Raw genomic sequence first — 57,671 nt, 5'->3', positions numbered from 1 at the left:
GAGGAAATGATCGCGGTATTGGACTACCTGCCGGTGCGGATGCCGGAAGATCATCCCCGCTACCTGATGGGCGTCGGTCGTCCGGAGGACATTGTCGAAGCGGTGCGTCGTGGTGTGGACATGTTTGACTGTGTCATGCCCACACGGAATGCCCGTAACGGGTATTTGTTCACTTCCACCGGTATCGTCAAGATACGTAACGCCACCCATCGCCACGACACCTCACCGCTCGATGCCGAGTGTGATTGCTATACCTGTTCACATTTCTCGAGAAGTTATCTGCATCATCTTGATAAGTGTGGTGAAATGCTGGGCTCGCAATTAAATACCATCCACAACCTTCACTACTACCAGAAGGTGATGGCCGGATTGCGTGGGGCTATTGAAGCAGGTACATTGTCCGACTTTGTGGAATCCTTCTACGCCAAGCGTGGCCTGCCTGTGCCGCCCCTGGCCGGTGGCTGAACCTCCACGCACCCGTATTCATTGCAGAACGACTAACGGAGACATCCTATGAAAGCAGTAAAAGCCATGTTGGCCACCCTCCTGGCCTCAGCCGTGCCGGGTGTTGCCCTGGCCCAGGACGCCGCCCAGGGTATGGGAGTTATGGGGCAGGTCATTTTCTTCGGTGGTTTCATCCTGATTTTTTACCTGCTGATCTGGCGCCCGCAGTCCAAGCGTGCCAAGGAGCACAAGGCCCTGATGTCGGGCCTGAACAAGGGTGACGAAGTGGTGACCTCTGGCGGCATCGTTGGCCGGATCACCCGTGTGACTGATGACTTCGTGGTGCTGGAAGTGGCCGATAACGTGGAACTGAAAGTTCAGAAGGTTGCGGTTGGTGCGGCCCTGCCCAAGGGCACTCTGAAAGACATCTGAACACAATGACCAGGGAGGCCACCGCCATGCCGGTGGCCTGGTAGCGGTCAACAAAGGGCTCCTATGCTGAACAAGTATCCGCTTTGGAAAAACATACTGATCCTGGTCGTTCTGGCGATCGGGTTCGTCTATGCCTTGCCGAACGTATTCCCTGACGACTATGCCATCCAGATTACCGGTGCCCGCAGTGGTACCGAGATCAGCCAGCAGACCGTCGACCGTGCGTCCGAGGCACTGGAGGAAGCCGGCATCACCATCAAGGGCATTGACCGGGAGGAGCGCAGTGCGCTGATTCGCGTGAACAGCTCTGATGACCAGTTACAGGCGCGGCCGGTTGTTCAGCAGGCCCTGGGTGACGAATTCCTGGTTGCCCTGAATATGGCAGAGTCCACCCCCGACTGGCTCAAGGCAGTGGGTGCCGGCCCGATGAAGCTGGGCCTTGACCTTCGCGGGGGCGTTCACTTCCTGCTTGAAGTGGATATGGAAACCGCCGTTGAGCAGCGCCTCGATGCTACCGCCAGTCAGATCAAGCGGGAGCTGAGGGAGGAGCGCATCCGTTATCGTGGTGGCGATGTTTCTGACGGCAACCGTATCGAGCTGTCTTTCCGCAGTGAGCAGGACCGCTCACAGGCGTTCGACATTATCCGCGATCGTTACAATGAGTTCCTGCTCGACGAGAGTACAGAGGAAGACAACTATCTGTTGAACCTGAGCCTGTCCGAGCAGGAGATCCAGCAGATCCAGGACTATGCCATCGAGCAGAACCTGACCACTATCCGTAATCGTGTCAATGAACTGGGTGTCGCTGAGCCGCTGGTGCAGCGCCAGGGGGCCGACCGGATTATCGTGGAACTGCCTGGGGTACAGGATACCGCCCAGGCCAAGCGGGTACTTGGTGCAACCGCCAACCTGGAGTTCCGCCTGGCGGCGCGCCAGGATGCTCCCGCAGCCTCTACCGAGACCTATCCTTTCCGGGATGAACCTGGTCGTACCGCACGGCTGGAGCGGGAGGTGATTGTTACCGGTGAGAACGTCGCCAACGCCAGTCAGAGCTTTGACGAAAACGGTATGCCACAGGTCAACATTACCCTTGACGGGGTGGGTGGTGACCTGATGACCCGCGCCACCCGCAACTCGGTCGGTCGCGGTATGGCGGTCCTGTTCATTGAATTCCGTACCGAGATGGAACAGGAAGTTGTCGACGGCGAGGTGGTGACCCGTGAAGAGCGGGTACAGGAGACCAGCATCATCTCCCTGGCCACGATACAGTCCACCCTGGGCTCCAGCTTCCGTATTACCGGGCTGGACTCCATCCATGAAGCGTCAGAACTGGCCCTGCTGTTGCGTGCCGGTGCCCTGGCAGCGCCCATGTACTTCGTCCAGGAGCGGACCATCGGACCGAGCCTTGGACAGCAGAACATTGATGCCGGCTTTATGTCGGTTGTCGTCGGCTTCTGCCTGGTGCTGGTGTTCATGGCGGTTTTCTACCGGGCTTTCGGCCTGGTCGCCAATGTTGCGCTGACGCTCAACCTGATGCTTTTGCTGGCCTGCATGTCGATCATTTCCGCCACGCTGACCTTGCCGGGGATTGCCGGTATCGTGCTGACGGTGGGGATGGCGGTGGACGCCAACGTACTGATCTTCGAGCGTATCCGTGAAGAGCTGCGGGAAGGGGTTTCACCCCAGCTGGCGATCAATTCCGGCTATTCGCGGGCCTTCGTTTCCATTGTGGACGCCAATATCACCACCTTCCTGGTGGCGATTATTCTCTTCGCCATGGGTTCGGGGCCGGTAAAGGGGTTCGCGGTAACCCTCAGTATTGGTATCGTCACCTCCCTGTTTACCGCCCTGGTGGTGAGTCGTGGAATGGTGAACGCCATATACGGAGGCCGGAAGGTCGAATCTCTCTCGATCGGAGGCAAGCTGGCCAATGTCTGATACCCGTACCGAAAAATTTGATTTCATGAGTTTGCGCAAGCCCTTCGCCATCATCTCGTTGTTGCTGGTGGTGGCATCCATTGTGGTGCTGGGAATGCGCGGACTTAACTTCGGCCTGGACTTCACCGGCGGCACGTCGGTGGAGCTGGAGTACGCCGAGGCTCTCGAGCTTGATGACGTCCGCGAGGCGTTGACCGATGCCGGCTACGAGGACTTTGTGGTGCAGAACTTCGGGTCTGACACGCTGGTGCTCATCCGTATGCAGGAAGCCGGTGATGACGAACTCGGCCGCAGCATACTTGCGGATATGCAGAATCGTTCCGACATCGACGTGGAGCTGGTGAGCTCGGAGTTCGTAGGCTCCCAGGTCGGTGATGAGCTCAAGGAGAGCAGCGGCCTGGGCATGTTGCTGGCGCTCGCGGTGGTGCTGATCTACGTGGGTATGCGTTTCCAGTTCAAGTTCGGTATCGCATCGGTGATACCCCTGGCCCATGATGTCATCATCGTACTGGGGCTCTTCGCGCTATTTCAGTGGACCTTTGACCTTACCGTGCTGGCGGCCCTGCTGGCGGTTATCGGTTACTCCCTGAACGATACCATCGTCATCATGGACCGTATCCGGGAGAATTTCCGGAAGCTGCGGATTGATGATCCGGAGGAAACCGTCAACCTCTCTATCCATGAGACGATCAACCGAACCATCAATACGTCTTTGACGACCTTACTGGTGCTGATGGCGCTGTATTTCCTGGGCGGTGAAGCCATCAATAACTTCGCCATCACCCTTGCTATTGGCGTGATCGTGGGCACCTACTCATCCATCTATGTCTCTGCGAACCTGCTTGTTGCGTTGGGTGTGACCCGCACAGATATGGTAGTGCCCCCGAAAGAGGGCATTGCCGGAGAGGGCGAGGAAGAGGAAGCCCCTCCGGAGTGGCTGAATCGGATGTAACTGGTGGAAGGGTCTTCGGCGACACGGTTGTCCGCCGGGGATCTTCCAGGCATAAAAAAACCGGGCTGGATGATTTCAGCCCGGTTTTTTTGTGTTCAGCCGACAGCGGTTACCGGATCAGCGTGGCAGCCTGGCCTGGAACGGGCGCAGGGTGCGCAGCACTTCCCGGATCAGCTTCGGGTTGGCAATGGCCAGCTGGCGGGTGTCACCTGAAGACGGGTTACCGGAAAAATCGCTGCTGAGAACACCGGCTTCGTTGGCCAGAGCCAGTCCTATATCCAGGTCCTCCTGCGACGGGCGAAACAGTATCGCGACATCCAGGTGGCCGGCAGCCACCCGGGCAATGTCCAGCACACTGCAACCGGTGCTGCGGACCTGTCGGGCCTGGGAGGCCAGTCCCGCTGACAGTTCACCCCAGACCAGCGGCTCTTCAGCGCCACGGGCCTGGTCCAGCAGGTTGGAAACCACAACCGCCTCGCTCAGGTGTCGGGTCTCGCTGACCCGCATACGGCGACTGTTGAGGGCGGCGCCCCGGCCACGGCTTGCGGAATACTCCTCACCGGTTACCGGGTTCATCACAAGCAGGTTGTCGGTGCGACCGTCTTTTTTCTGCACCAGGGCTACCACGAAATCCGGGATGCCGCGCAGAAGGTTTTCGCCACCAATAACCGGGAAGATATGCCAGCTAAGGGCGTGTCCATCGGCATTGCCGTCGCCGGCGGGGGCAATGTAATGATCCTTGTAGGCCTTCTGTAACTGCTCGGAAAAGTTCTCGAACATGTTACCAGTGACCCGGTCGAGCTGACGCTGACGATCTTCGGCGGTGTTGCCGGCAATGTCCTGGCGTTCGAAGTGGGCTTTCAGGTAATCGGCACCCTGGCGCGCGACACGCAGGGCCATTTTAATGGCTGGTTGCATCGGATTCTTCAGTTTCTGGAGTGATCAAAGGCGCGATCATAGCAAATCGCCGTCGGCCCTTGAAACTTTTTCCGGTCCGTAAAGACCCCCATGGCGGCCAGGGCAGCAGTTACCGGAGGCCAATACCATCAAAAAATCGCTGCCTTCTGGTAACATGTTGGCTTGTTTGCTGATCTCTTTTTACCGCTTCGGAACCGGACCACTCATGCACAAGCCCGCATTGCCAAGTACCTTCGACCTGCCTGCCCGTGACTATGTCCGCGTGGTAATGGTGGAAACGTCCCATTCCGGCAACATTGGCGCCGTTGCCCGGGCTATGAAAAACATGGGGCTGGGCAATCTCTGGCTGGTGAACCCGGCCTCGTTTCCTGACGAAACTTCCTACGCCCGATCTTCCGGTGCATCCGATGTGCTTGACCATGCGCGGGTTGTGTCCAGCCTGGATGAGGCTATCGAAGACTGTGTCCTGGTAATGGGCACCAGTGCCCGCGGGCGCAAGGTGCCCTGGCCAGTAATGTCGCCAACCGATGCCGCCCGCCAGGTGGGCGAGTATCAGGGGAGGGGGCAGGTGGCCCTGGTGTTTGGCCGAGAGAGCAATGGCCTCAGTAATGAAGAGTTGCAGCGGTGCCATGTTCACATACATATTCCGACCAATCCGGACTACAGCTCCCTGAACGTGGCAATGGCGGTCCAGGTCATGTGCTATGAAATTCGCATGGAATACCTGCGGGGGCTTGAAAACAGTGAGAATAACCCGCAACTCAAGCCTATTACGGCGCCCGGGGACACGGGCTGGGATGTGCCCGCCGCTACTGTGTCGGAGCTGGAAGGCTTTTTTGCCCATCTGGAGACGACACTGGCGGAGATTGATTTTCACCGCAGGGACAACCCCCGCCAGCTCATGACCCGGCTCCGCCGGCTTTATCAGCGGGCCCGGCCGGACCAGATGGAAGTCAACATCCTCCGGGGCATACTGACAGCGGTACAGAAATCCACCTCGGCATCGGGCAGGGGTGACGGTGGACGCAAACAGGACCAGACAAATGTTTGAGCGACTCAAAGAAGACATTGCCAGCGTATTTCACCGGGACCCCGCTGCCCGTAACACGTTTGAGGTTCTGACCAACTATCCGGGGTTGCACGCCCTGTTATTACACCGCCTGGCACACCGGATCTGGCAGGCCGATTTCAAATGGCTGGCCCGGAGCGTTTCCACCTTTTCCCGCTGGCTGACCGGTATCGAGATTCATCCCGGCGCGACCATTGGCCGGCGATTCTTCATCGACCATGGCATGGGTGTTGTAATCGGTGAAACCACGGTGATCGGGGATGACGTTACCCTTTATCAGGGCGTTACCCTTGGTGGCACCAGCTGGAACAAGGGCAAGCGGCACCCGACCATTGGCAATGGCGTGGTGGTAGGGGCCGGCGCAAAGATTCTTGGTCCGTTCGAGGTGGGTGAGGGGGCCAAGGTGGGCTCTAACTCGGTGGTGACGAAGGCGGTTCCCGCCGGCGCAACCGTTGTCGGCATACCTGGAAGGATGGTGGTGAAGACCCGCGAAAAAGATGACCGTCGCAAGGAAATGGAAGAACGCATGGGCTTCGATGCCTACGGTGTGACCGAGGAAATGCCGGATCCCGTGGCCCGGGCGATGCGTAGTTTGCTGGATCATATGCACGCCGTGGACGAGCGTATCGAAAAGATGTGCGCCGCCATCCACAAGGTCAACCAGGACTATGTGGACAATGGCAAGTTGCCGCCGCTGGATGCGGGGGAGTTTGATTGCGTGCGGGATGATTCTGCTGAGTCAGTGGATCACGCCGGGGAGGACCGGCGGGCAGCGAGCGGCGCCGAGGACCGCTGAATACTTGACCAAAAAGGTTGGTCAATTCATACTCAGCGGCTGGAATTCCATGAACTTCTGAGCCGGGGCTGCCGTTATGCGACTGACTACCAAGGGCCGCTACGCCGTAACTGCCATGCTGGACCTTGCCCTCCACGGAGACGAGGGGCCTGTCAGCCTGGCCGACATATCCCGGCGCCAGGGAATTTCCCTGTCTTACCTGGAACAGTTGTTCTCCCGTCTGCGCCGTGAAAAGTTAGTGAGCAGTGTGCGTGGCCCGGGTGGCGGCTACCGTCTGGGTCGGTCCAGTGACCAGGTGTTTATTGCGGATGTGGTAGATGCCGTCAATGAGTCCCTGGATACGACTCGCTGCAGCCACAAGGGGGATTGCCAGAACGGCGAAATGTGCCTGACCCACCACTTGTGGTCCGACCTGAGTGACCAGATCCACCAGTTCCTGAGTCGCATTAGCCTTGCCGACCTGATGAACAAGCGCGAAATCCAGGCGGTGGCCAGTCGACAGGATGGCCAGGCCCGGGAAGATGCGCTGGCCGATACCATCAACACCGAGCGTCTGGAAGACCAGGCGCCCGCCTGACCTGAAACAGAGCATGAAAACACCGGTTTATCTTGATTACGCAGCCACTACGCCTGTGGACCCTGCCGTTGCCGAGCTTATGGCAGGCTACCTGACCCTGGACGGGGTTTTTGGTAACCCGGCCAGTCGTTCCCATGGTTATGGCTGGCAGGCAGAAGCCGCTGTAGAAAATGCCCGGCGACAGGTGGCGCAGCTAATCGGTGCCGACCCAAGGGAGATTGTCTGGACCTCCGGAGCCACCGAGTCGGACAACCTGGCGATAAAGGGCGCCGTTGGCGCTAACTGCAACCCGGATGTGCGCCCACACATCATCACTTCCGCCATTGAGCACAAGGCGGTCCTGGATACCTGCAGCTGGCTGGAGGGTCAGGGCTGCGACGTTACCCGGCTGACACCGGATGCCACCGGTCAGATTGCCCTGTCACAGGTGGAACAGGCTTTAAGGCCGGAGACACTGCTGGTCAGCCTGATGCTGGTCAACAACGAGCTGGGCACCATAAACGATATTGGCAAGATCGGAGACATGTTGCGTGAGCGTGGCGTGCTGTTCCATGTGGATGCGGCGCAGGCCGCTGGCAAGGTGCCGGTGAACGTGTCTGACCTTAACGCAGACCTGGTCGCCCTTTCAGCTCACAAGGTGTACGGGCCCAAGGGCGTGGGGGCGCTTTACGTGCGACGCTCACCGGATGTTCGCATCGAGGCCCAGATCCATGGCGGCGGCCATGAGCGGGGCATGAGGTCCGGTACACTGCCTACCCACCAGATTGTCGGGATGGGCAAGGCCTTCGATATGGCCGGGGAGCTGCTCGAAAATGAAATGGCCCGGCTGGAAGCGTTACGGAGCCGGTTCCTGGAAGCTGTTGGCGAACTCGAGGGTGTGACCCTAAACGGCCATGAAACTCAACGGGTCCCCGGGATCATCAACCTTTCCTTTGACGGCATCGAAGCGGAGTCGCTGATGCTGGGTCTGAGGGAGTTGGCGGTCTCATCGGGTTCGGCCTGTGCCTCGGCGACCATGGAGCCCTCCTATGTACTTACGGCCATTGGCCTGAGCGAGGCCCAGGCCCATGCAGGTCTGCGATTCTCCCTGGGGCGGTTTTCCACGGATGAGGAAGTGGATTTCGCCGCCGGCCAGGTGGTCTCGGTGGTCGAACGGTTGCGTGAACGTCGGCGCACCTCCGCCTGAGGCCGCTGGTCTGTCATGGTAAGGGGCCGCTGTCGGTAGGCAGCCGGCCCCTTACTGCGTATAATCTCAGGCCGGAATTTCCACCTGAAACCCAACTGGAGCAAAGATTATGTCCAACGAGCGCACGCTCTCTATCATCAAGCCGGATGCTGTTGCCAAGAACGTCATTGGCGAGATCTACTCCCGCTTCGAAAAAGCCGGCCTGAAGATCGTTGCCGCGAAGATGATGCACCTTTCCCAGGAGCAGGCTGAAGGCTTCTACGCCGAGCACAAGGAGCGCCCGTTCTTTGGTGACCTGGTGGCGTTCATGACCTCTGGCCCGGTTGTGGTTCAGGTTCTGGAAGGCGAAGGCGCCATTGCCAAAAACCGTGACCTGATGGGCGCAACCAACCCGAAGGAAGCGGAAGCAGGCACCATCCGCGCGGATTTCGCTGACACCATTGACGCCAACGCCGTCCACGGTTCCGACTCTGCGGCTTCCGCTGAGCGGGAAATTGCCTATTTCTTCAACGACAGCGAAATCTGCCCGCGGGGCTGATGCTGTCCGGGGCGGCTGCGGCCGCCCCGTCTGTTACCTGATCGAGACTGACCATGACTGCTGCTGTCGAAAAAACCAATCTGCTGGGAATGCCCAAGGCCAAGCTTGAGGCATTCTTCGAAACATTGGGGGAGAAGCGTTTCCGCGCAACCCAGGTGCTACAGTGGATCCATCAGCGGGGTGTGGACGACTTCGATGAGATGACCAACATGAGCAAGGCCCTGCGGGAGAAGCTCAAGGAGGTTGCCGAAGTTCGTGGGCCGGAAGTGGTCTACGATGAGTCTTCCAAAGACGGTACCCGCAAATGGGTCATGCGCATGGACTCCGGCAACAGTGTCGAAACCGTGCTGATACCGGATGGCGAACGGGGCACCCTGTGTGTGTCTTCACAGATCGGCTGCAGCCTTGACTGTACCTTCTGTTCAACCGGCAAGCGGGGGTTTAACCGTAACCTGACCGCCGCCGAGATCATCGGCCAGGTATGGGTGGCACGTAAGGCCTTCATGCCCTTTGAGCCCAATGCGGACCGTCCCATAACCAACGTGGTCATGATGGGGATGGGTGAACCGTTGCTGAATTTCGACAACGTTGTCGACGCCATGAACCTGATGATGGAAGACCTGGCCTATGGCATTTCCAAGCGCCGGGTAACGGTGAGTACATCAGGGGTCGTGCCTGCGCTGGATCGCCTGGGGGAAGTGACCGATGTTTCCCTGGCCATTTCACTCCATGCGCCGAATGATGAATTGCGAAATCAGCTGGTCCCTCTCAACAAGAAATATCCGATTGCCGAGCTGCTGGCAGCCACTCGCCGCTACTTGTCCCGACTGCCGGACAAGCGCAAGGCCACCATCGAATACACGGTCATTGAAAATACCAATGACCAGCCGGAGCATGCACGGCAACTGGCAGAGGTCTTGCGGGGACTCCCGTGCAAGATCAACCTGATTCCCTTTAACCCGTTTCCGGAAAGCGATTTCCGTCGTCCGAGTATGAATGCGACGCGTCGATTCCAGAAAATTCTCAATGAAGCGGGGTACATCACAACCATTCGTACCACAAGGGGCGATGATATTGACGCCGCTTGCGGTCAGCTCGTGGGTCGTGTGGAAGACCGGACCAGGCGCAGCCAGCGCTATATCCCGGTGCACCAGATGACACCCTAACCCCGATACAGGCTTCAGGAAGAGACCATGCGTTCAGTGTTGTCACCAGGTTCCGGCATTAGTAACCGTTTTATCCTGTCCCTGTGCATGCTGCTACTTGCGAGCCTGTTTGCCGGCTGTGTTACGACCACGGACAGCCGGTTTGCGCGGGAAGAAGACGAGGACAAGGCGGTCGCCAACTACGTTCAGCTGGCCACAGCCTACCTTTCCCAGGGGAACACTGACCGTGCCCGAAAACACCTGGAGCGGGCCCTGGACCTGCAGGCAGATGACCCTGCGGCACTGGCTACCCAGGGGCTTCTGATGCAGCGTGAGGGCGAGCCCGAGCTGGCCGAGGAATCCTATCGTAAGGCCCTTCGCAGTGACCCGGGGTATACTCGAGGCCGTGTGTTCTACGGTGCCTTTCTGTACCGTGAGGAGCGCTATGAAGAGTCCCGGGAACAGTTCGTCACGGCCTCCCGTGATACCGGTTACGAGGATCGTGCTTCCGTTTTCTATAACCTGGGGCGGGCCAGCGAACGTACCGGAGACATGGATGCCGCGGTCGGAGCCTACCGCCGCGCACTGGAACTTGATCGTGGCAATCCACGGTGGTTGCTTGCCCTGTCACGGGCGCTTGTGGAGACGGGAGACTACGCTGCGGCCTCAGGGTATTACAGTCGCCTGACCACCATGATGCAGCGTAACCCACAGCTGAGCCATACCCCTGAAAGCTTGCTGGTGGGTATCCGGATTGCCAGGCACTTCCGTAATTACGACCAGGAATCCAGTCTCGCACTGCTGCTTCGCAACCAGTATCCGGACTCCGAAGAATATCGACAATACAAGGTGTTAACGGCCGATGACAACGGATAACGCCAAGCAGGAAAGCCATCAGCCAGGTGTCGGTGAGCGCCTGAGGAAGGCCCGTGAAGCTGCCAGACTGACCGTTACCGAAGTGGCTGATCGCCAGCACCTTCGCCCGGCTGTGATCTCGGCGATCGAGAACGGCGATTACAAACAGATTGACAGCGAGCTGTTTCTAAAGGGGTATGTGCGGACCTACGCATCACAGGTAGGCCTTGACCCGGAAAGCGTGATTCGGCAACTGGACAGTGAGCTGGAACCGCTGCGGGAAGAACAGAAGGCTCGGGTGGAGGCCAATCCCCTGATCAACATTGAGCGACGCAAGCGCCGCAAGCGTCAGATCGCCCGTATCGTGGTGATTCTGGTAATCCTGGCGGTGCTTTTCTATGGCGGATCACTGTACCTGGCTCGCGAGCAGGCGGAGGTCACAGGGCAAACTGCAGGCGAGGGCAGCGCCCCGCAGCCAGGCCAGGTGGAAGAGGGCACGGGGGACGCTCTCCCGACAGGCACCCAGATTACATCGGAACGAATTCAGGGTGGCTCGGATGGCACACTGGAATCCACGGGTTCTCCCAATGACACCAGCGGCTCTGGTGTCGATTCCGGCATCAGCGATGCGGCCGGTGCAGACGATGGGTCATCCGTTGATGCGACCGTCCAGACTCAGGTTGAATCGGGTCAGGACGTTGATGACAGCGCGGCTGAACTCGTGGATAACAGCGCCGGTGCCCCGTCGGAAGCTGCTGACCAGGACACCGCCGTCCGCTCTGAACCCCTGGACGAAGTTGACCCTGCTGTTAGTGTTGCCGATGAGGGCCGCCTGACGATCGAATTTTCTGGTGACTGCTGGGTCGAGGTACAGGACAGTTCAGGTCGCACCCTTGAGGCATCTCTGCGTTCAGCCGGCGATACCCTGGAGCTGACCGCAGAGCCACCGCTGCGGGTCGTACTTGGAGCCGTTAGCGGCGTGGATTCGGTGCGATTCGGTGGAGAGGCAGTAAACCTGTCTGAGCGCCAGGTACGGAATAACCGGCTGGTCCTGAACCTGCCGTAACAGGGTGGCCGGAGCGGTCTGTCGCATCGGCCCTCCCACAGCAACGATCTAAATTTCACATCGGTTTGGCCGTTTATGAAACTCGAATCCCCCATTAAAAGACGCAAGTCCCGCCAGATTCATGTCGGCAACGTACCGGTCGGTGGTGATGCACCCATTGCGGTTCAAAGCATGACCAACACGGAAACCTGTGATGTGGATGCTACCGTTGCCCAGATTGAGGCACTCCAGCAGGCTGGCGCCGATATTGTCCGGGTTTCGGTCCCTTCCATGGACGCTGCGGAAGCGTTTGGCAAGATCCGCGCCCGGGTTTCGTTGCCGCTGGTGGCGGATATTCACTTTGACCACAAGATAGCCCTGCGGGTTGCCGAACTGGGGGTTGACTGCCTGCGGATCAACCCCGGCAACATCGGCCGGGAGGACAGAGTGAGCGCGGTTATCCAGGCTGCGCGGGATCGCGGTATCCCCATGAGAATTGGGGTAAATGCGGGCTCCCTGGAAAAAAGCCTTCAGCGCAAGTACGGCGAACCCACGGCAGACGCCCTTGTGGAGTCTGCCATGCGGCACATCGATATTCTGGACAGGTACGATTTCCAGGATTTCAAGGTCAGCCTGAAGGCCTCCGAGGTTTTCATGACAGTGGACGCCTATCGCAAGATTGCCAGTCAGATCGAGCAGCCCCTGCACCTGGGCATCACCGAGGCCGGTGGCTTCCGTTCCGGCACGGTCAAGTCGTCTATTGGTCTGGGCATGCTGCTTATGGACGGCATCGGGGATACGATCCGGGTGTCACTGGCGGCGGACCCGGTACAGGAAATCAAGGTGGGCTTCGATATTCTCAAGAGCCTGCGCCTTCGGAGCCACGGCATCAACTTTGTCGCGTGCCCGAGCTGTTCCCGCCAGAACTTTGATGTCATCCAGACCATGAATGACCTGGAAGCCCGCCTGGAGGACGTTAACGTGCCCCTGGACGTGGCCATTATCGGCTGCATCGTTAACGGCCCGGGCGAAGCCAAGGTGGCGGATCTGGGACTGACCGGTGGTTCGCCGAAAAACCTGTTCTACGCCGCTGGCAAACCCAACCAGAAACTGGACAATGCCAACCTCACTGATGACCTGGAGCGGCTGATCCGGGAAGAGGTTGCCCGACGCCAGGAACAGGAAGAGTCAATTATTGCGAAGTCCGCTGAGTAATCATTCCGGGCTTCTATCCAACAGAAAAGGTTCTACTTTGGCTAAGATTCAGGCAATCCGCGGGATGAACGATATCCTGCCCGAGCAGACCCCCGTCTGGCAGTATCTTGAGGCCAGGGTGCGCGGGGTGTTGCAGTCTTACGGTTACCAGGAAATCCGTATGCCCGTGGTGGAGCATACCGAACTGTTTCGTCGCTCCATCGGCGAGGTTACTGATATCGTCGAGAAGGAGATGTACACCTTCGACGACCGCAATGGCGACAGTCTTACCTTGCGGCCTGAGGGCACGGCGGGTTGCGTACGCGCCGCCGAAGAACATGGCCTGTTGTTCAACCAGACCCGGCGTTTGTGGTACACGGGTCCCATGTTTCGTCACGAGCGGCCCCAGAAGGGGCGTTACCGTCAGTTCCACCAGTTTGGCGTGGAATGTTTCGGCATGGATGGCCCGGATATTGACGCTGAACTGCTGATCCTTACCTCAAGGCTGTGGCAGGCCCTTGGCCTGGAAGCCCATGCCCGGCTCGAAATCAACAGCATCGGTACCGCAGAGGCCCGCGCCGAGTACCGCCAGGCGCTGGTGGATTATCTGGGGGATTACCGTTCCGACCTGGACCCGGACAGCCAGCGTCGCCTGCTGACCAACCCGTTGAGAATCCTCGATTCAAAGAATACCGAGACCCAGCGGATCCTCGAGAAGGCTCCGTCACTTGACGAGTACCTTGATGATGAGTCCCGTGAACACTTCGAGCAGCTGACCGCCATGCTGGATGCGGCCGGGGTGCCCTACACGGTGAACAACCGCCTGGTCCGCGGGCTGGACTACTACGGCAAGACTGTCTTCGAGTGGGTCACAGACAGTTTGGGCGCCCAGGGTACTATCTGTGCCGGCGGTCGCTATGATGGCCTGGTGGAACAACTGGGTGGCCGTCCCACCACAGCTGTCGGCTTTGCCATGGGCGTGGAGCGGCTCATCCTGCTGCTTGAGACCCTTGAGCTGGTGCCGCCGGACGTCAACAACGAAGCGGATGTATACGTTACTGCCATGGGAGAGGCTGCGGTTAGCGCGGCGTTCCGGGCCAGCGAAGCAATACGCTCAGCCATGCCGGGGCGTACAGTCGTGACCCATTGTGGCGGCGGCAGCTTCAAGAGCCAGATGAAAAAGGCCGACCGCAGCGGCGCCCGGGTAGCGATCATCATCGGTGAGAACGAAGTCCGGGACGGAGCCGTTGGCGTCAAGTACCTGCGCGAGGAGCGAGACCAGGAGCAGGTTTCGCTGGACAAGGTTGGCAGCCACCTGGCCAGTCAGTTCGCTAACACCTGACCTCTGCCACGACAGACAATCGCATCAAACACAATCAGAACCGGACAGGACACTCAGGAGTCACCATGGCCGAAATGCGGACCGAAGAAGAACAGATAGAAGCCATCAAACAGTGGTGGAAGAAAAACGGCAGTTCACTGCTGATCGGTATTGCCCTTGCCCTTGCCATTGTCTTTGGCTGGCAGGCCTGGCAGAACCACCAGGCCACCCAGCAGGCGAAGGCTGCCGCGGACTTCGGGCAGCTGATACAGCAGGCCACCGAGGCTTCCTCTGACGAGGACCGTGAATCTGTTGCCTACCTGGCCAACAAGGTCCGGGACGATCATGCTGGTACCGCCTATGCGGTTTACGCCATGCTCATTCTCGCGAACCAGCAGATGATGGCGGATAACGATCCGGCAGCTGCGGCCGAATCCCTTCAGTGGGCCCTGGACCAGTCTGGCTCCAGCGAGGCCCTGTCTCTGGTGGTGCGTACCCGGCTTGCCCGTGCCCAGTATGGCGCCGGTGACTATGACGCAGCCCTGGCTACGGTGCGTGGCGCAGACAACGCAGGTGAGTTTGAAGGCCTGTTGGCCGAACTGGAGGGGGACATCCTGCTGGCAACCGGCGACCAGTCCGGTGCCGAGGAAGCCTATTTGAGGGCTCGTGAGTCTGGTGGTGACGGTGGTATCGGATTACTGCGCCAGAAGCTCGCCAGCCTGGGTGTCGGAGGTGATGCGTGATGGGTTTCAGCCGCCGTCTGAAATCACTTGGCATGCCCCTGGCACTTGCTGGCGTGGCAGCAGTGATGGTGGGTTGTAGCTCGTCGGAAAACCTCGAGAAGCCGGATCCGGTGCCTGAGGTTGTTTCCTCGGTCACATTGAAAGAACAGTGGTCCCTGAATGTGGGGGATGGCCACGACGGTCAGTATCTTCACCTCGAACCGGTGATCGTGGGCGGAAGCCTGTACGCGGTCTCGGCAGACGGTGAAGTGGTCGCAGTGGGTCCCGCTACCGGGGATATACGCTGGCGCGTTGACCTGGACGACCGCATTATGGCCGGTGTTGGCGGCGACAGCCGTCAGCTCTACGTGGTGAACGATAACGCAGAGCTGATTGCCATTGACCGGCAGGAAGGCGAAGAGAACTGGCGTCTGAACCTGCCCAACGAGGTCCTGGCTCCGCCCCAGTCCAATGGCAACCTGGTCTTGACCCAGACCATCGACGGCAAGGTGGTTGCGGCCAACGCCCAGAGCGGTGAACGTCTCTGGCAGTACGATGCGCCTGCACCGTCCCTGTCGATACGCGCAACTGCATCACCGGTGGTCGGTGGCGAACTGGCACTGGTCTCCTTGGCGAACGGACGTGTCGTAGCCCTGGCGCTGGCCAGCGGGCAGCCGGTCTGGCAGTACGTAGTTGGCGAGCCCTCCGGCCGTACCGAGCTGGAGCGCCTGGTGGACGTGACCGCCGAGCCGGTGATCGTAGAAGGCGCGGCGCTGCTTGCCGGGTATCAGGGCAAGCTGGCACTGGTGGACCTGCGAAATGGTGAAGAGATCTGGAGCCGGTCAACATCAACCTTCCATAGCCCGGCGCTGGGTCCCGAGCGGGTCTTTGTGGTCAGCGACAATGGTGATGTGACCGGACTGGATGCTCGCAGCCTGGATGAGGTATGGACCCAGGATGCGCTCTCCTGGCGCCGGTTGTCCGCACCTGCCGTCATTGGTGATCAGTTGGTGGTGGGCGACTATGAGGGCTATCTTCATATCCTGTCCCAGGAAAACGGTCAGTTCCAGGGCCAGGTATCCTTTGACGATGAGGGGATCCGTGCGCCGATGCTGCGCTGGGAGGACCGCCTGGTCGTCTATGGCAACGGTGGTCGCCTCGCTGTGTTTACCCTTGAGAACCGCGATTGACATGCTTTCTGCGGCCTGGTGTTACCAGGCCGCGGTTATAGGGCGATACGTAACGGATCTGCTCCAAATATTCAGGTTATTAACCTTGGCTTCTAACCCCAGGCATACCCAATGACACCGGTAATCGCTCTGGTGGGCCGCCCCAACGTGGGCAAGTCCACCCTGTTCAACCAGATGACCCGTTCCCGCGATGCGCTGGTGGCGGACTTCCCGGGCCTGACCCGCGATCGCAAATATGGCGACGGTAACTATGAGGGCCGTCGCTTCATCGTTATTGATACCGGCGGGCTGACAGGTGATGAGGCAGGGCTGGATGCCGAGATGGCCCGCCAGTCCATGCAGGCGGTGGAAGAAGCCGATATCGTTCTGTTCCTGGTCGACGGGCGCTCTGGCCTGACCGCCGGCGACGAGATGATTGCGGACCACCTTCGCCGCTCTGGAAAACCGGCCCACCTGGTGGTCAACAAGACCGATGGCCAGGATCCGGACGTGGCTGCGGCTGACTTCTACTCCCTGGGCTTCGAGTCAGTCTACCAGATTGCCGCGGCCCATAACCGGGGGATCCGCTCCATGCTGGAGCACCTGCTCGGCGAACTTCCCGAGGAGGAAGAGGACCGTGCCGACAAATACCCCGGCATCCGTATTGGCGTCGTCGGTCGCCCCAATGTGGGCAAGTCAACCCTGGTGAATCGCCTGCTGGGAGAAGAGCGGGTGGTGGTTTATGACATGCCGGGCACCACCCGCGACAGCGTGTACATCCCCTATGAGCGCCAGGGCCAGGAATACACCCTGATCGACACCGCCGGGGTAAGGCGACGCAAGAATGTTCGGGAAGTGGTGGAGAAGTTCTCCATCATCAAGACCCTCAAGGCCATCGAGGATGCCCATGTAGTTATCCTGGTGATCGATGCCCGGGAAGGCCTGGTGGACCAGGACCTGCACCTGATCGGCTTCGTACTGGATGCAGGGCGTTCGCTGGTCATTGCCGTGAACAAATGGGATGGCATGGACCCGGAAGAAAAGGACCGGGTGAAGGAGCAGGTCCGGCGCCGACTCGACTTCCTGGACTACGCCGACAAGCATTATATTTCCGCATTGCACGGCTCCGGGGTAGGGCTGTTGTACGACTCTATCGGTGATTGCTACGAGTCGGCCATGGCGAAATGGTCCACCAACCGCCTGACCGCGATTCTGCAGGATGCCGTTGCCCAGCACCAGCCACCCATGGTTCGGGGGCGTCGGATCAAACTGCGCTATGCACACCAGGGTGGCTCAAACCCGCCGGTAGTGGTGGTGCATGGTAACCAGACGGATGCATTGCCGGGTGCCTACAAGCGCTACCTGGAAAACACGTTCCGCAAGGTGCTCAAGGTCAACGGCTCACCCATCCGCTTTGAGTTCCGCTCTGGTGAAAACCCGTTTGCCGACAAGGTGGACCGGCGAACGCCGCGGCAGAAGGTCAAGCAGGATAACGACCTCAAGAGAGGGCGTCAGATCAAGAAAACCCGCATGAAGAGCAAGAAAAAGGGCTGAGCCAGGCTCGGCCCTTTCCCTCCCGCTATCCGGCAGACTCGGCCTGGGCGGCCTGCACCGCAGTCAGCGCGATGGTAAAGACAATGTCATCGACCAGGGCGCCGCGCGAGAGGTCGTTTACAGGCTTGCGCAGGCCCTGAAGCATGGGGCCGATGCTCACCACGTTTGCACTGCGCTGAACCGCCTTGTAGGTGGTATTTCCGGTGTTGAGGTCCGGGAAGATAAACACCGTGGCCTTGCCGGCCACCGGGCTATCCGGAGCCTTGCTTTTGCCAACATCCGCAATAGCAGCGGCGTCATACTGCAAGGGGCCGTCAATCACCAGGTCGGGGCGCAGTTCCCTGGCAATGCGGGTGGCTTCACGCACTTTTTCCACATCGGCGCCGCTGCCAGAGCTTCCGGTACTGTAACTGATCATGGCTACGACAGGATTGACGCCGAATGCTTGCGCAGAGTCCGCGCTCTGAATGGCAATATCTGCCAGTTCCTCGGCATTGGGGTCCGGGTTGATGGCACAGTCGCCGTAAACCAGTACCTGCTCCGGCAGCAGCATGAAAAAGACCGACGACACCACTTTGGCATGGTCCGCCGTCTTGATGAGTTGCAGGGCCGGACGCACTGTGTTCGCGGTGGTGTGGATGGCGCCTGATACCAGGCCATCAGCTTCGTCCAGTGCCACCATCATGGTGCCAAGCACCACGTTGTCTTCCAGCATGGCTTCCGCCATGTCCGGTGCCAGTCCCTTGTGCTGGCGCAGCTTCACCATCGGGTCCACATACCGTCCCCGGACTGCCGCAGGATTGATGATCTCCAGTTGCTCGGGCAGGGTCAGTCCCTGGGACTCGGCAACCGCTTCGATTTCCTCCCGCTCGCCCAGCAGGATGCAATGGGCCAGTTCCCGCTGGGTGCAGATGATGGCAGCCTGCACCGTGCGTGGCTCACTGCCTTCCGGTAGCACGATGCGTTTGCCGGCCTCCCGAGCCAGCCGGGAAAGCTGGTAGCGAAATGCCGGCGGCGACAGGCGGCGCAGGCGCTCGACCCGGAGATGTTGCTGCAGCCAGTCGGCGTCCAGGCGGGATGCGACGGTTTCCATTACTTTCTCGATGCGGTCCGGGTCATCGGCGGGGACCGCGCCAGGGAGGTTGGCAAGCTGATGAGCGGTCTCATAGGTGTTTGTGTCCGCCTTCAGCACCGGCAGGCCCGTCGCGAGGGCGCGGCGGCACAGTTCAATGGTGCGCTGGTCAGGCATCAGGCCACCGGTCAGCAGCAGGCCAGCCAGGGGAACGCCGTTGAGGGCAGCGACCGCAGTGGCTACCAGGATATCCTCCCGGTCCCCGGGGGTGACCATAAGGGTGCCCGGTCGCAGGGTGTCGATCATGTTGGGAATGGTCCTGGCGCAAACCGAAACCTTCTGTACCCGCCGGCTGTTCAGGTCGCCTTCGTGGAGAATATCGGCCGGCAGAGCCCGGGCGATATCGGACACCCGGGGTGCAAGCAGGTCAGGTTGCCAGGGTATGGAGGCCAGCAGTCGCAGCCGTCCTGAACTGAACATCCGGCACTGGCCCTCGTAGTCCCGGCCCTGGCCTGGCTCCCGCTGGCTGAAGCTGGGCAGGAACCCGGTCTGCTCCGGTTTTCCCACCTTGTTCAGTACCACCCCGATGACGTCCGGGTCTTCCGGGTCAGCAAACAACCGGGCTGAGAAGTCCAGCCACTCATCCAGTTCCTTGCAGCTGCGGCCGTTGGGTGAGCACACCAGTATCACATCCGATCCCAGGTTGCGGGCCATTTCCACGTTCATGCGCGCGGTATAGGCCTCACTGCGGTCGGGAACCAACCCTTCCACGATAACCACGTCCACATCGCGGGCAACCTGCTGGAAGCGGCCGACCATGTTTTCCATAAATTCATCGGTCTTGCCCCGGTTGAGCTGGTTCTGGGCTTCTTTCAGGGGGATCGGGTTCGGCGGGTTGAGATCCGAGCGGGCCCTGACGAACGGTACCGAAAAGTCTTCCTGGGAGCTTTCGCCGGCAGAGCGGGCCGGCTGGCTGACCGGTTTATAGAAGCCGACGCGAACGCCCACGCGGTCGAGGGCACGGAGCAGGCCCAGGCATACAGACGTGAGGCCGCTGTCCAGTTCAGTGGGAGCGATAAAGAGACTCTTTGCCATGGAGAATTCCTTCAGTGGTGCCGGCTTGTTCGTGGGTGGGAGTCTGCCACAAGCGCCCTGGCTTCGCGGGCAATCATGGCCTCTTCGCGTGTTGGGATGACCATGACCGGGAAACGGCTGTTGGCAGCGGCGATATGACCTCCGTGGTTTCGGCCGTGGTGAGCGTTGGCGGCTGGATCCACACGAAACCCGGGCAGGACAAGGTGCTCGAGGGTGCGGGCACGAACGTCCGTGCTGTTTTCGCCGATGCCACCGGTAAATACCAGAGCGTCGAGCTGTTCGAGTGAGACCATCATGGCGCCAATGTAACGGGCGAGCCGGAAGCAGAACACTTCGAAGGCATCCTTGCATTGCCCGTTGCCTTCACGGGCAGCGTTTACCAGGTTTCGCATATCGCTGGTATGTCCGGAGAGGCCGAGGAGGCCGCTTTCACGGTTGAGGATCCGATGGGTTTCCTCTGCGGTGACGCCTTTGGCAGCCAGGAAGTCGAACAGCCCCGGGTCCACGTCACCACTACGGGTGCCCATGACCAGTCCTTCCAGGGGCGTCAGGCCCATGCTGGTATCGACACTCTGGCCGTTACGTATGGCGGTAATGCTGCAACCATTACCCAGGTGGGCGGAAATAATGGAGGTTTCCTCAAGCGGTTTGTCGAGTCGTCGGGCTGCTTCTTCGGCCATGTACTGGTGACTGGTGCCGTGAAACCCGTAACGCCGAACCCCGTAGTCTTCATAGAATCGGCGTGGTAAGGCATAAAGCCACGCATGGCGGGGGAGGCTCTGGTGGAAAGCGGTATCGAAAACGGCCACCTGGGGTACTTCCGGAAAAAGCCGGCGTGCGGCCTCGATGCCGGCCAGGTTCACCGGGTTGTGGAGCGGGGCAAGGTCTGCGCAGGATTCAATGGCACGGATGGCATTCTCATCCAGCAGGGCGGCCTTGTGGAAGGCCTCGCCACCGTGCACTACCCGGTGGCCGATGGCGGTTGGCTCGGTGGAAAGATAACCGGCCCTTTGCAACCACTCGATGGAGGCCTCGAGGGCCTGGTGATGGTCTGCCATGGCCGGTAACGATACGGACTCCTCCCCGTCGGCAACCAGCCGGGCGTCGGGCTGGCCGAGCTTTTCGGCGAGGGCGCTCACCAGCACCGTGCCGTGGGAGTCGAATACGGCGATCTTGACGGAAGAGCTGCCGCAGTTAACGACCAGTATCTGATCATCCATGGGTGAAGACATCCTTGGTTGATTGGGTTTGTAACGACGCCGATATCGTCAGTTCCGGCATTTTCGGTGTCGGCTCAATGATCCCGGAGCCAGGCCAGGAAGTCTGGTTCGGGGGCTGGCCGGCTGTAAAGATAGCCCTGGGCAAAGTCGCAGTGATGTTTCCTGAGGAAATCCTGCTGGGCCGGCTCTTCAACCCCTTCGGCGACTACCGTCAGTTTTAGGCTGTGGGCCATGTTGATGATGGCGAGGACCAGGGATGCATTATCCCCGGACACCATTACATCGGCCACGAAGGCCTTGTCGATCTTGAGGGAATCAAAGGGGTAGCTTTTCAGGTAACTGAGGGCGGAAAAGCCCGTGCCGAAGTCATCGACCGACAGGCGGATACCGGCCTCGTCCAGTTGCCGGAGGATGGTAGCGGTTTCGATACTGTTGTCCAGTATAAGGCGTTCCGTGATTTCCATTTCCAGTCGATTCGGCGGCAAGTCGCAGGCAGTGAGGATTTCCAGCGTCGACTCGACAAACTCAGGATCGCGGAACTGCCGGGGGGACACGTTGACCGCGATCTGCAACTCCCGCCCGGTTGCCTCCTGCCAGCGTCGGGCCGCCATGCATGCCTGTTCCAGGACCCAGCGACCAATCGGAATGATCATACCGGTTTCTTCGGCAAGCGGAATGAACCGGTCCGGCATGATCAGGCCCATCACAGGGCTGTTCCACCGCAACAATGCTTCGGCGCCGGTGACGTGGCCGGTCGCAGTTTCCACAATGGGCTGGAACCAGAGCTCGAACTCATCCAGCTCCTGGGCCCGGCGCAGGCGGGACTCCATCTGCAGTCGTTCGTGGGAGACTTCTTTCATCTCTGGCGCGAAGCGCTCCCAGGCGCTCTTGCCCTTGTGCTTGGCCTCGTACATGGCCGCATCGGCATTCTGAAGCAGGGTGCCGGAATTGTCGCAATCGGATGGGTAGATCGCGATGCCGATGCTGGTGGTGACGAACACTTCCTGCCCACCCAGGATAAAGGGTGTGCTGAATCCGGCGAGAATGCGGTCTGCCACCTGCTCGGTGTCGCCAGGATCCTTCAGGCCAGGCAATACCACCAGAAATTCGTCACCACCGAGACGGGCCACGGTGCTGGTTCCGCGGAGACTGGCGGAAATCCGTCGGGCAGCCTCCACCAGCAGGGTGTCACCGGCATCATGGCCCAGGGTGTCATTGATGTGTTTGAAGTTATCCAGGTCGAGGAACATCACCCCCACCAGGGTGTTTTCCCGTTGCGCCTGGGCAAGGGCCAGCTTGAGCCGGTCAAGGGCAAGCATCCGGTTCGGCAGGCCGGTAAGAATGTCATAGTTCGCCTGGCGCAACAGCTGTTGTTCGTAGCGTTTGCGAATGGAAATGTCTTCGCCCACGACCAGGAAGTTGGTGACGCGACCTTCCGGATCCTTGATAGAAGTCACCACAATCTGCTCCCAGAAGCGGTCGCCGTTACGGCGAACACTGTTCACCTCTCCCTGCCAGACACCCACTCGTTGCACCTGAAGGCGGATGGTTTGCCACAGTTGCTGGGTGCTTCGGGTATTTCTTCCCCCCAGGGCGAGATCCCCCGGGCGTTGGCCAAGGACCTGGTCTGCCGGGTAGCCGGTGAGCTGGCTGAACTTCTGGTTGACGAACTCGATACGCCACTGTCGGTCGCATATCATTACCGACGAAGGGCTCTGTTCGACGGCCATGGACAGTTTCCGGATTTCAGATTCGTCCCGCTTGCGGCGTTCGAGGTCCTCAGTGAGTCGCTCACGCATCTGATTGAACGCATCGGTCACCTGGCCGAGCTCGTCTGACCGATAGCGGAGGGTATCAGGTCGGTCAAGCTTCAGTGGCTCATCCAGGTTCTCGAGGGAAAAGTTACGTGCGTAGGAGGCCATCCTCGACAGATGGCGGGTAACCAGCTGGCGCAGGATCCAGACAATGAGGATGGATACCACGAAGGTCTTGAAAAACTGCGTGGTGAGAATGACCCAGATCCTTTGTTGGAGATCGCTGTAGCTACGCTCAAGGGAGGCGGTGACGACCAACTCTCCCAGTTGGGTATCAATGCTCCCCTGATGGCCAATCTGGAAGCTGTGCTGACGGATGGCTGTGCCGTTCTTGGGTCGTTCACCCATTACCAGCTCCGAGTCAGGGTAGATGCGAAGGCGCAGATGTACGATATCCGGCAGTGACAGTATGCCTTCGAGCTGGATCTGGATCAGGTTCTGGTCGAGGGCCCACAGACTGCGGGACAGGCTGGAGCGATAGCCGGTTTCAATGACATGGAGCCTGTCATCGATGACTGAGACGTCTTTCCGGAAATCGGTGTAGATCTGCAAGCCGGAGGCAATCAAGGTGAATACGGAGCTGAACAGCAGGATATACGCCAGCAAACGGAACGACAGGGGCGAGCCGCGGCGAAACTGCTGAAGACGCGAAATCAATCTGGGCATCCCGTTTGTCAGTTTGTCTTCCTGGGTGAAAATTCTGGCAGCTGCCATCAATGCGGTAATAACGCAAGGTATTATCGGAACTGATGAAACGCCATACACGTGTTTCTCGAACTATAGCAGTCTGTCGTCATCAGTGCGTGTTCCGTATCAACTGCGTCGCCCAAAAAGACCGGTTAAAAGCCGTGTACGCTATTGATACACGTCAAGATCAACTCGCGAAGGCAGGCGTAATCTGGATTCAGAAACAGGTTGAACCTGGCATCCACAGGAGGATAAGCCATGTATATGGACGCGGTAGTAATCGCTGGTGTAGGAACCGTACTGTTGATGGTCGGCTTTATGGCAGCAGTAGGCTATTTCGTGATGAGGGACGCCCGACACAAGGCTGTAAAGGCAACGGACCGTAAAACCCATAGTCACTGAGAAAGAGTGGCGTCCCCTAGGGGGTTCGAACCCCTGTTGCCGCCGTGAAAGGGCGGAGTCCTAGGCCACTAGACGAAGGGGACGCATTCCTCAAAACCTTGCCTCGTCGAGGTGGCGCGTATATTAAGAATGCGCCTTGCGGGTGTCAACTATTGCCGGCAAAAAAAATCCTTTAACTGACCGCGACGCTTCAGGCAGGACGGTCAAGTGCCTCGCGAAGTGCCGGTTCCAGGTCAGGGTAGCTGAAGCTGAATCCCCCTGCCTGCAAGCGTTCTGGCAGCGCCCGCTGTCCGGTCAGCAGTAGGCGGGACATCTCTCCCAGTGCAACTTTCAGTGCCACCGCAGGTACCGGAAGTATTGCCGGACGCCCAAGCACCCGGGCAAGGGTACGGGTGAACTCGCGATTCGTTGCAGGGTGGGGACTGACCACGTTATAAGCTCCCTGAGCGTCCCCGTTCTCCACCATCCACAGGATCGCCCTTACCACATCCCGGCGATGAATCCAGGGCATATATTGCACTCCGGAACCTATACGGCCGCCAAGCCCCAGTCGGAAAGGAAGTACCATGCGTTCCAGGAACCCGCCATCGCGGCCTGCGACCACGCCGGTACGCGAATAACAGACCCTTACGCCCTTGTCAGCCAACGGTGCGGCAGCCTTTTCCCAGTCCGCACACAGGCGGTGGCTGAATTCGTCCTTGGGGGGACTGGATTCGGTGACAGGGCGCCCCCCCTGATCCCCGTAAAAGCCCACCGCAGAGCCTGATACCATAACCGCTGGCAGCCGGTCGCAGCTGAGCAGCGCGGTGACCAGCTCCCGGGTCAGGGCAATACGACTGTCCCTGAGTGCCTGCTTGCGGGTCTCGCTCCAGCGTTTCTCGGCGATTCCCTCTCCGGCGAGGTTGACCACGATGTCATAGCCCCGGCTGCCATTGATGGTGGACAGTTCACGGATGGGTGTCACTCTTCCACAAAGGGCACGTACTGCCTCGGACGGTTGCCGGCTCAGAACATCGACGCTGTAGCCGGCCTTGATCAGCTCCTGGCACAGAACCTGACCGATAAATCCGGTGCCACCGGTGACCAAGACGGCTCCTTCAGTCATGGGCGGCCTCCAGGGAATCAGCGACAATGTCCTTAAGTGCCAGCCCCAGTCGCGGATCCTCACCGATTGGGGGCAGCAGGGTAACCTGCACCCCCAGGCGGTCGCGGTAGGCATCAAGCATGGCCGGCACGTCCTTGCGCAGGTGACGACCGGCAGCGAGGAACAGAGGTACCACACGGATGTCGGTTATACCCTCAGCTACGGCTTTCTCGACCTCGGCTTCCAGTGAGGGTTCGGCCAGTTCCATATAGGCCACCCGGGCTTCAGGCAGGCTGTCGAGGGTTGGTGCGGCGAGCGCTTCGAAGGTTTCACACCAGCGACGGTCGCTGCTGCCGTGGGCGAGTAACAGAATCCGTGTTCTGGCCGTCATGGGTCTGGGCTCCTTTGGCGGGTTTCAGAATCAGTGTATAACTGCGAAATCCTGACTGCGAATACCAACAGCCGGAGACTATATGTTCGCTTGGCATGAACTTCTGGATTTCTGGTTTGGCCCGCTGGACCAACACGGGCTACCTGACAAGGCTCATCGGGAAAGGTGGTTCCGGTCTTCACGGGCCTTTGACCAGGAAATCCGCCGCCGTTTCATTTCCATGGTGCTGTTTGCCTCCGAGAACGGCCTGGATCACTGGCGTCGGGAGTCCGGGGGACGGCTGGCAGAAATCATTCTGCTGGACCAGTTTACCCGACATATTCACCGGGGGGGTGAACTTGCCTTTTCCAATGACCGGCAGGCTATCGCCCTGTGCCTTGAAGGGCTGGAGGCAGGGGCTGACACCAGGCTGATTCCCATCCAGCGGGCATTCTTCTACATGCCTCTCCAGCATTCGGAAAAGTCGGCGCACCAGGAACGTTCCGTGGCCCTTTACGAACAGTTGGCGGCCATGGAGGGTGGGCCGCTGGGGGCCTTCCTGGCCAGTTTCCTGGAGTCGGCAAGGGACCACCAGTCAGTTATCGAGCGGTTCGGGCGCTTTCCTCACCGCAACCGGGCCCTGAAGCGGCGTTCGACACCGGCGGAGGAAGCCTACATGGGCGGTGGGGGCAAGAGCTATGGGCAGGGCTGAGTTAACGATGACACGAGGGTTCAAAAATTTTTAACAAAACGGTTGACGGCTTCGGTCCGATCAGTAGAATACGCAGCCGTTGACAGGCCAAGTGCCTTCGACAAGCGGGAATAGCTCAGTTGGTAGAGCACAACCTTGCCAAGGTTGGGGTCGCGAGTTCGAATCTCGTTTCCCGCTCCAGATCCCGGAAACCCGGCCAGAAATGGCCGGGTTTTTTCGTCTCAGGCCCCCTCACTGCGGCCGAACTTCAGTATACTGGCGCGGTTTCTGTAGCCAGCCAGGCCTGCATGCCCATGAAGATCAAAGCGCTCTACTATTATCCGGTCAAGTCCCTGGCCGGAATCGCTACCAATACCTTGCCCCTTGACCGGTTTGGACCGGTAAATGACCGGCGTTGGATGCTGGTAGATGAGCAAGGTCGGTTTGTGACCCAGCGGAAGTATCCTGCACTTGTGCAAATAAAACCGGCATTCTCCGATGATGGCCAGCTGGTCCTGGATATCCCGGCGCAGGGCATTGTGACTGTGACGGTGGGTAACCGGGAGCGGCAAGTAACCGTCTGGCGTGACCAGGTCGCTGGTGTTGTCGAAGCCGGCCGTGATGCGTCAGGGGCGCTCTCGGAGTTCCTGGGCAGCACCGTTACCTTGGTATACATGCCGGAGAACGTCACCCGGCCGGCGCGGCACGATTGCCTGACTAAGGTTCATCCGGTCAGCTTCGCGGATGGCTTCCCGTTCCTGGTCACCAGCCAATCCTCGCTGGACGACCTGGCTTCACGGAGACCAGGATACGGTGATATGAGGCGTTTTCGCCCAAACGTCGTGGTGGAAGGCGCACCGGCCTGGGATGAGGACAAGTGGCGTTCGATTCGGCTTGGCGAGGTCTCCGTCGACCTGGTCAAACCCTGCAGCCGTTGCATCATGACCACCGTTGACCCGGACACCGGCATACGCTGCCCCAAGGGCGAACCCCTGAAAACCCTCGCGGGTTTCCGGCGTACCGATGACGGCGTGATGTTCGGTGTCAACGGAGTACATCAGAGCCCGGGTACCCTGCGTGTCGGGGATCCGGTGACGCTCATTGCATCAAAGGAGTAACACCGGTCATGCCATTGCTGACCCTTGAGAACATTTCCCTGGCCTTCGGGATGCAGCCTTTACTGGACCACGCCTCGCTGGTAATCGAGCCCGGTGAGCGGGTCTGCCTGTTGGGCCGCAACGGTGAGGGCAAGTCCACATTGCTGAAGATCATAGCCGGTGACGTGACTCCCGATGGCGGGGTGGTGCGTCTCGACAGCGGTGCGAAGCTGGCGGTGCTGCCCCAGATGCTGCCCACAGACGATACCCGTACGGCCTACGACGTGGTTTCCGGTGCCTTTCCGGAAACCGGTGAACTCCTGGCGAGGTTCCACCACCTGTCCCATCAGGCGGATGAAGCCTCCCTCGATGAGATGATGAAGGTGCAGGAGCGACTGGAAGCGCTGGATGGCTGGCGCCTGGACCAGAAAGTAACGGCGATTCTGCAACAGTACCGCATCGATCCTGACCAGACCCTGAACACATTGTCGGGGGGCTGGCAGCGCCGGGTACTGCTGGCAAAGGCCCTGGTGGCAGAGCCTGACATCCTGCTACTGGACGAGCCCACCAACCACCTGGATGTACCGGCCATTGCCTGGCTCGAGGACGCGCTGGCCCAGTTCCGCGGCGCCATTGTGTTCGTATCCCACGACCGTGCGTTTATCCGTCGTATGGCTACCCGGGTTGTGGAGCTGGATCGGGGGCACCTGGTCAGCTTTGCGGCCAGTTATGACAAGTACCTGGAGCTTAAAGAGAAGGCCCTGGAGGAAGAGGAACGACAAAATGCGCTCTTCGACAAGCGCCTGAAGCAGGAAGAAGCCTGGATTCGCCAGGGCATCAAGGCCCGCCGTACCCGGAACATGGGCCGGGTGAGGGCGCTCAGGGCCATGCGGGAAGAACGACGTCAGCGCCGGGAGCGGGTCGGAACAGCAAGCTTTTCCGTGGAAGATGCCTCACGTTCCGGCAAGCTGGTCGTAGACGCAGCCCACGCCGGTTTCCGCTACCCGGATGGCAAGGAGGTGATCCGGGACCTCACCCTGACCATCCTTCGGGGGGACAAGATTGGCCTGGTGGGGGAGAACGGCACTGGCAAGACCACCCTGGTTCGCTTGTTGCTGGGTGACCTGGAGCCGACCGAGGGCCGTGTCCGCCTGGGTACCAATCGCCAGGTGGCCTATTTCGACCAGCTTCGCGGTGAACTGGACCTGGAGCGCAACGCGCTCGATAACCTGTCGGAAGGCCGTGAGTTTATCGAGATCAACGGTCAGCAGAAGCATGTGCTGGGCTACCTGCAGGAGTTCCTGTTTTCCCCGGAACGGGCACGGTCGCCGGTGCGGGTTTTCTCGGGTGGCGAGCGCGCCCGTCTGCTGCTGGCCAAGCTGTTCAGCAAGCCCGCCAACATCCTGGTGCTGGATGAGCCTACCAACGACCTGGATGTAGAAACCCTGGAACTGCTGGAAGCGCGGCTGGTGGACTTTGCCGGCACTGTTATCGTGATCAGCCACGACCGGGAATTCCTCGACAATATTGCCACCGATACACTGTTCCTCGACGGCTCCGGGCAGGTCCGGGAATACGTGGGTGGCTATTCCGACTGGCGACGCCAGGGTGGCCGCTTTCCGACCGAACTTGAGTCATCCAAGCCAGGGGAATCCGGATCCGGTAAGGGAGCGAGTCCTCGAGCCGCCAGTGCTCCGGAGTCGGGAAAAGCTACGGCATCTGTGGTTGCCACAGAGAAGAAGCCAGCCAAGCTCAGCTACAAACACAAACGGGAACTTGAACAGTTGCCGGGCCAGATCGAGGCCCTGGAGTCACAGCTCGAATCCCTTAACGGGCAGGTGTCGGCGCCGGATTTCTATCAGCAGGGGACCGAGGCGGTGAACGCAGTGCTCAAAGAACTGGCTGATACCGAGGCGAGCCTGGAACAAGCCATGGAGCGCTGGATGGAGTTGGAAGAGATGCAGAACGGCGGCTGATTGCCACCCGGGGCATTACTGGAAACCAGCGGTTGCAGGCGCCCGCCAAAGCGGGCCACGGGCGCCTGCAATGAATCAGTGAATCCTGACCGCCAGCACATCACACTTGGCACCGTGCAGCACGCCATTGGCCGTTGAGCCCAGCAAAAGCTGGATACCACTGCGGCCATGGCTACCCACCACCACCAGGTCCACGCCCTTGTCTTCTGACAGGTGGTGAATCTCGGATTCCGGCCGGCCCACGGTCACAATCTGGTTTTCAGCAGGAATGCCATACTCCTTGCCATACGTAGCGAGCTGTTCCCGCGCCGCCTTGTCGAGTTGATCCTGGAGTTCGCTCAGGTCCATGGGAATATCGCCGCCATAGGCATAGCCCACCGGCTCAACCACGTGGGCCAGCAACAGCTGAGCATTATGTTGCTCGCTCAGGGCTACGGCCTTCTTGAGTACCTGCGGCGCCTCCTCAGTGAGGTCGATCGCTACCATGATCTTGCTGTATACAGACATAGACACTACTCCTTGTTCAGGGAAGAGCGGGACTTGCCTGGTTGAAGCGTGCCCACTCCGGATTGATTACCCAACACTTTAGGCAAGTTTACACCACTGTAAACTGACTGGGGTCAAATAACGAAAAACGGGCCATCCGAAGATGGCCCGTTTCGAGGAACGGAGGCGGGTCTGGTCGGTAATCAGGCGTTCTGCAGAGATGATACAGCGGCGTTCAGTTCTTCCAGGATCGAGCGGGAATAGCGCTCTATCACGAAAACCACGTTCTGCTTGTTGTAGTTAATGTAGGAATCGCGAATGAACCCCCACTTGGTCTTGATTTCTACTGCCGTGCCCCTCAGGTTTCCCTGACCTGTAGACGTTACGAATTCGCCGATCAGTTTGTCCAGTTCACGGGCCTGCTCATCCAGGGGCGCAAGGCCGGAGGCACCCTGGAACGTCTGGGTGACCGGGCTGTAGGAACGGGCGGCATAACGGGAAAGCATCTGTGCCATCAGCACTGACGCCGAGCGGGCAGTTTCAACTTCCGGCTTGACCGGGGTCTGGGAGCTGTCCCGGGCCTGGGCATAGAGCTCCTGGGCAACGTTGCTCAAGGTGACTGCCTGGTTGGCCATTTCCCCCACCAGTCGCAGGTCGGGGTAGCCAATCTCGGTAACGTCGCTGACGTTCTGCGCCATCAGTTCGCTGAAGGTGCCGAACTCGCTGCGCAGGGAGGCAACCTGGTCAGCCGTCAGAACGTTGGCGCCGCTTTCGGATACCGCCTGCAGGTTGCGGGTGGCCTCGCCCATCAATTCCTTGATGGCGGCCTCGGCGGCGGCGTCATTGGTTGCGCTATATCGATAGTAGTTGCTGAGCGCCATGAAATTGTTCACCCGGAACTCGTGGAGGTCACGGAGAAAGGCAGCACCTTCATCGGCACGAACCGAGAACGAGCTGACCAGCAGCAAGACCAGTGCTGCCAGAACAGAGGGTAAGCGGAGGCGAGAGTTATTCATCGGGGCGGTACTCCATGGAGATGCGCTTTCTTGTTGGAATGGACGGGATCCGGGTCACAAAGCTAAATTAAGCCTTACGGCCAATCAAGCGCGACGTTATAGATTGCGACGTCGTTCCGCGATTTTACGGAATTTTGCAGTTTCCCGGTGAAGTCAGCCCTCCCGGCCGCGTTGGGCTCGTGTCACAAATTGATTGACAAAATCGCTGTTTTTTCACAAGGTGTGCCCTCCGGATTCAAACGACTGTATGAATTTTTGGTCCGAAGGCTGATGCCCGCTTGGTACAGGGGTGTCAAGGCAGTGACCGACAATCCGCTGTCCGGCCGGTTCCGTGGATCGCGGGCTGGGCACAGCAATTAACACAGACTGGAGATCAGTTGATGATTTACGAAGGTAAAGCCATCACCGTAAAAGAGATCGAAGGCGGAATCGCGCAGCTGAACTTTGACTTGCAGGGTGAGTCAGTTAACAAGTTCAACCGCCTCACCATCGAGGAATTGCGTGCTGCCACCGATAAGCTGAAGGCGCAGGGCAGCCTCAAGGGGCTGGTGGTCACCAGCGGTAAGGACAGTTTCATCGTCGGTGCCGATATCACCGAGTTCACCGACCTGTTTGCCGGCCCTGAGGAAGAGCTGATCAACAACAACCTCACTGCCAACGCCGTTTTCAACGACATTGAAGACCTGCCATTCCCGACGGTCACCTGCATTAATGGCATGGCCCTGGGTGGCGGCTTCGAGATGGGCCTGGCCACCGATTACCGGGTTATGGACAGCAAGGCGAAGGTAGGGCTGCCAGAAGTAAAACTGGGCATCTTTCCGGGTTTCGGCGGTACCGTGCGCCTTTCTCGCCTGGTCGGCGTGGACTATGCCATTGAATGGATCTGCATGGGCTCCGAGAACCGTGCCGACAAGGCCCTGAAAGTGGGCGCGGTAGATGCGGTCGTGGAAGCGGACAAGTTGGTTGACGCCGCCCGTGCCATTATCGACCAGTGCAACGAAGGCAAGCTGGACTACCAGGCCCGCCGTGAAGAAAAGAAGGGCAAGATCCAGCTGAACAATATGGAAAGCATGATGGCCTTCGAGACCGCCAAGGGTTTCGTGGCCGGCCAGGCTGGCAAGAACTACCCGGCACCGGTAGAAGCCATCAAGGTCATGCAGAAACACGCAAGCCTGCCCCGTGACAAGGCAATCGAAGTGGAAGCCAAGGGCTTCGCCAAGATGGCCAAGACCAACGTGGCGGCCTGCCTGGTGGGCCTGTTCCTGAATGACCAGAAGCTCAAAGCCAAGTCCAAGCAGTGGGAAAAGGAAGCTGCTGAGGTCAAGCAGGCTGCGGTACTGGGCGCAGGCATCATGGGTGGCGGTATTGCCTATCAGTCTGCCTATAAAGGCACACCCATCCTGATGAAGGATATCAATGAAGACGGTATCAGCCTGGGCCTGAAGGAGGCCAAGAAGCTGCTGTCCAAGCGGGTTGCCAAGGGCAAGATGAAGCCCGAACAGATGGCTGACGCGCTGAACAACATCCGACCGACCCTGAGCTATGGCGATTTCGGCAACGTGGACATTGTTGTGGAAGCCGTCGTGGAAAATGTGAAGGTCAAGGATTCCGTGCTGCGTGAGGTTGAAGACCAGGTGTCTGATGACACCATTATCACGTCCAACACCTCTACCATCTCTATCGATACCCTGGCGACCAACCTGAAGCGCCCGGAAAACTTCTGCGGCATGCACTTCTTCAACCCGGTGCCGATGATGCCGCTGGTGGAAGTCATCCGTGGTGAGAAGTCCAGTGACCGTGCCATCGCCACTACCGTGGCCTATGCCAAGGCCATGGGCAAGACCCCCATCGTGGTCAATAACTGCCCGGGCTTTCTGGTGAACCGTGTGCTGTTCCCGTACTTCGGCGGGTTTGCTGGCCTGGTTCGCGACGGCGCCGACTTCCAGCGTGTAGACAAGGTGATGGAAAACTTTGGCTGGCCCATGGGCCCGGCCTACCTGCTGGACGTGGTGGGCATGGACACCGGTAAGCACGCCAACGAAGTGATGGCAGAAGGCTTCCCGGATCGCATGAAGACCGACTGGAAATCCGGCATCGACGTGATGTACGAGAACAACCGTTACGGTCAGAAGAACGGCAAGGGCTTCTACGCCTACGAGGAAGACCGCAAGGGCAAGCAGAAGAAGGTCGTCGACGAAGAGACTTACAAGCTGCTTGAGCCGGTTGTCCAGGACAAGAAGGAATTCACCGACCAGGACATCATCGCCCGCATGATGATCCCCCTGTGCATGGAAACCGTTCGCTGCCTGGAAGACGGCATTGTCGAAGAGCCTGCAGACGCCGATATGGGCCTGATCTACGGTATCGGCTTCCCTCCGTTCCGTGGTGGTGCCCTGCGCTATATCGATGACATGGGCGTCGACAAGTTCGTCGAACTCGCAGACAAGTATGCAGACCTGGGTCCGCTGTACCACCCGACCGAGAAGCTGCGTGAAATGGCGAAGAACGGCGAGAAGTTCTTCGGCTGAACCCTATTCCGAACGGAGAAAGATCTATGAGCCTTAATCCGAGAGACGTTGTCGTAGTGGATTGCGTGCGGACTCCGATGGGTCGTGCCAAGAACGGCTGCTTCCGCAACGTTCGCGCCGAGAACCTGTCTGCCGCGCTGATTGATGCACTGCTGGACCGCAACCCCAAGCTCAACCCGAAAGACGTCGAAGACGTGATCTGGGGCGCGGTTAACCAGACCAAGGAGCAGGGTTTCAACGTGGCACGCCACATCTCCCTGATGACCCGCGTACCCCACGAAGCGGGCGCCCAGACCGTAAACCGCCTGTGCGGTTCCTCGATGACTGCGATTCACACCGCTGCCCAGGCTATCCAGACCGGCAATGGCGATGTGTTTGTGATCGGTGGTGTGGAACACATGGGCCACATCCCCATGACCGAGGGCTTTGACCATAACCCGGCGTCTTCCAAGTATTCCGCCAAGGCCTCCAACATGATGGGCCTGACCGCGGAAATGTTGGCCAAGATGCACGGCATCAGCCGCGAGCAGCAGGACGAGTTTGGTGCCCGTTCTCACCGCCTGGCCCACGAAGCCACGCAGGAAGGCCGCTTCAAAAACGAGATCGTTCCCATCGAAGGCCATGATGAGAACGGCTTCGTCAAGCTGATCGAAGAGGACGAGACCATTCGCCCGGAAACCACCGCTGAGTCCCTGGGCCAGCTGAAACCGGCGTTTGATCCGAAAAACGGTACCGTTACCGCCGGCACTTCCTCCCAGCTCACCGATGGCGCGTCCGCCATGTTGATGATGTCGGCCGAGAAGGCCCAGTCCCTGGGGCTGACCCCGATCGCGAAGATCCGTGGTATGGCGGTCGCCGGTGTGGATCCTGCGATCATGGGCTACGGCCCGGTGCCGGCTACCAAAAAGGCGTTGAAGCGCGCAGGCCTGACCGTCGACGACATCGACTTCTGGGAGCTTAACGAAGCCTTCGCCGGGCAGTCCCTGCCAGTGCTGAAGGATCTCAAACTGCTGGACGTGATGGACGAGAAGGTCAACCTGAACGGTGGCGCCATCGCCCTGGGCCATCCGCTGGGATGCTCCGGTGCCCGGATTTCCACCACCCTGCTGAATATCATGCAGGCCCGTGGTGGTAACCTGGGTGTTTCCACCATGTGTATTGGCCTCGGCCAGGGCATCGCAACGGTCTGGGAACGGGTGTAAACCTGGATTGACAGCAAGCCCGAAAAAGCCCGGCCCAGTGCCGGGCTTTTTTGATCATGGTGCCGTCAGGGCCCACTTTCGATATGTGTTATAGCTTTACCAAAAATCAAAGTATGGGTTGTCTTGACTTTGCTGACACTGTAAAACAGTGCACCTATGCGCTCCGGCCAGCCACCGCAGGCACTCCAGTTGGCTGATTTTTCTTGCGGTTTGAAGTCTGGCTATTTATTGAACTGTTTCCAGGGGTAATGTCTCTGATATGGGTAAAAGTCTCGTTATCGTCGAGTCGCCAGCCAAAGCGAAGACCATCAACAAGTATCTGGGCAACGATTTCATTGTAAAGTCCAGTGTTGGTCATATTCGCGACCTGCCCGTCAGCGGCAGTGGCTCCACCTCAGACCCCAAGGAGCGTGCCCGCCAGGCCGCCCAGACCCGGAAGATGAATCCGGACGAAAAGGCCACGTACAAGAAACGTAAGGCCCGTGAACAGTTGATCGCCCGCATGGGCGTTGACCCCGACCATGACTGGCAGGCCCGCTACGAGATTCTGCCGGGCAAGGAAAAGGTGGTCAGCGAACTCAAGCGGCTGGCGAAGAATGCCGACCACGTGTACCTCGCAACGGATTTGGACCGGGAAGGGGAGGCCATCGCCTGGCACTTGCGGGAAACCATTGGTGGCGAGCCAGACAAGTACCGTCGCGTGGTGTTCAACGAGATCACCAAGCGCGCCATCCAGGCGGCCTTTGAGGATCCCGGCAGCCTCGACACCAACCGGGTAAACGCGCAGCAGGCCCGCCGATTCCTTGACCGGGTCGTGGGTTACATGGTCTCGCCGTTGTTGTGGTCCAAGATTGCCCGGGGGCTGTCTGCCGGACGTGTACAGTCCGTTGCCGTCCGCCTGATCGTGGAGCGGGAAAAAGAGATACGCAGCTTTGTACCGGAAGAGTACTGGCAGTTGCATGCGGACCTGAAGAAAAACGACGCACCGGTCCGTTTTGAGGTCACCCGATACCAGGACAAGGCCTACCGCCCGGAGAACGAGAAACAGAGCAGCGAACATGTTGCCCGTCTGGAGCAGGGCAAGTTTCGGGTAGCCAAGCGTGAAGACAAGCCGACCCGCTCGCGGCCCTCTGCTCCCTTTATAACCTCGACCCTGCAGCAAGCGGCGAGTAACCGGATGGGCTTCAGTGTCAAGAAGACCATGATGCTGGCGCAACGACTGTACGAGGCCGGCTATATCACCTACATGCGGACCGACTCCACCAACCTGAGCCAGGACGCGGTCAGCAGCGCCCGTGACTATATTGCCAAACAGTTCGGTGACAGGTACCTGCCTGACGCGCCGCGAGTCTATGGTAGTAAGGAGGGTGCTCAGGAAGCACATGAGGCGATTCGACCAACGGAAGTTACAAGAAAGCCTAGTAATATCAGTGGCCTGGAAAAGGATGCTGAGAAACTGTATGAACTGATCTGGCGGCAGTTCCTGGCCTGCCAGATGGCAGATGCCGAGTTCCTGAGCACCTCTATCGTTGTTGCCAACGGTGACTACGAGCTTCGTACCCGTGGCCGGATTATCAAGTTTGAGGGTTTCCTTAAGGCGGCACCACAGTCTGCAAAGAAAGATGAAGATGTCGCCCTGCCGGATATCAAGGTGGATGAGGTGCTGGACCTGGCAAAACTGGACCCAACCCAGCATTTCACCAAGCCTGCACCGCGCTACACGGAAGCCAGCCTGGTCAAGGAACTGGAGAAGCAGGGGATTGGCCGGCCATCAACCTACGCGTCCATCATTTCCACCATCCAGGACCGGGGTTATGTCCGGCTCCAGAACCGTCGCTTCTATGCCGAGAAAATGGGTGACATTGTCACCGAACGGCTGTCCGAGTCCTTCCCGAACCTGATGGATTTCGACTTCACGGCGCGCATGGAAGACGAACTGGACGATATCGCCGAAGGCGAGGAGGACTGGAAGAAAGTCCTTAACGACTTCTACGCCCGCTTCCGCAAGCAATTGGAAGAGGCGGAGAAGCCGGAAGGCGGCATGCGCAGTAATACGCCCACGGAAACCGATATTCCTTGTCCCAGCTGTGGCCGCAATATGCAGATCCGGGTGGCCAGCACCGGGGTCTTCCTGGGTTGTTCTGGCTACTCGCTGCCCCCCAAGGAGCGCTGCAAGACCACCATCAACCTGGTCTCAGGTGATGAAGTGGTCAGCGCGGATGATGATGTGGAAGGTGAGGGCGAGAGCCGCCTGTTGCGCAAGAAACGTCGCTGCCCCAAGTGCGGCACTGCCATGGACAGCTACCTGGTCGACGAGAAACGCAAACTGCACATCTGTGGTAACAATCCGGATTGCTCTGGGTACGAGGTGGAAGAGGGCACCTTCCGTATCAAGGGCTATGACGGGCCCACCCTGGAGTGCGACAAGTGTGGTTCTGAAATGCAGCTCAAGACCGGCCGTTTCGGCAAGTACTTCGGCTGCACCAACCCCGATTGCAAGAATACCCGCAAGCTGTTGAAAAACGGCGAACCGGCACCGCCCAAGATGGACCCGGTGCCCATGCCGGAACTCCAGTGTCAGAAAGTGGACGACACCTATGTACTGCGGGACGGTGCCTCCGGCCTTTTCCTGGCGGCCAGCAAGTTCCCCAAGAACCGGGAGACACGTCCGCCCCTGGTGATGGAGATCAAACCCCATCGTAAGGAAATCGACCCGAAGTACGATTACCTGATGGACGCACCGGAGAAAGACCCGGAGGGCAATCCCACAGTCATCCGGTACAGCCGCAAGAGCAAGGAGCAGTACGTCATGTCCGAGAAGGACGGCAAGGCGACCGGCTGGTCAGCGTGGTATGAAAACGGGCGCTGGGTGCCGCGGGACAAGAAGAAGTAGGAGCTTTTTGGCCACGGAATCCACGGCCCTTCGACAGGCTCAGGGCGATCGGCCCCTCGGGATGGTCGGCCCTTCGACAGGCTCAGGGCGATCGGCCCCTCGGGATGGTCGGCCCTTCGACAGGCTCAGGGCGATCGGCCCCTCGGGATGGTCGGTCCTTCGACACGCTCAGCGTGTGACGCCTTTCGACAGGCTCAGGGTGATAGGCCCTTCGACAGGCTCAGGGTGACAGGCCCCTCGGCAGGCTCAGGATGCTCGGCTTGCCAAGGTGTCCGAAGCTGCCACAAAAACGTACCTGCGCGTGCTTCCAGGGATTAAAAATTTTCGTTCGCCCTGAGCCTGTCGAAGGGCGGGGTTCCATTGTAAACGATCAGTTCCTCCGAAGCCTTTGCACAAGCGACGACGTATCCCAGCGCCTTCCTCCCATGTCCTGAACATCGGCATAGAACTGGTCCACCAGCGCCGCTACCGGCAGCTTGGCGCCATTGCGGCGTGCCTCCTCCAGGCAGATGGCCAGGTCCTTGCGCATCCAGTCCACCGCAAAGCCATGATCAAATTCACCAGCGATCATGGTGGCGGAGCGGTTTTCCATCTGCCAGGACTGGGCGGCCCCCTTTGAGATCACGTCGATGACCTTCGATACGTCCAGGTCCGCCTGCTCGGCAAAGTGAATGGCCTCGGACAGACCCTGTACCAGCCCGGCAATGGCAATCTGGTTCACCATCTTGGTCTTCTGGCCGCTGCCGGCCGGACCCATCAGGTTCAGCGCCTTCGCATACAGGCTCAGCGTCTTGCTGACACGGGTAAAGGCGTCTTCCTCACCACCGCACATAATGGTGAGTTGCCCGTTCTCGGCCCCCTGCTGGCCTCCGGATACCGGTGCGTCGATGAAGTGCTGCCCGACTGCACCGGCGGCCTCACTGAGTTCTTCGGCGATACCGGCTGATGCTGTGGTGTGATCCACCAGCACGGCACCCTTTGGTGCATTGGCGATAATGCCATGCTCGCCTAGGTAAACCTCCCGCAGGTCTGGGTCGGCCCCTACACAGGTCAGGACCACATCGGCGCCATGGACGGCGTCGGCAATAGTGATACAGGCCTCACCGTCGTATTCATTGGCCCACTGACTGGACTTCTCGGCACTGCGATTCCAGACATTGACCGTTAGCCCGGCATTTGCCAGGTGTCCGGCCATTGGATAGCCCATTACTCCCAGACCAATAAAGGCAATGTTCTTCATCTGCCACTCTCCTGCTTGCGGATAATCGCTTGGTTCAAAGCAGCGATGATTGCAGAACTGTGCGGGATGTTAAAGCTGCGAAGCTCGCTGGCGGAGGGTATTGGTAACGTTGCTCCGTTGAGGCTCGCGGTATCCGGGAGGTCTGGGGTGGGTGGGTAGTGGGGTGCTCCTTCAGAGCAAGGGCAGGGATGCCCCGGAGCAAGGCCGGTCCAGGGATGGACCGTGAATTGCGGCGGCGAAAGAGCACCCCACTGGCCGGCCGCCTTTCACCCAAGCAAGCAGCCTGAGACAGAACGAACACCATAAGCTGGCAAGCGAGCCATACAACCGAAACACCCGGCAGAATTTGCGTCCCCTGCAATCAAAAAGGCCGCCAGGAAACCCCGGCGGCCTTCAGGTAGTTCCAGCCAACAAAGGCAGGATTTACTTCTTCGGATAATCCCGCTTGTCGGACCCGGTATAAAGCTGACGGGGACGACCGATGCGGTAGTTGCCAGACACCATTTCGTTCCAGTGGCTGTACCAGCCAATGGTGCGAGCCAGGGCAAAGATCACCGTAAACATGGACGTCGGAATGCCAATGGCCTTCAGGATAATGCCGGAGTAGAAGTCCACGTTCGGGTACAGCTTGCGCTCCACGAAGTACTCGTCTTCCAGGGCAATCTTCTCCAGGCGCTGGGCGATCTTGAGCAGGGGGTCGTCTTCCAGACCCAGTTCCTGCAGTACCTCGTGGGCGGTCTCACGCATGACCTTGGCGCGGGGGTCGAAGTTCTTGTAAACCCGGTGGCCAAAGCCCATGAGACGGAAGGGATCGTCCTTGTCCTTCGCCTTGGCGATAAACTGCTCGATGTTCTTCTCGTCACCGATTTCAGCGAGCATATCCAGTACCGCCTCGTTGGCACCACCGTGGGCCGGTCCCCAAAGGGCAGCGATGCCTGAAGCGATACAGGCGTAAGGGTTGGCGCCGGTGGAGCCGGCCAGGCGTACAGTCGAAGTGGACGCATTCTGCTCGTGGTCAGCATGCAGGATAAAGATCTTGTCCATAGCCTTCGCCAGAACCGGGTTCGGCTTGTACTCCTCGCAGGGCACCCCGAACATCATCTGCAGGAAGTTTTCTGCGTAGTTCAGGTCGTTGCGGGGGTACATGAACGGCTGACCGATGGAGTACTTGTAGCACCAGGCGGCAATGGTCGGCATCTTGGCAATCAGGCGATGGGCAGTGATCTCACGCTGACGGGGGTCGGCAACATCCATCTGGTCATGGTAGAAGGCGGACAGGGCACCCACTACACCACACATGATAGCCATCGGATGCGCATCCCGGCGGAAACCGTGGAAGAAATTGCGCATCTGGTCGTGCAGCATGGTGTGGTTCTTGATGGTGGTATGGAACTGCTTGTTCTGTTCCGGGGTGGGCAGTTCACCATTGAGCAGCAGGTAGCAAACTTCCAGGTAGTCGGAATGCTCGGCCAGCTGATCGATGGGATAGCCACGATGGAGCAGGGTCCCCTGGGCGCCATCAATATAGGTAATGGCAGACTCGCAGGCCGCGGTGGATACAAAGCCCGGATCGTAAGTGAAAACGCCTTCCTGGACGAGGCCGCGAACGTCGATGACGTCAGGGCCGACGGTGCCTGAATAAACCGGAAGCTCAATGGATTTGTCACCCACCGAGAGCGTTGCTTTCCTGTCGGTCATGGTGCTCTCCTGTTATCAGCGTTAGTAGCGCGGGAAGGCGCGTATTATTGGTAAACCGGCGGCAAAATATAGGGTGTTGGCTTTTTTTGTCAATGCGCGGCGAGATAAAACATCGTGAAACAATCCGGGCATGATAACCGATTGTGGGGAGAATGGCAGGCACCGCTCCTCCACAGGCGTTTGTTTTCCGTTGTCGGGGTTAGATGAGACTGTTGTTTTGTAAGTCTCAAATAGCATTTGTCAATCATCCCAATAGCTGAGTCCGTGGCCTGATGTATCAGGGTTTTCCAGACTTGCCGGTTTGTAATTCCGGGGGGCACTCCTTATAATCCCTAGCCCGGAAACGGGGACTAACCAAGCCGGAACGCCGGCAACGACGTCTGCGGTTATGTCCTCCCTCCTGAATAACCTGTGCGGACACAACGGTGTGCCGACACGGTCATCCTTCATACCAACCATCCGCTCCGGTTCGCCCGGAAAAGCGGAGCAACGAGAGAGTGTGAGAGCGCTGTGAATAGCAAACGACCAGTTAATCTCGATCTCGGCAAGTTTCATTTTCCGCTACCTGCCATTACTTCCATACTGCACCGCATCAGTGGCGTCATCATGTTTGTTGGTGTTGCCTTCCTGTTGTATGGGCTGGACCTGTCATTGTCCGGGGAAGAGGGCTTTGCTCGCGTCAATGAACTGCTGGACAGCTTCCTGGCGAAGCTGATCATCTGGGGCATCCTTTCCGCCCTGCTGTACCACCTGGTGGCGGGCATCAAGCATTTGCTGATGGATATGGGTATCGGTGAAGAGCTCAAGAGCGGTCGTCTGGCGGCGAAGCTCACAATCGTTATTTCGGTGATCCTGATTGTTCTCGCGGGGGTATGGGTATGGCAGTGAACAGCGTAACAAATCTCGGCCGCAGCGGCGTCTATGACTGGATGGTCCAGCGCGTCAGTGCATACCTGCTCGCGCTTTACACGATTTTCCTGCTTGGCTTCATGCTGACAACGGACCTCGATTATGAAGCGTGGGCCGGCCTGTTCAGTCAGACCTGGTTCCGTATTTTCAGTCTCGGCACCCTGATTGCGCTTGGCGGGCATGCCTGGGTCGGTCTGTGGACGGTTTCCACTGACTACATCAAGGCAACACTGCCGCGGTTCCTGTTCCAGGCTATCTGCGGCACCGTGATGTTCGTATATGTTGTCTGGGGCATTCAGATTCTTTGGGGGCTTTAATAGATGGCTAATATCAAGACCATTTCCTACGACGCGATTGTTATCGGTGGTGGCGGTTCCGGCATGCGTGCCGCGCTGCAGCTCACCGAGTCAGGCCTGAACACCGCCTGTATCACCAAGGTATTCCCGACGCGCTCCCACACCGTATCTGCCCAGGGCGGCATCACCTGTGCCATTGCCAGTGCGGATCCCAATGATGACTGGCGCTGGCACATGTATGACACCGTGAAGGGGTCTGACTACATCGGTGACCAGGACGCTATCGAATATATGTGTTCCGTGGGCCCCCAGGCAGTTTTCGAGCTGGAGCACATGGGTCTGCCGTTCTCCCGTACCGAGCAGGGCCGTATCTACCAGCGTCCGTTCGGTGGCCAGTCCAAGGGTCCGGACAACCCCACCCAGGCCGCTCGTACCTGTGCCGCGGCTGACCGTACTGGCCATGCCCTGCTGCATACCCTTTACCAGGCCAACCTGAAAGGCGGAACTACCTTCCTGAACGAGTGGTATGCGGTCGACCTGGTCAAGAACAGCAAGGACCAGGTGGTGGGTGTTGTCGCCATTGAAATCGAAACTGGCGAAGTGGCCTACATCAAGGCCAAGGCGACGGTTCTGGCCACCGGCGGTGCAGGTCGTATCTACGCCTCCACCACCAACGCCCTGATCAATACCGGCGACGGTGTCGGCATGGCGCTGCGCGCCGGCTTCCCGGTCCAGGATATGGAAATGTGGCAATTCCACCCGACCGGTATTTACGGCGCTGGCACCCTGGTGACCGAGGGTTGTCGCGGTGAGGGCGGTTATCTGATCAACGGCGAGGGTGAGCGTTTCATGGAGCGCTACGCACCTAACGCCAAAGACCTGGCCGGTCGTGACGTGGTGGCCCGTTCCATGGTTCTGGAAATTCTCGAAGGCCGCGGCTGCGGTCCCGAGAAAGACCACGTTCTGCTGAAGCTGGACCATCTGGGCGAAGAAACCCTCAACCTGCGTCTGCCGGGTATCTGTGAGCTGTCCCGTACCTTTGCCCACGTAGACCCGGTCAAGGAACCAATCCCGGTTGTTCCTACCTGTCACTACATGATGGGTGGCATTCCCACCAACGTGGGCGGCCAGGCCCTGACCCAGGACGAGAACGGCAACGACAAGCCGATCGAAGGCCTGTTTGCCTGTGGCGAAGCTGCGTGTGTATCCGTTCACGGTGCCAACCGGCTGGGCGGCAACTCCCTGCTTGACCTGGTGGTCTTCGGTCGCGCCGCCGGCCTGCACATCGAGAAGATGATCCGCGATGGCTTCGAGATCGACGCTGCCACTGACGAGGAAATCCAGAAGGCCATGGCTCGCCTGGACCGTCTCAACAGCACCGAAGAGGGTGAAGAAGTGGCCAAGGTCCGCAAGGATCTTCAGAACTGCATGCAGCTGTACTTTGGTGTATTCCGGGACGGTGAGAGCATGGAGAAAGGCCTGAAACTGCTTGACGAAATCGGTGAAAGGGTGCGCCGCACCAAGCTTTCCGATCGGAGCAATGCTTTCAACACGGCCCGTATCGAGGCGCTGGAACTGGACAACCTGTTTGAGGTTGCCTATGCAACGGCAGTCTCCGCCGTGGAGCGTAAGGAAAGCCGTGGTGCCCATGCCCGAAACGACTTTACCGAGCGTGACGACGAAAACTGGCTGAAGCACTCTGTCTACTTCCCGCTCGAAAAACGGGTAGGCAAGCGTGACGTTAACTTCGCGCCGAAGACGGTTCCGACCTTCGAGCCGAAAGTCCGGACTTACTAAGGGGGATAGATCAAGATGTTGGTAAGCCTTTACCGTTATAACCCGGAAACTGACAACGCCCCTTACATGCAGGATGTTGAGCTGGAGCTTCCGGAAGGCAAGGACCTGATGGTGCTGGACGTGCTCAACCTGCTCAAGGAGAAGGACCCGTCACTGGCGTACCGTCGCTCCTGTCGGGAAGGGGTCTGTGGCTCCGATGGCATGAACATGAATGGCAAGAATGGACTGGCCTGCATTACCCCGGCTTCCGAGGTGGTCAAGCATGGCAAGCTGGTTCTGCGCCCGCTGCCGGGCCTGCCTGTCATCCGTGACCTGGTGGTGGACATGAACCTGTTCTACCAGCAGTACGAGAAGGTGCAGCCGTACCTGATCAACAATACGCCTGAGCCGGCCATCGAGCGTCTGCAGAGCCCGGAAGACCGGGAGAAGCTGGACGGTCTGTACGAGTGTATCCTGTGTGCCTGTTGTTCCACGTCCTGTCCTTCGTTCTGGTGGAATCCGGACAAGTTCATCGGGCCGGCCGGTCTGCTGCAGGCCTATCGTTTCCTGGCGGACACCCGTGACACCGCACAGGCTGAGCGACTGTCCAACCTGGACGATCCGTTCAGTGTGTTCCGTTGCCGCGGCATCATGAACTGTGTCAGCGTATGTCCCAAGGGTCTGAACCCGACCCGCGCTATCGGGCATATCCGCGACCTGTTGTTGCAGCGGGCCACCTGATCTGCGGTTTGCTGTAAGACCGCTATACTGTTCTGGAAGTGTCAGGCCGCCGGTCTGCCTTCCGCCTGGCTGAATAGCCTTCTACCAAAGGCTCATTGGCAGGTGGGGACCGGTAAGGCAAGCTATCGTGCCGCAGCATATGCCCAAAAAGCGTTGCTGCGGCCCGATTCAGTATAAAAAACCACCGGGGAACGGAAAACATCCGTGTAAGTTGTGGTGGCTACAGTCGATCCCGTAAAAACCCGTATTGACTGAGAAATACCCCTGGCCGACCATGATGAGCTCCCCCGCACCAGTCCAAGGTGAGCTATTCAAAATGCATGAAAGCATAATGGAGCAGTTATGGCAGACCTCCCATCTACAGGGTGGGAATCTGGCCTATGTTGAGCAGCTTTTTGAAACCTACCTGACCGATCCCAATGCCATTCCAGAAGAGTGGCGAAGCTATTTTGACAAGCTTCCGGGCGTCGACGGCAATACCCGTGACGTTGCCCATTCCACCATCCGTGAACAGTTCGAACATATCTCCCGTAACCAGCGCTTTTACAGTGGCGCCGGTGTTCCCGCCTCTGCCACGACTGACGCCGACCGGAAACAGATCCGTGTCCTCCAGATGATCAACGCCTACCGCTTCCGCGGACACCAGGAAGCGCAGCTTGATCCTCTGGGCGTTTGGCAGCGGCCGCAGGTGGAAGATCTGGATCCGGGCTTTCATGAGCTGTCCGACGCGGATCGTGACCTGGAGTTCCAGACCGGTTCGCTGAATTTTGGCTCCGAGAAGATGAAACTCGGCGATATCGTCGATGAACTGCGCAAGACGTACTGCAGCAGCATCGGGGCTGAGTACATGCACGTGGTCGACACCCGTATCAAGCGGTGGTTCCAGCAACGCATGGAGCCCGTCAGGTCCCGCCCCGCCTATGAGGCCAAGACCCGCAAACATTTGCTGGAACGGCTCACTGCTGCCGAGGGCCTGGAAAAGTACCTGGGCTCACGCTATCCGGGCGTCAAGCGTTTCGGTCTTGAAGGCGGCGAAGCACTGATTCCCTGCCTCGACGAACTGATCCAGCGTGCCGGCAGCTATGGTGCCAAGGAAATCGTTCTGGGCATGGCACACCGTGGCCGCCTGAACGTGCTGGTTAACACCCTGGGCAAGAACCCGAAAGACCTGTTCGACGAGTTCGAAGGCAAAAAAATGGCGGATTCCGGCTCCGGTGACGTCAAGTATCACCAGGGCTTTTCTTCCAATGTGATGACGGAAGGTGGTGAGGTTCACCTGGCACTGGCCTTCAACCCGTCGCACCTGGAAATCGTTTCTCCCGTTGTTGTCGGGTCTGTTCGTGCGCGGCAGACGCGACGCAAAGATACCGACGGCAGCCAGGTGGTACCGATCATCATGCATGGTGACGCGGCCTTTGCCGGTCAGGGCGTGGTGATGGAAACCTTCCAGATGTCCCAGACCCGGGGCTTTGGTGTGGGCGGTACCATCCACATCGTGATCAATAACCAGGTTGGCTTCACCACCAGCAAACAGGAAGACGCGCGCTCCACCGAGTACTGCACCGATGTGGCCAAGATGATCCAGGCGCCCATCCTGCACGTGAACGCCGACGATCCCGAAGCGGTTATGTTTGTCACCCAGATGGCCATGGACTACCGCAACGAGTTCAAGCAGGACGTGGTGATTGACCTGGTCTGTTACCGCCGCCGGGGGCACAACGAGGCCGACGAGCCTTCCGCGACCCAGCCGGTGATGTACGACAAGATCCGCAAGCTCAAGAGCACCCGTCACCTCTACGCCAGCCAGTTGGTGGAGGAAGGGGTCCTGTCCGAGGACGACGCCAAGAAAATGGAAACCGAGTATCGGGACGCCCTCGATAACGGTGAGCATGTCGTGAAGTCCCTGGTCAAGGAACCGAACACCGAGCTTTACGTTGACTGGACTCCGCACCTGGGCCATGAATGGACTGCCAAGTGCAAGACCAGCGTGACCCTCAAGAATATTCAGCGTCTCGGCAAGAAGCTGACCTACGTGCCGGAAGGCTTCTCCATTCAGCGCCAGGTCCAGAAGATTGTCGAAGACCGCAACAAGATGACCGCCGGTGCCCTTGGTCTCAACTGGGGCTATGGTGAGATGATGGCCTACGCGTCCCTGCTGGACGAGGGCCATCCGATCCGTATCACCGGCCAGGACGTGGGCCGTGGCACCTTCTCTCACCGCCACGCTGTGTTGCATAACCAGAAGGGCGGCGATACCTGGACCTCCCTGGCCAACCTGTCCGAAAAGCAGCCATCTTTCGAGATCTACGATTCCCTGCTGTCGGAAGAGGCGGTGATGGCCTTTGAATACGGCTACTCAACCACCACGCCGAACGCACTGATCGTTTGGGAGGCCCAGTTCGGTGACTTTGCCAACGGCGCCCAGGTAGTGATTGACCAGTTCCTGACCAGTGGCGAGCACAAATGGGGCCGGCTTTGTGGCCTGACCCTGCTGCTTCCCCATGGCTATGAAGGGCAGGGGCCTGAGCATTCGTCTGCACGACTGGAGCGGTTCCTGCAGCTGTGTGCCGAGCACAATATCCAGGTGTGCGTGCCGACCACGCCATCCCAGGTCTTCCATATGTTGCGCCGTCAGGTGAAGCGTCCGCTGCGCAAGCCGCTGGTCGCCATTACGCCGAAGAGTCTGCTGCGCCACAAGGAAGCGACCTCATCCCTGGACGACCTGACCTCGGGCACCTTCCAGACCGTATTGCCGGAGAAGGAACCGTCTGACCCGAAAAAAGTCACCCGTCTGATCCTCTGCAGCGGCAAGGTGTACTACGATTTGCTGGAGAAGAAGAAAGCTGACGGTCGCGATGACGTGGTCATCTTCCGCATCGAGCAGCTGTATCCGTTCCCCGGCGATGACCTTGACGAGCTGCTGGCGCCCTACACCAGGCTCAAGCATGCGGTCTGGTGTCAGGAAGAGCCGATGAACCAGGGTGCCTGGTACTGCAGTCAGCATCATATGCGTGCGGCCCTGCATCGCCTGAACCCGAAGCTGTATCTGGATTACGCAGGTCGTGATGCTTCTGCTGCACCGGCTGCGGGCTATATGTCCGTGCACGTTGAGCAGCAGAAGAAGCTGGTAAATGACGCCTTTGAACTGTGACGAGCTACCGAACGTAAGGAATTGAGATGTCAACAGAAATAAAAGCCCCCGTTTTCCCCGAGTCGGTCGCTGAAGGCACCGTTGCCACCTGGCACAAGAAGCCGGGTGAAGCCTGTGAACGCGACGAACTGATTGTCGATATTGAGACAGACAAGGTGGTTCTTGAAGTGGTTGCGCCTGCCGACGGCGTGATCGAGGAAATCATCAAGGACGAGGGCGACACCGTTGAGAGTGGTGAGGTGATTGGCAAGTTCAAGGAAGGCGCTGCCGGTGAAAGCAAGTCCGGATCGAAGGATGATTCCGGCGAAGAGAAGCAGGCCGAGGAAAAAGCGGAATCTGCGTCCGCCGGCGATTCCGGTCAGGGCAGCGCGGCCGCCTCCGGTGATGCCATTCTGAGCCCGGCAGCCCGCAAGCTGGCCGAGGAAAGCAACGTTGACCCGGATTCCGTCAAGGGCACTGGCAAGGGTGGTCGCGTAACCAAGGAAGACGTACAGGCTCATATCGAGGGAGGCAAGTCCTCAAGCGGCCAGGCCGCGCCGCAACAGGCGCCGGCTCCGGCAGCAGATCTGCCCGCTGGCGAACGTCCCGAGAAGCGCGTGCCCATGACCCGTCTGCGTGCCAGCATCGCCAAGCGCCTGGTACAGGCCCAGACCGATGCCGCCATGCTCACCACGTTCAACGAAGTGAACATGAAGCCGGTGATGGAGCTGCGCAAGCAGTACAAGGACTCCTTCGAGAAGCGTCACGGCGTCAAGCTGGGCTTCATGTCCTTCTTTGCCAAGGCTGCCACCGAGGCGCTCAAGCGCTTCCCCGCAGTCAACGCGTCCATTGATGGCAACGACATGGTCTACCATGGCTACCAGGACATCGGTGTAGCCGTTTCCACTGACCGTGGACTGGTTGTTCCGGTGTTGCGTGATGTCGACGGCATGGGCCTGGCGGACATCGAGAAGAAGATTATCGAGTACGGCCAGAAGGCCAAGGGTGGCAAGCTGGGCATCGACGAGATGACCGGTGGTACCTTTACCATTACTAACGGTGGTATTTTCGGTTCGCTGATTTCCACACCGATCCTGAACCCGCCGCAGACGGCCATCCTGGGTATGCACAAGATCCAGGAGCGTCCGATGGCGGTGAACGGTCAGGTCGAGATCCTGCCAATGATGTACCTGGCGCTGTCCTACGACCATCGCATGATCGATGGCAAGGAAGCGGTACAGTTCCTCGTCGCCATCAAGGAAATGATCGAGGATCCGACCCGCATCCTGCTGGACGTCTGAACCTATCAAACTCATTCCGGAGCCCCGGAGGCGAACACGCCTGCCGGGGCTTCCGCCAGATAACGGGATAGAACATGTCTGAAAAGTACGATGTGATCGTCATTGGCGCCGGCCCCGGCGGTTATGTGGCCGCCATCAAGGCCGCACAGCTTGGCCTGAAAACCGCCTGTGTGGAGTCCTGGACCTCCGAGGACGGTAAGCAGCAGGTGCTTGGTGGTACCTGCCTGAACGTGGGCTGTATTCCGTCCAAGGCGCTGCTGGAGATTTCCCACAAGTACGAGGAAGCCCAGCACGGTTACGCGGACCAGGGCATCGAGCTGAAGGACCTGAAAATCAATGTTGGCAAGATGATGGAGCGTAAGGCCGGCATCGTTCAGCAGCTTACCGGCGGTATCGCCGGGCTGTTCAAGTCCAACGGCGTTACCTCCATCCACGGCCATGGCAAACTGCTGGCGAACAAACAGGTGGAAGTGACTGACAAGGACGGCAACACCACGACCTATGAGGCTGACAACGTCATTCTCGCCAGCGGCTCCAAACCTATCGAGATCCCGCCGGCGCCTTTCGACGGTGACTACATCGTTGACTCTGAGGGCGCCCTGGAGTTTGATGAAGTTCCCAAGCGCCTGGGTGTGATCGGCGCGGGTGTTATCGGCCTTGAGCTGGGCTCTGTTTGGGCACGGCTGGGTTCCGAAGTGACCGTACTGGAAGCCATGGACACCTTCCTGCCGGCGGTTGATCAGCAGGTCGCGAAGGACGCCCTCAAGCATTTCAGGAAGCAGGGGCTGGACATCAAGCTGGGCGCCCGCATGACCAATGCGGAAATCAAGCGCAAGCTGGTGTATGTGGACTATGAAGACGGCAAGAGCAAGGAGCAGGTCAAGTTCGACAAGCTGATTGTTGCCGTTGGCCGTCGTCCCAACACCGAGAACCTGCTGGCGGCGGATGCCGGTATCAACATGGACGAGCGCGGCTTCATCTATGTCGATGACCAGTGCAAGACTGAAGTACCGGGTGTATGGGCCATTGGCGACGTGGTCCGCGGGCCGATGCTGGCGCACAAGGCGTCGGAAGAGGGTATCATGGTTGCCGAGCGCATTGCGGGCCACAAGCCGCAGGTCAACTATGACGCCATCCCCAATGTTATTTATACCTCTCCGGAAGTGGCCTGGGTTGGCAAGACTGAAGAGCAGCTTAAATCCGAGGGTGAGGCCTACAAGGTCGGTACCTTCCCGTTTGCTGCCAACGGTCGCGCCATGGCCGCCAATTCCACCGGCGGCATGGTGAAGATCATAGCTGACGAGAAAACCGACCGGGTGCTGGGCTTCCATGTTGTGGGCCCCCAGGCATCCGAGATCGTGGCGCAGGGTGTGATTGCCCTGGAATTCGGCTCCAGTGCCGAAGACCTGGCGCTGACCTGCTTCGCGCATCCGACCCTGTCGGAATCCGTGCACGAGGCGGCCCTGGCCGTCGACGGTGGTGCCATCCACAAGGCCAACCGTCGGAAGAAGAAATAACGCCGGTGGTGTCGGCGGGGCAGGTCAGGACGACCCGCCAGTACGGCGTACACGGGCCGTGTCGACACCCGGTGTTTAGGTGCGCTGAGGCGATCCCCGGCGTACCGTAGCGAATTCGCATGAAGGAGCGCATCGGAGTCAGGCTGCAAGCGTATTGCGCGGGCCTTGTTCCGATGGGTTCCGGCGGGTTCAATTCCGTATGTGGTTATCCTCCATCAAAAAGCGGGACACTTGACTATGAATTTGCATGAATATCAGGCCAAGCAGCTGTTCGCTGAATACGGCCTGCCCGTATCCAAGGGCTATGCCTGTGATACTCCTGAAGAAGCTGCAGCGGCGGCAGACAAGATCGGCGGCGACGGCTGGGTTGTGAAGGCCCAGGTTCACGCCGGTGGTCGCGGCAAGGCTGGCGGTGTCAAGCTCGTCAAGAGCAAGGACGAAATCAAGGCTTTCGCCGAGCAGTGGCTGGGCAAGAACCTGGTGACCTTCCAGACTGACGAGAAGGGCCAGCCCGTCAGCAAGATTCTGGTTGAGTCCCTGACCGATATCGATCAGGAACTGTATCTGGGTGCAGTGGTTGACCGCGCTACCCGTCGTATCGTTTTCATGGCCTCCACCGAAGGTGGTGTTGAAATCGAGACAGTGGCCGAGGAGACTCCCGAGAAGATCCTCAAGGCCGAGATTGATCCTCTGGTTGGTGCGCAGCCGTACCAGGGCCGTGAGCTGGCCTTTAAACTGGGCCTGAAAGGCGCGCAGATCGGTCAGTTTGCCAAGATCTTCGTTGGCCTGGCCAAGCTGTTCGAAGACAAGGACCTGGCCCTGCTGGAAATCAACCCGCTGGTTATTACCAGTGAAGGTAACCTGCACTGCCTGGATGCCAAGATCAATGTAGACGGCAACGCCCTGTACCGCCAGAAGCAGATCCAGGAAATGCACGATCCTTCCCAGGAAGACGCCCGCGAAGCGGAAGCGGCCAAGTGGGAACTGAACTACGTGGCGCTGGACGGCAACATTGGCTGTATGGTCAACGGTGCTGGCCTGGCCATGGGTACCATGGACATTATCAAGCTGTCCGGTGGCCAGCCGGCCAACTTCCTGGACGTTGGCGGCGGTGCGACCAAGGAGCGCGTCTCCGAGGCGTTCAAGATCATCCTGTCCGATGACAACGTGAAGGCGGTCCTGGTGAACATCTTCGGTGGTATCGTCCGTTGCGACATGATCGCCGAGGGCATTATCGGTGCCGTGAAGGAAGTGGGCGTGAAAGTTCCTGTGGTGGTGCGTCTGGAAGGCAACAACGCTGAACTGGGCACCAAGGTCCTCGAAGAGAGCGGCCTCAATATCATCGCTGCAAGCAGCCTGTCCAATGCTGCAGAGCAGGTCGTTAAAGCCGCAGGGGGTAAGTAATGAGCATCCTGATCAACAAAGACACCAAGGTTATCTGTCAGGGCTTTACCGGTGCCCAGGGTACCTTCCACTCCGAGCAGGCGCTTGACTACGGCACCAAGCTGGTTGGCGGTGTAAGCCCCGGTAAGGGCGGCACCGAGCACCTGGGTCTGCCGGTGTTCAACACCGTGCGTGAGGCAGTCGAGAAGACCGGTGCCGAGGCTACCGTTATCTACGTGCCGGCGCCTTTCTGTAAGGACGCCATCATCGAAGCGGCTGACGCCGGCATTCAGCTGATCGTCTGCATCACCGAGGGCATCCCCACCATCGACATGCTCTATGCGAAGGAGTACGTCGACAAGAAGGGCGCCCGTATGATCGGCCCGAACTGCCCGGGCGTGATCACCCCGGACGAGTGCAAGATCGGCATCATGCCCGGTCACATTCACAAGAAGGGCAAGGTGGGCATCGTATCCCGCTCTGGTACCCTGACCTACGAAGCGGTCAAGCAGACCACGGACTTCGGCTATGGCCAGTCTACCTGTGTGGGCATCGGTGGCGATCCGATCCCCGGCTCCAGCTTCATCGACATCCTGAAGCTGCTGCAGGAAGATCCGGAAACCGAGGCCATCGTGATGATCGGTGAAATCGGTGGTACCGCTGAGGAAGAAGCCGCCGCCTTCATCAAGGACAATGTGACCAAGCCGGTAGTGTCCTACATCGCGGGTGTTACTGCGCCTCCGGGCAAGCGGATGGGCCACGCTGGCGCCATCATCTCCGGTGGTAAGGGTACTGCAGACGAGAAGTTTGCTGCCTTGCAGGATGCCGGTGTGAAGACCGTGCGCAGCCTGGCTGATATCGGCAAGGCCCTGAAGGAAGCAACTGGCTGGTAAACTGCTGGTTTACTGGCTTGAATGCCCAGAACCCCCGCCCGGTGTGACCGGTGCGGGGGTTTTGCGTTTTCAGGACGGCAACTTCTGTCATCCGGCAACGGTCTGATTTATCATGACCGGTCAATTATGACCATAAGGAGTTCATGCTTTGGGTTCTGTTGATTCCCAGCAACGGGTCTTGTCCGGAATGCGGCCCACGGGGCGCCTGCATCTGGGGCATTACCACGGAGTATTGAAGAACTGGGTGAAGCTGCAGCATGAATTCGAGTGCTTTTTCTTTGTGGCCGACTGGCACGCCCTGACCACCAGTTATGATGATCCCTCGCAGATCCGCGAGAATGTCTGGGAGATGCTGATCGACTGGCTCGCAGCCGGGGTAAATCCGGGGTCGGCTACCCTGTTCGTGCAGTCCCAGGTACCGGAACACGCCGAGCTACACTTGCTGCTTTCCATGATCACGCCCCTGGGCTGGCTTGAACGAGCACCGACCTACAAGGATCAGCAGGACAAACTACGTGAGAAAGATCTCGCAACCTACGGATTTCTGGGGTATCCGTTGCTACAGAGTGCGGATATTCTGCTCTACCGGGCCGGCAAGGTACCCGTAGGGGCGGACCAGGTCTCCCACGTGGAAATTACCCGGGAAATCGCCCGTCGGTTCAACCATCTGTATGGCCGCGAGCCAGGCTTCGAGGAGCAGGCGGAAGCCGCCATCGTCAAGATGGGGAAAAAAAACGCCCGGCTTTACCGCTCTCTCAAGCGCCGGTACCAGGAAGAGGGCGATATGGAAGCGCTCGAAACTGCGCGTGCCCTGCTGGGCGAACAACAGAACATATCCCTTGGCGATCGGGAGCGGCTTTACGGCTACATCGAGGGTGGGGGCAAGGTGCTTCTGCCCGAACCCCAGGCCCTGCTCACGGACGCTTCAAAAATGCCAGGGCTTGATGGCCAGAAAATGTCCAAGTCCTACGGCAATTTTATTGGCCTGCGGGAGTCACCGGACACGGTGGAACAGAAAGTTCGCACCATGCCGACTGATCCGCAGCGGGTTCGCCGTACCGATCCCGGAGAGCCGGAAAAGTGTCCGGTGTGGGAATTCCACAAGGTCTATTCCGATGAGGCTACCCGGGAGTGGGTCCAGACTGGCTGCCGCAGTGCAGGCATTGGCTGCCTGGATTGCAAGAAGCCCGTTATCGACGCCATCGTCGAGGAACAGCGACCGCTCCATGAGCGGGCCAGGGAATACGAATCCAGTCCGGACCTGATCCATGCCATTATCCAGGAAGGGGCGGACCAGGCACGGGATGCAGCGCGCGACACCCTGGAAGAAGTTCGTGAAGCCATGGGCGTGGTCTACCGTTGAAGACACCGGGGGGTAAAGTGTGACCGCACCGGAAACTGGCGCTGAAGACTTGCCGGAACAAACGTCGGCAGAGCCTGTCAGGGACGAGGCTCGGCCCCCTGTTGCCCGGGTGGAGGGCAGGCCGGTATCTGACCTTCCCCAGGACCTGTACATTCCCCCTGATGCGCTGGCTGTATTCCTCGAAGCGTTCGAGGGCCCACTGGACCTGCTGCTTTACCTGATCCGGCGCCAGAATATGAACATTCTGGATATCGACGTCAGTGAGATCACCCGCCAGTACATGGAATATATCAGCGCGGCTGAAGCCATGCGCTTCGAGCTGGCTGCGGAGTACCTGGTAATGGCTGCGACCCTGGCCGAGATCAAGTCGCGCATGCTGTTGCCAAGGCAGGAAGTGGAAGAGGACGAAGAAGACGATCCGCGGGCGGAACTGATCCGTCGCCTGCAACAATACGAGCGCTTCAAGAAGGCTGCCGAGGACGTGGATACACTGCCACGGATGGAGCGGGACACTTTTCCGAACTCGGCTGCTTTACCAGATCTGCCAAGGGGAGACGCGCACCCGCCGGTGGACCTGAGGGAAGTGTTGCTGGCTTTGCAGGGTGTGCTGCAGCGGGCAGACCTGTTTACCAGCCACCACGTGGAGAAGGAGCGCCTGTCGACCCGTGAGCGGATGTCGTCAATACTGGCGATGTTGCCGGCGGACCGGTTCATGCCCTTCGAAGCCCTGTTCACCCGGGAAGAAGGGCGTCTCGGTGTTGTGGTGACCTTTCTTGCGATGCTCGAGTTGGTCAAGGAAGAGCTGATAGAGATTGTGCAGGCCGAAACCCTGGGCGCCATCCATGTACGGGCCCGGACCAGCAACTGAGGTTAAAAGCGCATGAACGAGGAAAACCTCAAACGCGTACAGAACATTGTCGAGGCCGCACTGCTTGCTGCAGGTCGTCCCTTGAACATTGACCAGTTGCGGGATCTGTTCGAAGAACATGAACGACCCGCCCGGCAGGTGATGGAGCATGTCCTGATGCTGCTGGAAGAATCCTGCATTGATCGGGGGTTTGAGCTCAAAAAAGTGGCCAGTGGCTACCGCTTCCAGGTACGGCAGGAGTTTGCCCCCTGGGTGGGGCGCCTGTTCGATGAGAAACCTCAGCGCTATTCCCGGGCCTTGCTGGAAACCCTCGCGCTGATCGCCTACCGGCAGCCCATTACCCGGGGCGAAATCGAGGATATCCGGGGTGTTACGGTAAGCAGCAATATCATTCGTACATTGCAGGAACGAGAATGGGTTCGCGTAGTCGGGCATAAGGACGTACCTGGCCGTCCAGCCATGTATGCCACCACCCGCCAGTTCCTGGACTATTTCAACCTGACCAGCCTGGACGAACTGCCGCCGCTGGCGGAAATACGGGACCTCGAGGAGATAGGTCGCGAGATAGAGCAGGAAATACAGGCCGAGATCCAGTTTGATACACCTGAATCAGGAAAAGGTGAACAACCCGGCAGCGACGAGCCGCCGACAAACCCGGATGAGTCACCGGCGCAGAAACCGCCCGGTGATTCATCGCAAAGCAATACCACACTTCATTAAGTCAACAAGGATTCATCATGGCGTCGCAACGCCCCCCCAAGCAGTCCCAGCAGGGCGCCCGTCCGGTATCCGGAGAACCAGAGCGCCTGCAGAAGCTCCTGTCCCGTGCCGGGGTAGGTTCACGGCGCGAAGTGGATGCCTGGATTCAGGCTGGTCGGGTCACCGTTAACGGTAATGTAGCCGCGCCAGGCGACCGGGCACTGCCCACCGACCGTATCGCGGTGGACGGGAAGCCGGTGGAAAGCCGGTCCGCTGAAGCGGTTGTGCGCCGGGTGCTGATCTACAACAAGCCGGAGGGTGAAGTCACCACCCGTAACGATCCGGAAGGGCGGCCCACGGTTTTCGACAGCCTGCCACGGCTGAAAGACCAGCGCTGGGTGGCGGTAGGTCGACTGGATATCAATACCACGGGGTTGATGCTGTTCACGACGGACGGCGACCTGGCCAATCGACTGATGCATCCTTCCAGCGAGATTGACCGGGAATACGCTGTGCGGATCTTCGGCGAGGTGGATGATGACATGATCCAGCGACTGCTTGAGGGCGTGCTGCTGGAAGATGGCCAGGCGTCTTTCTCAGACATCTCGCCGGCCGGCGGCAAGGGCCATAACCAGTGGTTCCATGTCACCCTGCTGGAAGGACGGAACAGGGAAGTTCGTCGGCTCTGGGAATCCCAGGGCGTGAGGGTCAGCAGGCTCAAGCGGGTGCGATACGGACCGATCTTCCTGCCCAGCAGGCTGAGTGTTGGCCGATGGGAAGAACTCGACCAGAAAGCGGTTGATACGCTAAGCCGTGCCGTGGGTATGACGCCGGTAGACGTTCCGGTAAAGACCCCCGGGGAGCAGGCAGAGCATGATCGCCGGCGACGCAAGGCGCCTTCACGCGGTAACAAGAAGCCTGCCGGTGGCAGGAAATGGCAGGTAGACGACAGCAAGCCGGCGCCGGGTAGCAGTCGTACCCCTGCGCCACGCAGGAAAACCTGAGAGAACCGGCTTTTGCCGGTCTTCAGGCAATCACATGGGCAATATGGGTGCGGTTGCGGCCTGCATCCTTGGCCCGGTATAGCGCATCGTCTGCCCGTGCGAGCCACTGGACCGGGGTTTCTTCCTTGCGACGGGTGGCGACGCCGGCGCTGGCGGTAACACGGGCCTGCCTGTCACCACAGGGAATGCGGATGTCGTGAATGGCTGCCCGAATCCGGTCAGCCACCTGTTCTCCGTCCGTTGAGTCCGCGTGGGGCAACAGGACGGCAAACTCCTCGCCACCGAATCGGAAAATACTGTCGCCATCCCGGGTGGCTTCCCTTAACGCCTTTGCCGTGGCCTTCAGGATATGGTCACCGATCACGTGACCGAAGGTATCATTAACGTCCTTGAAATAATCCAGGTCACAGAGAATCAGGGTAAAGGCATCCCCGTGGCGGTCACCGATACTGCAGTCCCTGGCCAGGGCCATGTCCAGGGCGCGCTTGTTGGGAATCTCCGTTAACGAATCCGTCAGCGCAGCCTGTTCCACCAACGCATACTGACAGGCATTGCGCAGGGGGCAGATCAGTATGCCTAGCAGGAATTCAATGGCCTCCAGTTCATCCTCAGTGAAACGGGTCCGGCGGGTCAGGGACAGAGCGCCATAATGATTGCCCTCCAGGTTCAGCTGGTAGTCACAACGATGAGGGCCTCCCATGCCCGACGTGTAGACAAAATCCTGGTGCCCCAGGCGGTGCCGGTAGACCAGTTGGCCAAACGGTAACACCTGGCCGAGCTCCTCAGCGAAGATGCCCAGCAGGGTTTCCAGCGAGAGTGTCATGCTCACCCTGCGATAGAGGCGTGCCACCGGATCGTCAGCCTGGGTCCAGGCTTCCCGGGCCTGGCGCAGGGCAACAAGGCGGGCGGGCCGGGCCGATGAGGCTTCAAGGGGGGTGCGGTTGTTTCCTGCCATGGGTAATGCCTTTCGGGAAGATTTCCCGTTAAGAAGCAGGCATCATGCCATTCGTTACAAAGTCATATTTATCAATAATATGAGAGCAATGATTGAGGTCAGGATCGAGGTGTGTAGCTGGAGGCGGCAATTTTCCGTCATGGATGTTCCCGGCTAACCGAAGTCGCTGGAAATGGGAGGGAATCGAACTGGGCATCCGGCGACGGTATGGTACACTTCGGCGCTTGTGACCACGCCATAAGGGCCAGAGGTAGATACGGAACAACATGCGCCTGAAGTCCATCAAACTCGCGGGTTTCAAATCCTTTGTTGACCCCACCACCGTTCCCTTTCCCTCCAATATGACGGCGGTGGTTGGACCCAATGGTTGTGGTAAGTCCAATATCATCGACGCCGTTCGCTGGGTTATG

Annotated in this window: 49 protein-coding genes and 2 tRNA genes (2 of these 51 only partly in view); 39 read left to right on the top strand and 12 right to left on the bottom strand. The window is 59.2% G+C overall.

The genetic code is table 11. The features are described 5' to 3' along the window. From tgt to secF, 4 genes are all read left to right on the top strand, one after another. On the top strand, positions 1-465 hold the 3' end of the coding sequence (gene tgt, locus BM036_RS00525; protein ID WP_177185972.1) for a tRNA guanosine(34) transglycosylase Tgt. It extends 657 nt beyond the left edge of the window; only the last 465 of its 1,122 coding nucleotides appear in the window; the start codon falls outside the window, past its left edge; its stop codon occupies positions 463-465. Positions 466-513: 48 nt separating this feature from the next. After that, positions 514-876: a preprotein translocase subunit YajC gene (gene yajC, locus BM036_RS00520; RefSeq protein ID WP_091848281.1), complete on the top strand. Its 363-nt coding sequence runs from the start codon at positions 514-516 to the stop codon at positions 874-876. A 63-nt stretch (positions 877-939) separates the two neighbouring features. Further along, on the top strand, positions 940-2,814 hold the full coding sequence (gene secD / locus BM036_RS00515) for a protein translocase subunit SecD (protein WP_091848280.1): 1,875 nt from the start codon (positions 940-942) through the stop codon (positions 2,812-2,814). Then, a complete protein-coding gene (gene secF / locus BM036_RS00510) occupies positions 2,807-3,766 on the top strand; it encodes a protein translocase subunit SecF (protein WP_091848279.1) in 960 nt (319 codons plus the stop codon). The genes secD and secF overlap by 8 nt, the downstream gene beginning before the upstream one ends. Before the next feature lie 117 nt (positions 3,767-3,883). Here secF and BM036_RS00505 read toward each other — a convergent pair whose 3' ends face one another. Beyond that, a complete protein-coding gene (locus BM036_RS00505; protein ID WP_091848278.1) occupies positions 3,884-4,684 on the bottom strand; it encodes an inositol monophosphatase family protein in 801 nt (266 codons plus the stop codon). 205 nt (positions 4,685-4,889) lie between these two features. Between BM036_RS00505 and trmJ the strand changes: the two genes are divergently transcribed. The 13 genes from trmJ to der all read left to right on the top strand — a co-directional run bounded on the left by trmJ (position 4,890) and on the right by der (position 17,855). Continuing rightward, the gene (trmJ, locus tag BM036_RS00500) at positions 4,890-5,735 is read left to right on the top strand and encodes a tRNA (cytosine(32)/uridine(32)-2'-O)-methyltransferase TrmJ (RefSeq protein ID WP_091848277.1); all 846 of its coding nucleotides are present in this window, start codon (positions 4,890-4,892) and stop codon (positions 5,733-5,735) included. After that, positions 5,728-6,549, top strand: a complete 822-nt coding sequence (gene cysE, locus BM036_RS00495) for a serine O-acetyltransferase (RefSeq protein ID WP_091848276.1) — start codon at positions 5,728-5,730, stop codon at positions 6,547-6,549. The genes trmJ and cysE overlap by 8 nt, the downstream gene beginning before the upstream one ends. A gap of 76 nt (positions 6,550-6,625) precedes the next feature. Then, a complete protein-coding gene (gene iscR / locus BM036_RS00490) occupies positions 6,626-7,126 on the top strand; it encodes a Fe-S cluster assembly transcriptional regulator IscR (RefSeq protein ID WP_091848275.1) in 501 nt (166 codons plus the stop codon). 13 nt (positions 7,127-7,139) lie between these two features. Next, entirely contained in the window at positions 7,140-8,312 is a 1,173-nt protein-coding gene (locus BM036_RS00485) for an IscS subfamily cysteine desulfurase (protein WP_091848274.1), read from the top strand. Between the two features lie 109 nt (positions 8,313-8,421). Further along, a complete protein-coding gene (ndk, locus tag BM036_RS00480) occupies positions 8,422-8,850 on the top strand; it encodes a nucleoside-diphosphate kinase (protein WP_091848273.1) in 429 nt (142 codons plus the stop codon). 53 nt (positions 8,851-8,903) lie between these two features. Continuing rightward, positions 8,904-10,016, top strand: coding sequence for a dual-specificity RNA methyltransferase RlmN (gene rlmN / locus BM036_RS00475; RefSeq protein WP_091848272.1), 1,113 nt, complete (start codon positions 8,904-8,906; stop codon positions 10,014-10,016). Positions 10,017-10,043: 27 nt separating this feature from the next. Beyond that, complete coding sequence (gene pilW, locus BM036_RS00470) at positions 10,044-10,871, top strand: type IV pilus biogenesis/stability protein PilW (RefSeq protein WP_091848271.1); 828 nt, start codon at positions 10,044-10,046, stop codon at positions 10,869-10,871. Continuing rightward, a complete protein-coding gene (locus BM036_RS00465) occupies positions 10,858-11,916 on the top strand; it encodes a RodZ domain-containing protein (RefSeq protein ID WP_091848270.1) in 1,059 nt (352 codons plus the stop codon). The genes pilW and BM036_RS00465 overlap by 14 nt, the downstream gene beginning before the upstream one ends. Before the next feature lie 75 nt (positions 11,917-11,991). Next, on the top strand, positions 11,992-13,110 hold the full coding sequence (ispG, locus tag BM036_RS00460; RefSeq protein ID WP_091848269.1) for a flavodoxin-dependent (E)-4-hydroxy-3-methylbut-2-enyl-diphosphate synthase: 1,119 nt from the start codon (positions 11,992-11,994) through the stop codon (positions 13,108-13,110). Between the two features lie 64 nt (positions 13,111-13,174). Then, positions 13,175-14,431: a histidine--tRNA ligase gene (hisS, locus tag BM036_RS00455; RefSeq protein ID WP_218144754.1), complete on the top strand. Its 1,257-nt coding sequence runs from the start codon at positions 13,175-13,177 to the stop codon at positions 14,429-14,431. Between the two features lie 65 nt (positions 14,432-14,496). Beyond that, positions 14,497-15,153 (top strand): YfgM family protein, encoded by a 657-nt coding sequence (locus BM036_RS00450; RefSeq protein WP_091848267.1) that lies wholly within the window; start codon positions 14,497-14,499, stop codon positions 15,151-15,153. Then, positions 15,153-16,322, top strand: coding sequence for an outer membrane protein assembly factor BamB (gene bamB, locus BM036_RS00445; RefSeq protein WP_091848266.1), 1,170 nt, complete (start codon positions 15,153-15,155; stop codon positions 16,320-16,322). The genes BM036_RS00450 and bamB overlap by 1 nt, the downstream gene beginning before the upstream one ends. A 111-nt stretch (positions 16,323-16,433) precedes the next feature. After that, on the top strand, positions 16,434-17,855 hold the full coding sequence (der, locus tag BM036_RS00440) for a ribosome biogenesis GTPase Der (RefSeq protein ID WP_091848265.1): 1,422 nt from the start codon (positions 16,434-16,436) through the stop codon (positions 17,853-17,855). Between the two features lie 25 nt (positions 17,856-17,880). Here der and pta read toward each other — a convergent pair whose 3' ends face one another. From pta to BM036_RS00425, 3 genes are all read right to left on the bottom strand, one after another. Continuing rightward, positions 17,881-20,022, bottom strand: a complete 2,142-nt coding sequence (pta, locus tag BM036_RS00435; protein ID WP_091848264.1) for a phosphate acetyltransferase — start codon at positions 20,020-20,022, stop codon at positions 17,881-17,883. A gap of 11 nt (positions 20,023-20,033) precedes the next feature. Further along, on the bottom strand, positions 20,034-21,242 hold the full coding sequence (locus BM036_RS00430; protein ID WP_091848263.1) for an acetate/propionate family kinase: 1,209 nt from the start codon (positions 21,240-21,242) through the stop codon (positions 20,034-20,036). A gap of 74 nt (positions 21,243-21,316) precedes the next feature. Beyond that, positions 21,317-23,722 (bottom strand): bifunctional diguanylate cyclase/phosphodiesterase, encoded by a 2,406-nt coding sequence (locus BM036_RS00425; protein ID WP_091848262.1) that lies wholly within the window; start codon positions 23,720-23,722, stop codon positions 21,317-21,319. A gap of 279 nt (positions 23,723-24,001) precedes the next feature. On the opposite strand from BM036_RS00425, the gene ccoM reads away from it, so the two are divergent. Then, positions 24,002-24,145 carry a cytochrome c oxidase subunit CcoM gene (ccoM, locus tag BM036_RS20030; protein ID WP_177185953.1) on the top strand — a complete coding sequence of 48 codons (144 nt, stop codon included), beginning with the start codon at positions 24,002-24,004 and terminating at the stop codon, positions 24,143-24,145. A gap of 7 nt (positions 24,146-24,152) precedes the next feature. Here the strand turns inward: ccoM and BM036_RS00420 are convergent. The 3 genes from BM036_RS00420 to BM036_RS00410 form a co-directional block, all read right to left on the bottom strand. Then, positions 24,153-24,228, bottom strand: a tRNA-Glu gene (locus BM036_RS00420). Positions 24,229-24,335: 107 nt separating this feature from the next. Further along, positions 24,336-25,250, bottom strand: coding sequence for a TIGR01777 family oxidoreductase (locus tag BM036_RS00415; protein WP_091848261.1), 915 nt, complete (start codon positions 25,248-25,250; stop codon positions 24,336-24,338). Then, entirely contained in the window at positions 25,243-25,620 is a 378-nt protein-coding gene (locus tag BM036_RS00410) for a sirohydrochlorin chelatase (RefSeq protein ID WP_091848260.1), read from the bottom strand. The genes BM036_RS00415 and BM036_RS00410 overlap by 8 nt, the downstream gene beginning before the upstream one ends. A gap of 82 nt (positions 25,621-25,702) precedes the next feature. Between BM036_RS00410 and BM036_RS00405 the strand changes: the two genes are divergently transcribed. The 4 genes from BM036_RS00405 (at position 25,703) to BM036_RS00390 (ending at position 29,363) form a co-directional block, all read left to right on the top strand. Then, on the top strand, positions 25,703-26,311 hold the full coding sequence (locus BM036_RS00405; protein WP_091848259.1) for a DUF924 family protein: 609 nt from the start codon (positions 25,703-25,705) through the stop codon (positions 26,309-26,311). Between the two features lie 104 nt (positions 26,312-26,415). Further along, a tRNA-Gly gene (locus BM036_RS00400) sits at positions 26,416-26,491 on the top strand. 113 nt (positions 26,492-26,604) lie between these two features. Next, on the top strand, positions 26,605-27,408 hold the full coding sequence (locus BM036_RS00395; RefSeq protein ID WP_091848258.1) for an MOSC domain-containing protein: 804 nt from the start codon (positions 26,605-26,607) through the stop codon (positions 27,406-27,408). An 8-nt stretch (positions 27,409-27,416) separates the two neighbouring features. Continuing rightward, on the top strand, positions 27,417-29,363 hold the full coding sequence (locus BM036_RS00390) for an ATP-binding cassette domain-containing protein (RefSeq protein ID WP_091848257.1): 1,947 nt from the start codon (positions 27,417-27,419) through the stop codon (positions 29,361-29,363). Positions 29,364-29,438: 75 nt separating this feature from the next. Here BM036_RS00390 and BM036_RS00385 read toward each other — a convergent pair whose 3' ends face one another. Together BM036_RS00385 and BM036_RS00380 are read right to left on the bottom strand one after the other, a co-directional pair. Next, on the bottom strand, positions 29,439-29,870 hold the full coding sequence (locus BM036_RS00385; protein WP_091848256.1) for a universal stress protein: 432 nt from the start codon (positions 29,868-29,870) through the stop codon (positions 29,439-29,441). A 182-nt stretch (positions 29,871-30,052) separates the two neighbouring features. Continuing rightward, positions 30,053-30,865: a hypothetical protein gene (locus BM036_RS00380; RefSeq protein WP_091848255.1), complete on the bottom strand. Its 813-nt coding sequence runs from the start codon at positions 30,863-30,865 to the stop codon at positions 30,053-30,055. A gap of 380 nt (positions 30,866-31,245) precedes the next feature. On the opposite strand from BM036_RS00380, the gene fadB reads away from it, so the two are divergent. The 3 genes from fadB to topA all read left to right on the top strand — a co-directional run bounded on the left by fadB (position 31,246) and on the right by topA (position 37,488). After that, positions 31,246-33,393 carry a fatty acid oxidation complex subunit alpha FadB gene (gene fadB, locus BM036_RS00375; protein ID WP_091848254.1) on the top strand — a complete coding sequence of 716 codons (2,148 nt, stop codon included), beginning with the start codon at positions 31,246-31,248 and terminating at the stop codon, positions 33,391-33,393. Positions 33,394-33,419: 26 nt separating this feature from the next. After that, positions 33,420-34,595: an acetyl-CoA C-acyltransferase FadA gene (fadA, locus tag BM036_RS00370; RefSeq protein ID WP_091848253.1), complete on the top strand. Its 1,176-nt coding sequence runs from the start codon at positions 33,420-33,422 to the stop codon at positions 34,593-34,595. Positions 34,596-34,854: 259 nt separating this feature from the next. Beyond that, the gene (topA, locus tag BM036_RS00365) at positions 34,855-37,488 is read left to right on the top strand and encodes a type I DNA topoisomerase (protein WP_091848252.1); all 2,634 of its coding nucleotides are present in this window, start codon (positions 34,855-34,857) and stop codon (positions 37,486-37,488) included. A gap of 370 nt (positions 37,489-37,858) precedes the next feature. On the opposite strand, the gene BM036_RS00360 is transcribed toward topA, so the two are convergent. Together BM036_RS00360 and gltA are read right to left on the bottom strand one after the other, a co-directional pair. Next, positions 37,859-38,728, bottom strand: coding sequence for an NAD(P)-dependent oxidoreductase (locus BM036_RS00360; RefSeq protein WP_091848251.1), 870 nt, complete (start codon positions 38,726-38,728; stop codon positions 37,859-37,861). Positions 38,729-39,151: 423 nt separating this feature from the next. Continuing rightward, a complete protein-coding gene (gltA, locus tag BM036_RS00355) occupies positions 39,152-40,426 on the bottom strand; it encodes a citrate synthase (RefSeq protein WP_091848250.1) in 1,275 nt (424 codons plus the stop codon). 510 nt (positions 40,427-40,936) lie between these two features. Here gltA and sdhC point away from each other — a divergent pair. From sdhC to rluB, 13 genes are all read left to right on the top strand, one after another. Continuing rightward, entirely contained in the window at positions 40,937-41,314 is a 378-nt protein-coding gene (gene sdhC / locus BM036_RS00350; protein ID WP_091848249.1) for a succinate dehydrogenase, cytochrome b556 subunit, read from the top strand. Further along, positions 41,299-41,652 (top strand): succinate dehydrogenase, hydrophobic membrane anchor protein, encoded by a 354-nt coding sequence (gene sdhD, locus BM036_RS00345; RefSeq protein WP_091848248.1) that lies wholly within the window; start codon positions 41,299-41,301, stop codon positions 41,650-41,652. Before sdhC ends, sdhD begins: the two co-directional genes overlap by 16 nt. A 3-nt stretch (positions 41,653-41,655) precedes the next feature. Next, positions 41,656-43,428 carry a succinate dehydrogenase flavoprotein subunit gene (gene sdhA, locus BM036_RS00340; RefSeq protein ID WP_091848247.1) on the top strand — a complete coding sequence of 591 codons (1,773 nt, stop codon included), beginning with the start codon at positions 41,656-41,658 and terminating at the stop codon, positions 43,426-43,428. 15 nt (positions 43,429-43,443) lie between these two features. After that, complete coding sequence (locus BM036_RS00335) at positions 43,444-44,148, top strand: succinate dehydrogenase iron-sulfur subunit (RefSeq protein ID WP_091848246.1); 705 nt, start codon at positions 43,444-43,446, stop codon at positions 44,146-44,148. Positions 44,149-44,464: 316 nt separating this feature from the next. After that, positions 44,465-47,299 (top strand): 2-oxoglutarate dehydrogenase E1 component, encoded by a 2,835-nt coding sequence (locus BM036_RS00330; RefSeq protein WP_091848245.1) that lies wholly within the window; start codon positions 44,465-44,467, stop codon positions 47,297-47,299. A 26-nt stretch (positions 47,300-47,325) separates the two neighbouring features. Next, positions 47,326-48,579, top strand: a complete 1,254-nt coding sequence (gene odhB, locus BM036_RS00325; protein ID WP_091848244.1) for a 2-oxoglutarate dehydrogenase complex dihydrolipoyllysine-residue succinyltransferase — start codon at positions 47,326-47,328, stop codon at positions 48,577-48,579. Between the two features lie 74 nt (positions 48,580-48,653). Then, positions 48,654-50,096: a dihydrolipoyl dehydrogenase gene (gene lpdA / locus BM036_RS00320; protein ID WP_091848243.1), complete on the top strand. Its 1,443-nt coding sequence runs from the start codon at positions 48,654-48,656 to the stop codon at positions 50,094-50,096. Between the two features lie 237 nt (positions 50,097-50,333). Continuing rightward, complete coding sequence (gene sucC, locus BM036_RS00315; RefSeq protein WP_091848242.1) at positions 50,334-51,500, top strand: ADP-forming succinate--CoA ligase subunit beta; 1,167 nt, start codon at positions 50,334-50,336, stop codon at positions 51,498-51,500. Next, a complete protein-coding gene (gene sucD, locus BM036_RS00310) occupies positions 51,500-52,372 on the top strand; it encodes a succinate--CoA ligase subunit alpha (RefSeq protein ID WP_091848241.1) in 873 nt (290 codons plus the stop codon). Before sucC ends, sucD begins: the two co-directional genes overlap by 1 nt. Positions 52,373-52,520: 148 nt before the next feature. After that, on the top strand, positions 52,521-53,735 hold the full coding sequence (locus BM036_RS00305; RefSeq protein WP_091848240.1) for a tryptophan--tRNA ligase: 1,215 nt from the start codon (positions 52,521-52,523) through the stop codon (positions 53,733-53,735). A gap of 49 nt (positions 53,736-53,784) precedes the next feature. Continuing rightward, positions 53,785-54,603, top strand: coding sequence for a segregation and condensation protein A (locus BM036_RS00300; protein ID WP_091848661.1), 819 nt, complete (start codon positions 53,785-53,787; stop codon positions 54,601-54,603). A 12-nt stretch (positions 54,604-54,615) separates the two neighbouring features. Continuing rightward, positions 54,616-55,323 (top strand): SMC-Scp complex subunit ScpB, encoded by a 708-nt coding sequence (scpB, locus tag BM036_RS00295; RefSeq protein WP_091848239.1) that lies wholly within the window; start codon positions 54,616-54,618, stop codon positions 55,321-55,323. A 17-nt stretch (positions 55,324-55,340) separates the two neighbouring features. After that, positions 55,341-56,306 (top strand): 23S rRNA pseudouridine(2605) synthase RluB, encoded by a 966-nt coding sequence (rluB, locus tag BM036_RS00290; RefSeq protein WP_091848238.1) that lies wholly within the window; start codon positions 55,341-55,343, stop codon positions 56,304-56,306. 22 nt (positions 56,307-56,328) lie between these two features. Here rluB and BM036_RS00285 read toward each other — a convergent pair whose 3' ends face one another. Beyond that, a complete protein-coding gene (locus BM036_RS00285; RefSeq protein ID WP_091848237.1) occupies positions 56,329-57,261 on the bottom strand; it encodes a GGDEF domain-containing protein in 933 nt (310 codons plus the stop codon). Positions 57,262-57,527: 266 nt separating this feature from the next. On the opposite strand from BM036_RS00285, the gene smc reads away from it, so the two are divergent. Continuing rightward, a protein-coding gene (gene smc / locus BM036_RS00280) for a chromosome segregation protein SMC (protein ID WP_091848236.1) crosses the window boundary here: on the top strand, positions 57,528-57,671 show its 5' portion. Its footprint extends 3,354 nt past the window's final position; only the first 144 of its 3,498 coding nucleotides appear in the window; it begins with the start codon at positions 57,528-57,530; the stop codon falls past the right edge of the window.

The sequence above is a fragment of the Marinobacter segnicrescens genome (assembly GCF_900111555.1).
In the GTDB taxonomy this organism is placed as follows: domain Bacteria; phylum Pseudomonadota; class Gammaproteobacteria; order Pseudomonadales; family Oleiphilaceae; genus Marinobacter; species Marinobacter segnicrescens.
Note: the sequence above shows the minus strand (reverse complement) of the source record. Positions and strands in the feature narration are given on the sequence as shown.

Coding starts and splice junctions, on each gene's coding strand:
- trmJ (WP_091848277.1), top strand. CDS start 4,890: ATGCACAAGCCCGCATTGCCAAGTACCTTCGACCTGCCTGCCCGTGAC.
- BM036_RS00415 (WP_091848261.1), bottom strand. CDS start 25,250: ATGACTGAAGGAGCCGTCTTGGTCACCGGTGGCACCGGATTTATCGGT.
- BM036_RS00405 (WP_091848259.1), top strand. CDS start 25,703: ATGTTCGCTTGGCATGAACTTCTGGATTTCTGGTTTGGCCCGCTGGAC.
- BM036_RS00425 (WP_091848262.1), bottom strand. CDS start 23,722: ATGCCCAGATTGATTTCGCGTCTTCAGCAGTTTCGCCGCGGCTCGCCC.
- ispG (WP_091848269.1), top strand. CDS start 11,992: ATGAAACTCGAATCCCCCATTAAAAGACGCAAGTCCCGCCAGATTCAT.
- BM036_RS00390 (WP_091848257.1), top strand. CDS start 27,417: ATGCCATTGCTGACCCTTGAGAACATTTCCCTGGCCTTCGGGATGCAG.
- BM036_RS00360 (WP_091848251.1), bottom strand. CDS start 38,728: ATGAAGAACATTGCCTTTATTGGTCTGGGAGTAATGGGCTATCCAATG.
- bamB (WP_091848266.1), top strand. CDS start 15,153: ATGGGTTTCAGCCGCCGTCTGAAATCACTTGGCATGCCCCTGGCACTT.
- cysE (WP_091848276.1), top strand. CDS start 5,728: ATGTTTGAGCGACTCAAAGAAGACATTGCCAGCGTATTTCACCGGGAC.
- BM036_RS00335 (WP_091848246.1), top strand. CDS start 43,444: ATGTTGGTAAGCCTTTACCGTTATAACCCGGAAACTGACAACGCCCCT.
- sdhA (WP_091848247.1), top strand. CDS start 41,656: ATGGCTAATATCAAGACCATTTCCTACGACGCGATTGTTATCGGTGGT.
- BM036_RS00285 (WP_091848237.1), bottom strand. CDS start 57,261: ATGGCAGGAAACAACCGCACCCCCCTTGAAGCCTCATCGGCCCGGCCC.
- ndk (WP_091848273.1), top strand. CDS start 8,422: ATGTCCAACGAGCGCACGCTCTCTATCATCAAGCCGGATGCTGTTGCC.
- rlmN (WP_091848272.1), top strand. CDS start 8,904: ATGACTGCTGCTGTCGAAAAAACCAATCTGCTGGGAATGCCCAAGGCC.
- sucC (WP_091848242.1), top strand. CDS start 50,334: ATGAATTTGCATGAATATCAGGCCAAGCAGCTGTTCGCTGAATACGGC.
- BM036_RS00380 (WP_091848255.1), bottom strand. CDS start 30,865: ATGAATAACTCTCGCCTCCGCTTACCCTCTGTTCTGGCAGCACTGGTC.
- fadB (WP_091848254.1), top strand. CDS start 31,246: ATGATTTACGAAGGTAAAGCCATCACCGTAAAAGAGATCGAAGGCGGA.
- yajC (WP_091848281.1), top strand. CDS start 514: ATGAAAGCAGTAAAAGCCATGTTGGCCACCCTCCTGGCCTCAGCCGTG.
- BM036_RS00395 (WP_091848258.1), top strand. CDS start 26,605: ATGAAGATCAAAGCGCTCTACTATTATCCGGTCAAGTCCCTGGCCGGA.
- ccoM (WP_177185953.1), top strand. CDS start 24,002: ATGTATATGGACGCGGTAGTAATCGCTGGTGTAGGAACCGTACTGTTG.
- BM036_RS00505 (WP_091848278.1), bottom strand. CDS start 4,684: ATGCAACCAGCCATTAAAATGGCCCTGCGTGTCGCGCGCCAGGGTGCC.
- lpdA (WP_091848243.1), top strand. CDS start 48,654: ATGTCTGAAAAGTACGATGTGATCGTCATTGGCGCCGGCCCCGGCGGT.
- pta (WP_091848264.1), bottom strand. CDS start 20,022: ATGGCAAAGAGTCTCTTTATCGCTCCCACTGAACTGGACAGCGGCCTC.
- odhB (WP_091848244.1), top strand. CDS start 47,326: ATGTCAACAGAAATAAAAGCCCCCGTTTTCCCCGAGTCGGTCGCTGAA.
- scpB (WP_091848239.1), top strand. CDS start 54,616: ATGAACGAGGAAAACCTCAAACGCGTACAGAACATTGTCGAGGCCGCA.
- BM036_RS00410 (WP_091848260.1), bottom strand. CDS start 25,620: ATGACGGCCAGAACACGGATTCTGTTACTCGCCCACGGCAGCAGCGAC.
- sucD (WP_091848241.1), top strand. CDS start 51,500: ATGAGCATCCTGATCAACAAAGACACCAAGGTTATCTGTCAGGGCTTT.
- secF (WP_091848279.1), top strand. CDS start 2,807: ATGTCTGATACCCGTACCGAAAAATTTGATTTCATGAGTTTGCGCAAG.
- topA (WP_091848252.1), top strand. CDS start 34,855: ATGGGTAAAAGTCTCGTTATCGTCGAGTCGCCAGCCAAAGCGAAGACC.
- BM036_RS00485 (WP_091848274.1), top strand. CDS start 7,140: ATGAAAACACCGGTTTATCTTGATTACGCAGCCACTACGCCTGTGGAC.
- BM036_RS00330 (WP_091848245.1), top strand. CDS start 44,465: ATGCATGAAAGCATAATGGAGCAGTTATGGCAGACCTCCCATCTACAG.
- BM036_RS00385 (WP_091848256.1), bottom strand. CDS start 29,870: ATGTCTGTATACAGCAAGATCATGGTAGCGATCGACCTCACTGAGGAG.
- hisS (WP_218144754.1), top strand. CDS start 13,175: ATGAACGATATCCTGCCCGAGCAGACCCCCGTCTGGCAGTATCTTGAG.
- pilW (WP_091848271.1), top strand. CDS start 10,044: ATGCGTTCAGTGTTGTCACCAGGTTCCGGCATTAGTAACCGTTTTATC.
- secD (WP_091848280.1), top strand. CDS start 940: ATGCTGAACAAGTATCCGCTTTGGAAAAACATACTGATCCTGGTCGTT.
- rluB (WP_091848238.1), top strand. CDS start 55,341: ATGGCGTCGCAACGCCCCCCCAAGCAGTCCCAGCAGGGCGCCCGTCCG.
- iscR (WP_091848275.1), top strand. CDS start 6,626: ATGCGACTGACTACCAAGGGCCGCTACGCCGTAACTGCCATGCTGGAC.
- BM036_RS00450 (WP_091848267.1), top strand. CDS start 14,497: ATGGCCGAAATGCGGACCGAAGAAGAACAGATAGAAGCCATCAAACAG.
- BM036_RS00430 (WP_091848263.1), bottom strand. CDS start 21,242: ATGGATGATCAGATACTGGTCGTTAACTGCGGCAGCTCTTCCGTCAAG.
- fadA (WP_091848253.1), top strand. CDS start 33,420: ATGAGCCTTAATCCGAGAGACGTTGTCGTAGTGGATTGCGTGCGGACT.
- gltA (WP_091848250.1), bottom strand. CDS start 40,426: ATGACCGACAGGAAAGCAACGCTCTCGGTGGGTGACAAATCCATTGAG.
- BM036_RS00465 (WP_091848270.1), top strand. CDS start 10,858: ATGACAACGGATAACGCCAAGCAGGAAAGCCATCAGCCAGGTGTCGGT.
- der (WP_091848265.1), top strand. CDS start 16,434: ATGACACCGGTAATCGCTCTGGTGGGCCGCCCCAACGTGGGCAAGTCC.
- sdhD (WP_091848248.1), top strand. CDS start 41,299: ATGGGTATGGCAGTGAACAGCGTAACAAATCTCGGCCGCAGCGGCGTC.